52 protein-coding genes (2 of these 52 running past the window's edge) are annotated in these 57,408 nt (G+C 59.7%); 20 read left to right on the forward strand and 32 right to left on the reverse strand.

From position 1 onward, the window contains the following. Positions 1-168, forward strand: partial view of a hypothetical protein gene (locus tag J2046_RS23470; protein WP_210056010.1) — the final stretch only. It extends 330 nt beyond the left edge of the window; the window shows 168 of its 498 coding nt (coding positions 331-498); its start codon lies off the left edge, out of view; its stop codon occupies positions 166-168. A gap of 128 nt (positions 169-296) precedes the next feature. After that, a complete protein-coding gene (locus J2046_RS23475; protein WP_325169780.1) occupies positions 297-1,001 on the forward strand; it encodes a DUF1109 domain-containing protein in 705 nt (234 codons plus the stop codon). Positions 1,002-1,084: 83 nt separating this feature from the next. Here J2046_RS23475 and J2046_RS23480 read toward each other — a convergent pair whose 3' ends face one another. Then, positions 1,085-3,031 carry an FAD-binding monooxygenase gene (locus J2046_RS23480; protein ID WP_210056012.1) on the reverse strand — a complete coding sequence of 649 codons (1,947 nt, stop codon included), beginning with the start codon at positions 3,029-3,031 and terminating at the stop codon, positions 1,085-1,087. A gap of 233 nt (positions 3,032-3,264) precedes the next feature. Between J2046_RS23480 and J2046_RS23485 the strand changes: the two genes are divergently transcribed. From J2046_RS23485 to J2046_RS23500, 4 genes are all read left to right on the forward strand, one after another. Continuing rightward, positions 3,265-3,774, forward strand: coding sequence for a MarR family winged helix-turn-helix transcriptional regulator (locus J2046_RS23485; protein ID WP_210056014.1), 510 nt, complete (start codon positions 3,265-3,267; stop codon positions 3,772-3,774). Positions 3,775-3,883: 109 nt separating this feature from the next. Further along, a complete protein-coding gene (locus J2046_RS23490) occupies positions 3,884-4,108 on the forward strand; it encodes a hypothetical protein (protein ID WP_210056016.1) in 225 nt (74 codons plus the stop codon). Between the two features lie 95 nt (positions 4,109-4,203). Continuing rightward, positions 4,204-4,410 (forward strand): hypothetical protein, encoded by a 207-nt coding sequence (locus J2046_RS23495; RefSeq protein ID WP_210056018.1) that lies wholly within the window; start codon positions 4,204-4,206, stop codon positions 4,408-4,410. 168 nt (positions 4,411-4,578) lie between these two features. Beyond that, entirely contained in the window at positions 4,579-5,322 is a 744-nt protein-coding gene (locus tag J2046_RS23500; protein WP_210056020.1) for a GGDEF domain-containing protein, read from the forward strand. Here J2046_RS23500 and J2046_RS23505 read toward each other — a convergent pair. The 20 genes from J2046_RS23505 to J2046_RS23600 form a co-directional block, all read right to left on the reverse strand. Further along, a complete protein-coding gene (locus J2046_RS23505; protein ID WP_210056022.1) occupies positions 5,319-6,725 on the reverse strand; it encodes a M20 family metallopeptidase in 1,407 nt (468 codons plus the stop codon). The genes J2046_RS23500 and J2046_RS23505 overlap by 4 nt on opposite strands. Before the next feature lie 17 nt (positions 6,726-6,742). Further along, positions 6,743-7,750: an ABC transporter ATP-binding protein gene (locus J2046_RS23510; protein ID WP_210056024.1), complete on the reverse strand. Its 1,008-nt coding sequence runs from the start codon at positions 7,748-7,750 to the stop codon at positions 6,743-6,745. After that, positions 7,747-8,727: an ABC transporter ATP-binding protein gene (locus J2046_RS23515; protein WP_210056026.1), complete on the reverse strand. Its 981-nt coding sequence runs from the start codon at positions 8,725-8,727 to the stop codon at positions 7,747-7,749. Before J2046_RS23515 ends, J2046_RS23510 begins: the two co-directional genes overlap by 4 nt. Continuing rightward, positions 8,724-9,668 (reverse strand): ABC transporter permease, encoded by a 945-nt coding sequence (locus J2046_RS23520; protein ID WP_210056028.1) that lies wholly within the window; start codon positions 9,666-9,668, stop codon positions 8,724-8,726. Before J2046_RS23520 ends, J2046_RS23515 begins: the two co-directional genes overlap by 4 nt. Beyond that, complete coding sequence (locus tag J2046_RS23525; RefSeq protein WP_037156390.1) at positions 9,665-10,636, reverse strand: ABC transporter permease; 972 nt, start codon at positions 10,634-10,636, stop codon at positions 9,665-9,667. The genes J2046_RS23520 and J2046_RS23525 overlap by 4 nt, the downstream gene beginning before the upstream one ends. Before the next feature lie 9 nt (positions 10,637-10,645). Then, entirely contained in the window at positions 10,646-11,800 is a 1,155-nt protein-coding gene (argE, locus tag J2046_RS23530; protein WP_210056030.1) for an acetylornithine deacetylase, read from the reverse strand. Further along, on the reverse strand, positions 11,800-13,404 hold the full coding sequence (locus J2046_RS23535) for an ABC transporter substrate-binding protein (protein WP_210056032.1): 1,605 nt from the start codon (positions 13,402-13,404) through the stop codon (positions 11,800-11,802). The genes argE and J2046_RS23535 overlap by 1 nt, the downstream gene beginning before the upstream one ends. 316 nt (positions 13,405-13,720) lie before the next feature. Then, positions 13,721-15,682, reverse strand: a complete 1,962-nt coding sequence (locus J2046_RS23540; RefSeq protein ID WP_210056034.1) for a 3-hydroxyacyl-CoA dehydrogenase NAD-binding domain-containing protein — start codon at positions 15,680-15,682, stop codon at positions 13,721-13,723. Between the two features lie 6 nt (positions 15,683-15,688). Further along, positions 15,689-16,084 carry a RidA family protein gene (locus J2046_RS23545; protein ID WP_210056036.1) on the reverse strand — a complete coding sequence of 132 codons (396 nt, stop codon included), beginning with the start codon at positions 16,082-16,084 and terminating at the stop codon, positions 15,689-15,691. Continuing rightward, the gene (locus tag J2046_RS23550) at positions 16,062-16,493 is read right to left on the reverse strand and encodes an acyl-CoA thioesterase (protein ID WP_210056038.1); all 432 of its coding nucleotides are present in this window, start codon (positions 16,491-16,493) and stop codon (positions 16,062-16,064) included. The genes J2046_RS23545 and J2046_RS23550 overlap by 23 nt, the downstream gene beginning before the upstream one ends. A gap of 8 nt (positions 16,494-16,501) precedes the next feature. Next, positions 16,502-17,677, reverse strand: coding sequence for an acyl-CoA dehydrogenase family protein (locus J2046_RS23555; RefSeq protein WP_210056040.1), 1,176 nt, complete (start codon positions 17,675-17,677; stop codon positions 16,502-16,504). After that, positions 17,677-18,519: an enoyl-CoA hydratase family protein gene (locus tag J2046_RS23560; protein ID WP_210056042.1), complete on the reverse strand. Its 843-nt coding sequence runs from the start codon at positions 18,517-18,519 to the stop codon at positions 17,677-17,679. The genes J2046_RS23555 and J2046_RS23560 overlap by 1 nt, the downstream gene beginning before the upstream one ends. Before the next feature lie 64 nt (positions 18,520-18,583). After that, positions 18,584-19,030, reverse strand: coding sequence for a cupin domain-containing protein (locus J2046_RS23565; RefSeq protein ID WP_210056044.1), 447 nt, complete (start codon positions 19,028-19,030; stop codon positions 18,584-18,586). A gap of 43 nt (positions 19,031-19,073) precedes the next feature. Continuing rightward, a complete protein-coding gene (locus J2046_RS23570) occupies positions 19,074-19,871 on the reverse strand; it encodes an SDR family NAD(P)-dependent oxidoreductase (RefSeq protein ID WP_210056046.1) in 798 nt (265 codons plus the stop codon). A gap of 10 nt (positions 19,872-19,881) precedes the next feature. After that, a complete protein-coding gene (locus J2046_RS23575) occupies positions 19,882-22,230 on the reverse strand; it encodes a bifunctional salicylyl-CoA 5-hydroxylase/oxidoreductase (RefSeq protein WP_210056048.1) in 2,349 nt (782 codons plus the stop codon). Between the two features lie 111 nt (positions 22,231-22,341). Further along, positions 22,342-23,169: an ATP-binding cassette domain-containing protein gene (locus J2046_RS23580; RefSeq protein WP_210056050.1), complete on the reverse strand. Its 828-nt coding sequence runs from the start codon at positions 23,167-23,169 to the stop codon at positions 22,342-22,344. After that, a complete protein-coding gene (locus J2046_RS23585) occupies positions 23,169-24,029 on the reverse strand; it encodes an ABC transporter ATP-binding protein (protein WP_210056052.1) in 861 nt (286 codons plus the stop codon). The genes J2046_RS23580 and J2046_RS23585 overlap by 1 nt, the downstream gene beginning before the upstream one ends. Beyond that, positions 24,026-24,922: an ABC transporter permease gene (locus J2046_RS23590; protein ID WP_210056054.1), complete on the reverse strand. Its 897-nt coding sequence runs from the start codon at positions 24,920-24,922 to the stop codon at positions 24,026-24,028. Before J2046_RS23590 ends, J2046_RS23585 begins: the two co-directional genes overlap by 4 nt. Then, positions 24,915-25,922 (reverse strand): ABC transporter permease, encoded by a 1,008-nt coding sequence (locus tag J2046_RS23595; RefSeq protein ID WP_210056056.1) that lies wholly within the window; start codon positions 25,920-25,922, stop codon positions 24,915-24,917. The genes J2046_RS23590 and J2046_RS23595 overlap by 8 nt, the downstream gene beginning before the upstream one ends. A gap of 176 nt (positions 25,923-26,098) precedes the next feature. Beyond that, positions 26,099-27,634, reverse strand: a complete 1,536-nt coding sequence (locus J2046_RS23600; RefSeq protein WP_210056058.1) for an ABC transporter substrate-binding protein — start codon at positions 27,632-27,634, stop codon at positions 26,099-26,101. A 328-nt stretch (positions 27,635-27,962) separates the two neighbouring features. On the opposite strand from J2046_RS23600, the gene J2046_RS23605 reads away from it, so the two are divergent. The 4 genes from J2046_RS23605 (at position 27,963) to J2046_RS23620 (ending at position 35,725) form a co-directional block, all read left to right on the forward strand. Then, positions 27,963-30,116, forward strand: coding sequence for an indolepyruvate ferredoxin oxidoreductase subunit alpha (locus J2046_RS23605; protein ID WP_210056060.1), 2,154 nt, complete (start codon positions 27,963-27,965; stop codon positions 30,114-30,116). 10 nt (positions 30,117-30,126) lie between these two features. Further along, positions 30,127-31,674: an indolepyruvate oxidoreductase subunit beta family protein gene (locus tag J2046_RS23610; RefSeq protein WP_210056062.1), complete on the forward strand. Its 1,548-nt coding sequence runs from the start codon at positions 30,127-30,129 to the stop codon at positions 31,672-31,674. 95 nt (positions 31,675-31,769) lie between these two features. Then, positions 31,770-34,352: a bifunctional lysylphosphatidylglycerol flippase/synthetase MprF gene (mprF, locus tag J2046_RS23615; RefSeq protein ID WP_210056064.1), complete on the forward strand. Its 2,583-nt coding sequence runs from the start codon at positions 31,770-31,772 to the stop codon at positions 34,350-34,352. Continuing rightward, positions 34,349-35,725, forward strand: coding sequence for a virulence factor family protein (locus tag J2046_RS23620; protein ID WP_325169781.1), 1,377 nt, complete (start codon positions 34,349-34,351; stop codon positions 35,723-35,725). The genes mprF and J2046_RS23620 overlap by 4 nt, the downstream gene beginning before the upstream one ends. Position 35,726: 1 nt before the next feature. Here J2046_RS23620 and J2046_RS23625 read toward each other — a convergent pair whose 3' ends face one another. Genes J2046_RS23625 through J2046_RS23635 form a run of 3 tightly spaced genes read right to left on the reverse strand, consistent with a single transcriptional unit; the run spans position 35,727 to position 38,702 of the window. Further along, positions 35,727-36,236, reverse strand: a complete 510-nt coding sequence (locus J2046_RS23625) for a MarR family winged helix-turn-helix transcriptional regulator (RefSeq protein ID WP_210056066.1) — start codon at positions 36,234-36,236, stop codon at positions 35,727-35,729. Positions 36,237-36,267: 31 nt separating this feature from the next. Next, positions 36,268-37,857, reverse strand: coding sequence for a phytoene desaturase family protein (locus J2046_RS23630; protein WP_210056068.1), 1,590 nt, complete (start codon positions 37,855-37,857; stop codon positions 36,268-36,270). A gap of 59 nt (positions 37,858-37,916) precedes the next feature. Next, the gene (locus J2046_RS23635) at positions 37,917-38,702 is read right to left on the reverse strand and encodes a cyclase family protein (RefSeq protein WP_210056070.1); all 786 of its coding nucleotides are present in this window, start codon (positions 38,700-38,702) and stop codon (positions 37,917-37,919) included. Positions 38,703-39,023: 321 nt separating this feature from the next. Between J2046_RS23635 and J2046_RS23640 the strand changes: the two genes are divergently transcribed. Further along, positions 39,024-40,601 (forward strand): phytoene desaturase family protein, encoded by a 1,578-nt coding sequence (locus J2046_RS23640; RefSeq protein ID WP_210056071.1) that lies wholly within the window; start codon positions 39,024-39,026, stop codon positions 40,599-40,601. A gap of 66 nt (positions 40,602-40,667) precedes the next feature. Then, complete coding sequence (locus J2046_RS23645; RefSeq protein WP_210056073.1) at positions 40,668-41,183, forward strand: MarR family winged helix-turn-helix transcriptional regulator; 516 nt, start codon at positions 40,668-40,670, stop codon at positions 41,181-41,183. A 2-nt stretch (positions 41,184-41,185) separates the two neighbouring features. On the opposite strand, the gene J2046_RS23650 is transcribed toward J2046_RS23645, so the two are convergent. After that, the gene (locus J2046_RS23650; RefSeq protein ID WP_210056075.1) at positions 41,186-41,860 is read right to left on the reverse strand and encodes an amino acid ABC transporter permease; all 675 of its coding nucleotides are present in this window, start codon (positions 41,858-41,860) and stop codon (positions 41,186-41,188) included. A gap of 69 nt (positions 41,861-41,929) precedes the next feature. After that, a complete protein-coding gene (locus J2046_RS23655) occupies positions 41,930-42,727 on the reverse strand; it encodes an ABC transporter substrate-binding protein (protein WP_210056253.1) in 798 nt (265 codons plus the stop codon). Positions 42,728-43,101: 374 nt separating this feature from the next. Here J2046_RS23655 and J2046_RS23660 point away from each other — a divergent pair, with 374 nt between their 5' ends. After that, positions 43,102-43,806 carry a hypothetical protein gene (locus J2046_RS23660; RefSeq protein WP_210056077.1) on the forward strand — a complete coding sequence of 235 codons (705 nt, stop codon included), beginning with the start codon at positions 43,102-43,104 and terminating at the stop codon, positions 43,804-43,806. Between the two features lie 30 nt (positions 43,807-43,836). Here J2046_RS23660 and J2046_RS23665 read toward each other — a convergent pair whose 3' ends face one another. The 4 genes from J2046_RS23665 to J2046_RS23680 all read right to left on the reverse strand — a co-directional run bounded on the left by J2046_RS23665 (position 43,837) and on the right by J2046_RS23680 (position 49,183). After that, positions 43,837-45,693: a dipeptide ABC transporter ATP-binding protein gene (locus J2046_RS23665; protein ID WP_210056079.1), complete on the reverse strand. Its 1,857-nt coding sequence runs from the start codon at positions 45,691-45,693 to the stop codon at positions 43,837-43,839. A 1-nt stretch (position 45,694) separates the two neighbouring features. Continuing rightward, a complete protein-coding gene (locus J2046_RS23670) occupies positions 45,695-46,552 on the reverse strand; it encodes an ABC transporter permease (RefSeq protein ID WP_210056081.1) in 858 nt (285 codons plus the stop codon). A 1-nt stretch (position 46,553) separates the two neighbouring features. Continuing rightward, positions 46,554-47,570, reverse strand: a complete 1,017-nt coding sequence (locus J2046_RS23675) for an ABC transporter permease (protein ID WP_210056083.1) — start codon at positions 47,568-47,570, stop codon at positions 46,554-46,556. 77 nt (positions 47,571-47,647) lie between these two features. Next, positions 47,648-49,183 carry an ABC transporter substrate-binding protein gene (locus J2046_RS23680; RefSeq protein ID WP_210056085.1) on the reverse strand — a complete coding sequence of 512 codons (1,536 nt, stop codon included), beginning with the start codon at positions 49,181-49,183 and terminating at the stop codon, positions 47,648-47,650. Positions 49,184-49,585: 402 nt separating this feature from the next. On the opposite strand from J2046_RS23680, the gene J2046_RS23685 reads away from it, so the two are divergent. The 6 genes from J2046_RS23685 (at position 49,586) to J2046_RS23710 (ending at position 55,342) form a co-directional block, all read left to right on the forward strand. Then, on the forward strand, positions 49,586-50,014 hold the full coding sequence (locus J2046_RS23685) for a hypothetical protein (protein ID WP_210056087.1): 429 nt from the start codon (positions 49,586-49,588) through the stop codon (positions 50,012-50,014). Between the two features lie 10 nt (positions 50,015-50,024). Next, complete coding sequence (locus tag J2046_RS23690; protein WP_210056089.1) at positions 50,025-51,638, forward strand: AMP-binding protein; 1,614 nt, start codon at positions 50,025-50,027, stop codon at positions 51,636-51,638. A gap of 71 nt (positions 51,639-51,709) precedes the next feature. Beyond that, positions 51,710-52,135 carry an organic hydroperoxide resistance protein gene (locus J2046_RS23695; protein ID WP_210056090.1) on the forward strand — a complete coding sequence of 142 codons (426 nt, stop codon included), beginning with the start codon at positions 51,710-51,712 and terminating at the stop codon, positions 52,133-52,135. After that, positions 52,135-53,313, forward strand: a complete 1,179-nt coding sequence (locus tag J2046_RS23700; protein WP_210056092.1) for a thiolase family protein — start codon at positions 52,135-52,137, stop codon at positions 53,311-53,313. The genes J2046_RS23695 and J2046_RS23700 overlap by 1 nt, the downstream gene beginning before the upstream one ends. After that, a complete protein-coding gene (locus J2046_RS23705; RefSeq protein WP_210056094.1) occupies positions 53,310-54,554 on the forward strand; it encodes an SDR family NAD(P)-dependent oxidoreductase in 1,245 nt (414 codons plus the stop codon). Before J2046_RS23700 ends, J2046_RS23705 begins: the two co-directional genes overlap by 4 nt. After that, a complete protein-coding gene (locus J2046_RS23710; RefSeq protein WP_210056096.1) occupies positions 54,551-55,342 on the forward strand; it encodes a cyclase family protein in 792 nt (263 codons plus the stop codon). Before J2046_RS23705 ends, J2046_RS23710 begins: the two co-directional genes overlap by 4 nt. Here J2046_RS23710 and J2046_RS23715 read toward each other — a convergent pair. Further along, positions 55,321-55,863, reverse strand: coding sequence for a winged helix DNA-binding protein (locus J2046_RS23715; protein WP_037156460.1), 543 nt, complete (start codon positions 55,861-55,863; stop codon positions 55,321-55,323). The two genes, J2046_RS23710 and J2046_RS23715, sit on opposite strands and share 22 nt — an antisense overlap. 97 nt (positions 55,864-55,960) lie before the next feature. Between J2046_RS23715 and J2046_RS23720 the strand changes: the two genes are divergently transcribed. Continuing rightward, a complete protein-coding gene (locus J2046_RS23720) occupies positions 55,961-56,767 on the forward strand; it encodes an aspartate/glutamate racemase family protein (protein WP_052183079.1) in 807 nt (268 codons plus the stop codon). 4 nt (positions 56,768-56,771) lie between these two features. On the opposite strand, the gene J2046_RS23725 is transcribed toward J2046_RS23720, so the two are convergent. Next, positions 56,772-57,408 carry the 3' portion of an NADP-dependent oxidoreductase gene (locus J2046_RS23725; protein WP_037156461.1) on the reverse strand. It continues 290 nt past the right edge of the window, so 637 of the gene's 927 nt are visible here — the last part of the coding sequence; its start codon lies off the right edge, out of view; its stop codon occupies positions 56,772-56,774.

Below are 57,408 nucleotides of genomic sequence, written 5' to 3' on the forward strand. Positions count from 1 at the left end.
CGGTTTCGACCCAGTCCTGTCAGGGACCTGCGGTTCGAGCTGATCCTTTGGCAGGTTTGGCCGGCAGACTTTGCCGAAGTGCGGCAGGCGGCGCGTCGGCTCGAGGAATATCAGCAGATGATCAGACGTCTCAGGCTTGAAATTGCACTTCAGCGTTGCCAGCAATAGCCGGAGCGTTGTTCTGCAGAGGGATATATCGAATGACGATATCCGCGCGCCTAATCGGGCCATTGGCTCGTGTGGCGCTGATTGGCTACATTTCTGCTGATTAGCTGCGGCGTTGTGAGAAGAAGTTGGTGCGGATCTTGACCGCTGTGAGCGCATCAGGTCGTTCGTTGATAACGAGGCAGAGTGGAGTGAATGGATTGAATACCGATGATTTGATCAGTCTCTTGGCGCAGGACGCTCCGGTGCGCGTTCGCCTTGGCCGAGCGTTGATGGCGGCGCTGATGATCGGAGCTTCGGTGTCCGCGATTGTTCTCGTCTCGACCGTCGGGATTCGGGCGAATATGGTGGAGGCGCTTCAAACGAGCCGCGTCGATTTCAAGATCGCCTTGACGTTGATCCTGGCGATAGTCGGGTGCAACCTGGTCTTCAGGATAGGAAGGCCTGGCGTTGCCATCAAGCCGCATGTGCTTGCATTTTTCCTGCCGCTTGTCCTGCTTTTGGCCGGTATCCTTGCCGAACTGTTCGTTCTGCCTGCGGTTGCTTGGAAAGCGAGCATGATCGGGCGGTATTCAAACTTCTGCCTGGTCTTCATCCCGCTTCTGTCGCTGACACCCTTTATGGCATTCTTTTGGGCGTTGAAGCATGGCGCCCCGGAGAACCCAGGTCTCGCCGGAGCGGTCGCGGGTTTGGCAGCGGGAGGGATCGGGGCTGCCATTTATGCCTGGCATTGTCCTGATGACAGCCCCCTGTTTGTGGGGAGTTGGTATATGATAGCAATCGCTATCATGACCTCGTTAGGCTATGTTTCAGGGCGGCGCTGGCTTCGCTGGTAGGCAGAGGGCCAGTGGCGCCGCTGGTTCTGCTGATCTCGGAACCATTTCGTACGTTAGTGTCGGCACTCCCATCGAGACTTCGTTCAGTTCTTCTGCGTCATGAAGCCTTCGAAGAAGGCAGCAAGTTCGATATGCGCACCGAGAGGGAGAACATGCGCGACGTATTGGTCTGGCCGCACGACAATCAAACATCCCTGTTCCCGATCGATATCGCGCATGTCGAAAATGTCATTGCCGCTTTTCAGGTCGGGGCAGAACATCTTCTCATAATCTCGAAGCCCCAGGCGTCCCTTTGCCGGAAGGAGAAGGGAATGCATGGCCTCCACGGCGAGTTCGCGATGGTCCTGCTGAAAGACCGCGCGGACATCGATAACGGCGTCGATGTCCGCGCCAGCCGGCGTATATTTCCTGACTGGAGATTCGTGCGCATCGGCAAGGAACTCGCATAGGGACCGAATGCCTGAGCCGGCGGCAACGGGATCTCCGGTGCCGGCGAAAGCATAGAGGCGCCAGCGACCGTCCGCCTTCGCGGTGTGGCCGAGCTGAATCGGCTTGGCATCCGCGAGGCGAATGACCGGCGCGGAATGAAAGCGTGTACCGATCGTAAACCCCTTCGCCAGAGATTGATGGGTCGATTCGGCCGTAAGGATGGACGGGCGGTAATGGGTCGCCGTTCCCGCCGTATAACGTCCGTGCCTGACGAAATATTCCTGGACCTCCGCCGGATCGACGCCTTCACCATCCGGTGAGGATTTCAGGGGCGCACTCAACATCTTGGCCCATTCGCGGTCGAAATCGATCAGTTCTTTGGCGATAGCCTGACGTTCCGCCGAGTAGCTGTGCAGAAGTTCGGGCGAGCAGCGACCCTGAAGGACGGCTGCAAGCTTCCAGCCCAGATTGAGCGCGTCCTGCATGGAGACGTTCATACCCTGGCCCGCCTTGGGACTGTGAGTATGGCAGGCGTCGCCGGCGATGAACACATAAGGCAGACGCGTCGCAATTTCCCCTTCCGGCACGTCATCGAACTTGTCGCAGAGCCGCTGGCCTATCTCATAGACGGACCACCACGCGACTTCCTTCACCTCGAGCGTATAGGGCTTTAGAATCCGCTGTGCTGCGGCAATCAGGTGGTCGACGGTGATGTTTCGATTGGCCACCCGTTCGTTTTCGTTGAGTTTGTCGAGCTCTACATAGATGCGGACCAGATAGCCGCCTTCCCGCGGGATGAGCACGATGCTGCCTTCATTGGCGGATTGGATCAGCGCCTTGAGACGAATATCGGGAAAGTCTGTGACGGCCAGCACATCCATGACGCCCCAGGCCTGATTGGCCGAATCGCCCTTGAGTTCCCGCCCGAGTGACTTCCTGACGATGCTGCGCGCCCCGTCACAGCCGATCACGTAGCGGGCCCTGATGGTCTCCACCCGCCCTTCATGCGAACGATCGAGTCGCTCGAGTCTGGCCGTCACGGGACGGCCGGGAGACTGATCGCGGGTGGCTGACGGCGGATCAATCTGAAGGTCGAGGAGGCGCCGCGCGTAGTGCGGCTCCAGCCGGCTCGGCGATCTGCGCATGACATCCAGATAGAAATCATGCACACGCGCCTGATTCAGGATCACATGAGGAAACTCGGAGAGCCCGTCTTCGACATCCTGAATCCTGCCGTGGCGAACGATCTTTTCCCGTTCGGCATCGTCCGGTTTCCAGAATGACGTCTCGTTGACCCAATAGGCTTCCTTCAACACGCGCTCGGCAAAGCCGAAGGCCTCGAACATTTCCAGAGTGCGACAGGCAATGCCGTCGGCTTGCCCGAGTAGCAGGGGACCGGATTTCTGATCGACGATGCAGGTCTTGATATCGGGAAAGGTCGCCAGCTGGGCGGCGAGCGTCAATCCGGCCGGCCCGCAGCCGATAATCAGAACATCGACTTCTTTGGGAAGCGGATCCGAACCGGATGACGTCGTGTGCCGGCCGGATGGCTCCGAAATTGCCGGATCTCCGGTCCGGAACCCGTTGAGGTGAAATTGCATGGATGTATCTCCTCCGCGTGTCTTGCTGAATATCCGTCCGATCCTGGCTGCAACCGTATCCCGCGGCTGCCATAGGCTTCGGTTTGCTGGCTGCCAGTATCGACGGTTGAACCGCCTCGTGGTTTAAGTTGTTGCGACGATGTCAGAACGATGAGCCTGGATCGTCGTGATAATTAATCAGTATGCTGATTATATGTATGCTGTCAAGACGAGAGTCGGTCATGGAGAGATCGGTGAAAGACAACAATGACATGCCGGGGCACTTGGCCCGCCGGTTCCAGCAGATTGCCGTTGCCGTCTTCCATGCGGAAGCAGAGGCCGCCGGCTATGACCTGACACCCGTTCAATACGCGGCGCTCGCTGCGATCAGCGCGAATCCGGGCATTGATCAGGTGACGCTCGCCGGGTTGATAGCCTATGATCGGACGACCATTACCGGCGTCGTGGATCGACTGGTACAGAAGGGCTTCCTCGAGCGCCGCGCGAGCAAAAGAGACAGGCGTGCGCGTGAACTGGAGATCACGGAGGCAGGGCGGGAAACGCTTTCCGGTATCATGCCGGCGGTTGAGGCAGCGCAGCGCATTATGCTGCGGGGCCTGAATGCCGACGAGTCTGAGGAACTACTGCGGCTTTTACGCAAGGCGATCGCTGCCGGTAACGAACTCAGTCGGGCGCCGTTCCGGGAGGCTTCGGCGGATGTTGCGAAGGCCGCTGGTAGGATCGAAAGCGATCGGGATGGGTAGTGAGCCTGGCCCTTGATGTTTGGCGTGCACTCGAACCTGCGACCAAATCCCTTGCCTGCCTTGCTCGCCGTTCATATTGTTGCAGAACGTCACGGACGGGATGGCGAGAATGTCCGGTGAAGAGCGCGCGCGTATCGATTGCCTGGATGAAAAGGGAAACTCTGTGTCTGTATTCAAGGCCATCCGGAGCCGCGGCGATGGGCATCGGGAGAGCCGAGAAACTGGCGCCGTTACCCGCTTCGTTTACTACACCTCCGATGGTTATCTGGTGGAACCGCTTTCGGATGGAAATTTTCAGGTCGTCCTTTCGGGCGAAATCCTGACACGCCTATAATGCCGATGTGCCGGTACGGCGCTTCGAGCGTTGATTTCCCTCAAAGCAATTTAGATGCCGTGCAAGTAAGGTCCCATAAGAAAAGGACCAAAAGAATGTCTCGTGCACCTGATGCTCAATTCACTCACGAACAGATCATGATTTATAAGTCATTGATCCACGATCTGGAGCGGCGCTTTCCCGAACTTGCCGATGTTGAATATACCGCTGATCACCCGTCAGCGGCAACGTTGCATCGGCTGATGACTTATCGCGAGTCCGTCAAAATCCTAAAAGGATTCATCAGGCAGGGCGACGAATGATGTTCGGGCACATGGCGAGCCATATTGTCATTGGCAGACCGCTTATCTCACGCTTCAAAGACGCCTAAAGACATGTCAAAACCTAGGATGTTTCAGGATTGGTTCAGCCTATGTTAAAGTCAGCAAGCTTAAGAGGGGCCCCGATATTCATTCCTCGCGGCTCTTTCGATGCGCATCGTCCTCGCCAAGTCATTGCTGACCGGTCTGCTGTCGCTGCTTGCCTCCCTCATTCTCTCATTCAGCATCGTTCCGATGCTCGGCGGAGAAGTGGCCGGAGCCGGTCTCATAATGACCATCGTTTGCCCGTTGGTTATCTCTATTCCAGCTTCGGCCGTGCATTTCCGACAAGCTGAAAAACTTCGGCGCGCAGAAGCGGCGGCCTCGGAGGCACTCCAGAAGCTGGCGATCGCATATGAAGAGCTTCGCCTACAATCACGCCGGGATGGGTTGACCGGGCTTCTCAACAGAAGTGCATTCCTTGAAGAATTGGAAACCTTTAGCCGCAAAGGCGTGACGGGTGGCCTACTGTTCCTGGATCTCGATTATTTCAAGTCGATCAATGATGGGCATGGACATGCAACGGGCGACGAAGCTCTCCGCCGGACAGGACAGATACTCGCGGCCTATCAAGGAGAATTTGACATTGCTGGCCGCCTTGGAGGAGAGGAGTTTGCGCTTTTTCAGAGTGATTTGACGGCTGAAGCGATGTTGCGACGATGTGAGGAAATTCGCGGACTGATCGACTGCATGGATTTTCGTTCAGCCTCCGGATCAATTATCTCCGTATCGGCGAGCATTGGAGCATTTTATTGCGTTCCTGGCTTTGATCCTCAGGAATGTCTCAAGGCTGCGGACGCAAATCTCTACAAGGCGAAAACGAGCGGCCGAAACCGGGTTGTTTTGTCAATCTAACCGGCCTGCCGGTCAGCGGCTGTTTCACCGATATCCCAATAAAGACCGGCCATCATGGCAAGTCCCTCGCGAACGATGCTGACCGGCAGGTGCTCGTTTGGAGCATGTTGCAGGCAGCCGGGATAGGAATGCGGAATCCAGATGGTCGGCAGGCCGAGCAAATCGGAGAAGATGTTGTTCGGCAGTGAACCGCCGAGATTGGGCAGGATGGCCGGCGGAGCGCCCAACGTCTTCTCGATCGAGGTGACGATACGTCTGACCCAGGGATGATCGGGATCGAGGCGGCTGGCGAGGAAGATCGCGTCGGTGGGATCCTTGACTACGACGCGGTCGTAACCGGCATCGATTAAAGCCTTGCGAACGGCCGGAACGACCGCATCCGGATCGACGCCGACCGGAAAACGGAGCTGCACGCGGGCGCGGGCCCTGGGCGGGATGGCGTAAAGCGGCTGGGCGAGGTTGCCGCATTCCATCTCCATGACCTCGAAGGAACTCCAGGCGAAGACTTTTTCCTCAGGCGTAAGGCCCGGCTCGCCCCACCACGGCTCGATCGGAGGATCGTCGGCGGCCGGGGTGATCTTGCAATCCTTCAGCGCCGCGCGGACGTTTTCCGGGATGTTCCCAGGTGTCATCTCGCGGACCTTGATCCTACCCGTCCGATCCACCAGCGCCGTAATCGCATGGCAGAGTTCTATGCCAGGATTGGAGAGGATGCCGCCCCAGTTGCCGGAATGCTGAAAACTTTCGCGCGCATTGATCTCCAGATGGAAGGACATGCCGCCGCGGGCGCCGAGAAAGATCGTCGGCCGTTCCAGTGCCAGGCGAGGACCATCGGACGCGATGAAGACGTCGGCCTTGAGTTCGTCCTTGTGGGCAGCGCACATCTCTTTCAGGCCGAGCGAACCGGACTCTTCTCCCATCTCAATCAGATATTTGAGATTGAAGCCAAGCGAGCCTTTGACTGCCAGCAGAGCCTCAATCGCGGCGAGGTTAATCGCATGCTGACCCTTGTTATCGGCCGTGCCGCGGCCATACCAGGCGCCGTTTTTTTCCGCCATCTCGAAGGGGGATAGACCTTCCTCCCACTGACCATCCAAACCGGCGACAACGTCGCCATGGCCGTATTGCAGGATGGTGGTGTAGTTGGGATTCTCAACCCGCTCAGCGATCAGGAAAGGGCCTGGGGCCAGGTCGTTCTCGTAGATCTTCGTCGCGAAGCCGAGGCGCTCGAAGAAGGGCTGCATGTCCCCAGTGATATAGCGCCAAAGGTCCGGCCTGTTGGCCGCGACACGACTTGCCGACGGGATCGCGACGCTCTTGCGGAGCGCCGCCTTGAAGGAACCGTCATCGAGATAACCCACAGCCTTGTCGATCGTCGCCTGGCGGGATGGGGCAGTCGTCATTGGGGCACCTCGGGATTTCAGGCGGTTCTGGCTTTGGCAGCCGGCAGGATTGCCTGCCCGTTCGACAGATCAAGATCGAAATGGCAGCGGAACATGCCGTCGGCTCCGCTCGTCTTCTGCGGCGGCGTCGTGCTGCGACAGACATCCTTCGCGAAGGGACAACGCGTGTGAAAACGGCATCCGGAGGGCGGAAAGGCCGGGTTGGGCAGCTCGCCAGCAATCGGATGTAGCGTGCGGTCGCTAGTATCCATATCCGGGGCGGCATCGATCAAGAGGCGCGTATAGGGATGGCGAGGCCTGAGGAACAGCTCTTCCGACGGTGCCTCCTCCACCAGTTCACCGAGATACATGACGCCGATCCTATCGGCCATGATCCGCACGACCGAAAGGTTGTGGGTGATGAACAGACTGGTGAGTGCCAAGTTCTTCTGCAGGTCGCGCAAAAGGTTGAGAATCTGCGCCTGGACTGACACGTCCAGCGCCGAGGTCGGCTCGTCGAGGATCAGGAATTCCGGTTCGCCGGCAAGCGCGCGGGCGATGCAGATGCGCTGCCGCTGACCGCCGGAAAATTCCTGAGGGTATTTTTCGGCATCCGCCGGCGACAGGCCGACCTGAACGAGCAGTTCGTCGACGCGGGCGCGGATCGCAGCCCGGCCCCGGCGCAGCTTATGGACGCGGATCGGTTCGGCGATGATATCCTCGATCATCCAGCGGCCGTTCAGTGACGAATAGGGGTCCTGAAAGATCATCTGGAGGCGGGGCATCTTGCCGGCTGCATCCCTGCGGAAGGCGATCTCGCCGGAGGTCGGCTCCATGAGGCCGGAGACGAGGCGGGCCAGCGTCGACTTGCCGCAGCCACTCTCCCCGACGAGGCCCAAAGTTTCTCCATGCCGGACAGTGAGACTGACGTCGCTGACCGCTTTGGTGCCGCCAGTGTTGTTCTTCTTCAGCCGTTCCAGAAGGCTCTGATTGCGGCGATAGACCTTGCTGACGTGGTTGAGAGTAAGGAAATCCCGGCCGCTCATGCGATCTCCTTTTCCAGTGGATGGAAACAGGAAAATGCAACGCTTTCCCTGATGGTCAGCGGTGGCACTGCCGAGCAGCAATCGCCTTCGGCCTTGAAACAACGCGGATTGAAGGCGCAGCCGGGCGGAACCGCGCCGAGCCCCGGCATGGCGCCGGGAATCTGGTCGAGCCGCACTTCGCCATTGACCGATGGCATCGGGGTCGCGCGGATCAGTCCATGGGTATAGGGGTGTTTCGGCGCGTTGAAGAGTTCGTTGACAGGGCTGATCTCGGCAACGCGGCCGGCGTAAAGCACAGCGACGCGGTCGGCCATCTTGGCGATGACACCGAGGTCATGGGTGATCAGCATCATGCTCGTCTTGCTTTCGCGATGCAGGTCGCGCATCAACTGCAGGATATGGGCCTGGACCGATACATCAAGCGCGGTCGTCGGTTCGTCGGCGATCACGAGCGCCGGATTGGCGCAAAGTGCCAGCGCAATGACAATACGTTGCCGCATGCCGCCGGAAAGCTGGTGTGGATAACGCTTGAATTGCACGTCCGGGTTCGGCAGGCCGACCCGTTCGATCCATTCGAGCGCCTTTTTCTTCGCCCCGTCGCCACTGATCTTCAGATGCGCCTCGATCGTATCGCAGAGCTGCCGGCCGATGGTGATGACCGGGTTGAGGCTGGTCATAGGGTCCTGGAAGATGAAGCCTATCCTGTCGCCGCGCACGCGACGCATCGCCTTCGGTGCCAACTGGTCGAGGCGCTCCCCGGCAAGCGCAATGGTGCCGCCGGTGCGTTTCAGGGGCGGCACCAGAAGGTCGATGATCGCAGCCCCCGTTATCGATTTGCCGGCACCGGATTCGCCGACGATGCCGAGCACCTCTCCCGGATCCACGGAGAAGGAGACCTTGTCGAGCGCGGTGATCAGGCGGCCGTCGCGGTTGATGGTGACCGTCAGGTCGCGGACGTCGAGAAGCGGTGCCGTCACGAGCGTCCCCTTAGTCGCGGATTATAAACGTCACGCAGGTGGTCGCCGAGTATGTTGACCGACACGACGAAGGCGACGAGCACGAGGCAGGGCCAGACGGAAATCCACCATTCGCCGGATTGCAGAAAATTGTTGCCATTGCGGATCAGGGTGCCGAGAGACGGCGAGGTGACAGGGATTCCGATGCCGAGGAAGGAGAGCGTTGCCTCGGTGATTATGGCGATGCCAAGATTGATGGTTGCGATGACCAGAACCGGTGCCATGACGTTCGGCAGGATGTGCAGGATGATAATCGAGAGGCTGCTGCGGCCGGTGATGCGGGCGGCCGAGACATAATCCTGGTCTCGTTCGATCATCACGGATGAACGGATCGTGCGAGCATACTGGACCCAGAAGGCAATGCCGATCGAGAGCACGACGATGGCGATCGCCGTCGTGACGCTCCGCTCCTGTCCAAGCGCGGCGCGAGCTGCCCCGTCGATGATCATCGCAAGCAGCAAGGCTGGATAGGCGAGCTGAACGTCGGCGACGCGCATGATGAAAGCATCCACCTTGCCACCGACGAAGCCGGCTATCAGGCCGAGACTGCCGCCGAGCATGAGACCGATGATGACGGACAGGAAGCCGACGATGATCGAAGTCCGCATGCCATAGGCCATGGCGGTCAGGAGGTTTCGGCCTTGGTCGTCAGTGCCGAGTGGGAAATCCGGCATACCGTCCGCCATCCACATGGGCGGAATGAAGCTGTCCATCACCGACATGCCGGCGAATTCGAAGGGATTCTGCGATACCAGCGGCGCCATGAAGGCATAGACGAGCAGCGCGAAGATGACGAGGGCGCAGGTGGTCGGCCCGGGTGCCTTGCGCATGGCGCGCAGAAGTTTCGACAGGCGGCCGCGGCGGACTGTCGGAACCGAAGGGGTGTTGACGACAGGGGTCATGATTGCCTCCTCAACACGCGGGCATCGATCAGCGGGTAGAGCAGTTCCACGACCAGATTGATGACCATGAAGACCAGGCCGACGAAGATCAGATAGATGGCGATGACCGGAATATCCGCCGCCTGGATCGATTGCAGGAAGAGCGAACCGAGGCCCGGCCAGGCGAAGACGTTTTCCGTCACCACCGAAAAGGCGATGATGTTGCCAAGCTGCAGGCCAAGCATGGTGATGACCGGCAGAAGCGTGTTCTTGATGGCGTAGACATACCAGATGCGAGCTTCCGACAGACCGCGGGCGCGGGCGAAGCGGATATGCTCGCTTTGGCCGACTTCCATGAGCTGGGTGCGCAACATTCGGATGATAAACGCGACCTGGAAGGTGGAGAGTGTCGCTGCCGGCAGGATGATCGCTCGCCAGCCGGAAACGGAGAGCAGACCCGTTGTCCAGAAGCCGAGATCGACGACCGTGCCGCGCCCAAATGACGGCAACAGACCCATTTGCACGGAAAAGACGGCGATCAGCAGCAGGCCGACGACGAAGTTCGGAAGCGTGATGCCGGCCGTCGAGATCAGCATAATGAAGCGGCCGAACAGCGAGTTCGGATGCACGCCGCAATAGATGCCGGCTGGCACGCCAACGAGGATGGTGATGAGCAGGCTGACGAAAGCGAGTTCGATCGTCGCCGGCATGCGCTCGATGATAAGCTTCGCGACCGGGTCCTGAGTCCGGTAGGAGAGGCCGAAGTCGCCCTGCAGCAGGTTTCCAAGAAAATGCACGAAGCGCGTGCCGATCGGCTGGTCGAGACCGAGCCTGGCGATCAGTTCCATCCGCTCCGTCACGGTCGCATCGGCCGAGAGGAGTGCCGCCAGCGGGTCACCGATATTGGCGACCAGCAGGAAGGCGATGAAGCTGATCACGAGCAGAACGATGACCGTCTGCACGATCCGGGATGCGGCATAGTTCAGCACTTCAAACCCTCAGCAGCAGGTGTCACCAAGCTGGTCAAGAAAGGCGATGCATTTCTCCAGCTCGGAAATCGCAATCGACTCGTCCGGCTGATGAGCATCGGCGATATCGCCCGGGCCGATGACGACCGACGGGACACCGGCGATCTGGAAAATGCCTGCTTCCGTGCCGTAGGAAACATAGCGCGGCTCCGAGCGTCCGAGGAGCTTCAGGAGCTCTGCGTCGAGTATCGGATCGTCGTTCGGCTTCAGGCCGGGAATGCGTGCCTGCACATCGAAGAAGACACCGGAGGCTGGGTCGATAGCCTGCATGGCAGGATTCAGCTTTTCTACCGCGAAACGCTGCATGCGCTCGAACACCGCCATTTCGCTCTCGCCGGGGATGATGCGCATTTCCCAGAAGAAATCGCAGTTCTCGGCGACAATATTGCCGTGCAGGCCCCCCTTGATGACGTTGACGGAAATCGTCGAATAGGGTGGATCGAGGCCCTCGAACTGCGGGCCGTTACGCATGTCCTCGCGGATGCGGTTGATCTCGGCGATCATGTCGCCGGCTGCCATGACGGCGTTAACGTAGCGGTCCGGCTGGGAGGAGTGACCGGGCTTGCCCTTGACGCGGCACCAGCCAATCAGGCCGCCCTTGTGTGCGGCGATCATGTCCATGCTGGTCGCTTCGCCGATGACGGCGAGCCGCGGTTTCAAGTCGCTTTGCCCTACCCATTCGGCCATCGAGCCAACACCGGTGCAGCCGACCTCCTCGTCATAGGAAAAGGCGAGATGGACAGGCTTCTTGAGTTTCTTTTGGGCTATGCCAGGTGCTGCAGCAAGACAGCAGGCCAGGAAGCCCTTCATATCGGTTGCGCCGCGGCCGATCAGCCGGCCGTTCGCTTCCCTCAGCATCCAGGGATCGCCAGACCATGCCTGACCTTCCGTCGGCACGACGTCGGTATGGCCGCTGAAGATGATGCCGCCAGGCGCATCGGGGCCAATCGAAATAAGGACGTTCGCCTTGCTGCCTTCGGCATTCGGAAAGCGCCGGACGCGTCCTCCGAAGGGGGCGGCCTGGTCTTCCACGTATTTGATCAGTTCGAGGTTGGAGACCGCGCTGACCGTCGGAAAGGACACGAGGCTTGCAAGCTGTTTCGTGATGTCTGCGGCAGTCGTCATTACTTCACCGTGAAATAGCGCAGCGGATAGGCGAGGTCAGCCGGCTGCACGACGGTGATATTGTCCTTCACGCCCCAGAGGATGTTGAGCTGGTGGAGAGGAATGAAGCCGACGTCGGCTTTGATGAGTTTGAAGGCCTGCTGGATGAGATCTGTGCGCTTCTCCTGATCGGTTTCCTTACCAATGGCGTCGATCAGCTTGTCGACTTCCGGGTTGGAGTAGCCGCCGATGTTGAAGGCACCGAGGCCACTCTTCGGATCACGGGTGGCGGCGATCGAGGTCAGGAAGATGTGCGCGTCATAGGTAGCCGGCGAATAGCCTAGCATGGCGAGGCTGGTATTGTATTCCGGCGGATTGACCTGAGTCGCCCATTTTGCGGTCGGTTGGGCGCGCGGCTCGACCTTAATGTTGATGCGGGCAAGCGAGGCAGCGACCGCGAGGCAGGTCGCTTCATCGTTCATAAAGCGATCATTGGTGCAGTCGAGCGTGACGGAAAAGCCGTTCTCATAGCCAGCTTCTTTCATCAGTTTCTTGGCCTTGTCGACATCTGGTTTGACCGGTTCACCGAGTTCCGGATCGAAGCCGTTGATCTCCTTACCGATCGGCAGGCCAACCGGAACCGAATAGTTGCGCATGATGCGCTTCTGGATCGCTCCGGTATCGATCGCCAGTTCCATGGCCTGGCGGACCTTCAGGTCCTTGAAAGGGTTCCTGGTTTTCTCGCTGCCGAAGATCAGGCTATCTCGTGCGACATCCGGCTGGATATAGATGGTGCGCAGGTCCGGACCGGCCTGAACATGCAGGCCATCGGCCTTGTCGATACGCTCGGCATCCTGCGGCGGCACGCCGTCGATCATGTCCACTTCGCCGGAGATCAGTGCCGAGACGCGGGTGGAAGGATTTGAGATTACGAAGAACGTGGCGTTATCGATATTGCCGGTCTTCTTGTCCCACCAACCCGGATTGGTCGCGAAGACCGTCTTAACGCCCGGATCGCGCTCCTTGATGACATACGGGCCGGTGCCCATGGCGTTGCGGTTGGCGAAAGTCTCGGTGGCGTTGTTGGCGGCACCCGGTTGCACGGCGCCGTTCGCCTCGGCCCACTCCTTGTCCATAATGTACCAGTTGGTGATCTGGTTCGGCAGGATGGGATTGATCGCGCGTGTCTTGATACGGATCTTATAGTCGTCAACCTTTTCGATCGAGGCGATAGAGTTCAGGTTTGCCTTGATGCCACCGGCCTGGCCACGAGTCAGCGAGAAAACTACGTCATCGGCGGTAAACGGATTTCCGTTCGAGAACTTGACGCCCTGGCGCAGAGTGAATTCCCAGGTCGTGTCGTCCGTCTGCTTCCATTCGGTCGCAAGTGCTGGCTCGATCTTCTGTTCGGCGTTGCGGCGGACCAGCGGTTCATAAACATTGGCGAGAACGGCGAAAATCAGGGTGTTCGAGACGGCATGCGGATCGAGCGTATAGGCATCCAGCGGGCCGGCGAATTTGAAATCCGCGGCTTGGACGCTGGTGGCCAGCGATGCCGTCAGGGCGGCCGCGGCGATCGTGCCCAGCAGCATCTTACGTTTGAATGCGGAAAACGAGAAAGACATCATGATCTCCTATGCGCCACGAGAGAGTCGGAATGCGGCAACGACGCGGCAGATATTTTAAATTTAAAATATCTCAGCAAAGGAAGCTCATCAGATGAGGACACGCAGCGTTCCCTGTCGTTGCTTGGAGTTGCCTACTTGCGAGGCTTGGGCAAACAATAGGCGTTTTGAGAAAACATGCAAGCAATTTTGATCAAATGAGCGAAACTCTTTTGGCGAGGAAGTATGCGGCAGCAGGCGACCATCCCGCCTGCGTTAGCTGGAGGGAGGATATGAGAGATTTCAATGTGTTATTTCAAAGACGGGATTTTGCAGATCAGTTCCTGGCGAACATAGGACCGCCCCTATGGGCTGGAAAGCCGTAGCCGTTGATCATCACCAGGTCGATGTCGCTCGGCCGTGCGGCGATGCCTTCGGCCAGCAATGCTTCGCCTTCGGCGGCCATGGCCTTCAGCATCCGCTCTTGAATCTCACTTTTCGGGAATGCGCGCGGTGTAATGCCCTTTTGGGCACGGGCGGCTTCGATGATCGCGGTCACATCCGGATCGATGGTGCGCTTGCCATCCGGATAGGCATACCAGCCGCGGCCGGCCTTCTGGCCGAACCGCCCCATTTCACAGAGCGTATCGGCGATCCCGACGTAGCGTGTAGCAGGATCGCGGGCAGCGGCCTGGCGCTTGCGGCGCGCCCAGGCGATCTCAAGCCCTGCCATGTCGTAGACGGCGAAAAGGCCCATAGGGAAACCATAATCTTCCAGCGCCGCATCGATCTCGTGTGGCAGAGCCCCATCTTCCAGCAGGAATTCGGCCTCGCGGCGATAGGCGGAGAAGATGCGGTTGCCGATGAACCCTTCAGTAACGCCGGCGACGACCGGCAGCTTTCTGAGCTTCTTGGCGACGGCGAGACCGGTCGCCACAACATCCGGCGCGGTCCTGGCGCAGCGGACAACTTCCAGCAGCCGCATGACATGTGCCGGAGAGAAGAAATGCATGCAGAGCACCCGCTCCGGATAAGCGGTCGCGGCGGCAATTTCGTCCGGGTTCAGATAACTCGTGTTGGTCGCCAGCACTGCATCCGGACGAATGACTTTGTCGAGACGGCGGAAGAGGTCGATCTTGACGTCGAGATCGTCAAACACGGCTTCAATGACGAGATCACAGGGGGCGAGGTCGGCGTCCGATGCCGTCACCGAAAGCCGGGCCTTTTGCGCCTCGAAACCGTTCTGATCGAGACGGCCGGAAGCGAGATTGCGTTCCAACAGGCCGACGATGCGCTCGCGGCCTTTTTCGGCAGCCTCCGCCGTCTGGTCGAGGCCGATGACCATGTAACCCGCTGCGAGGGCGGCGACCGCAATGCCGCTGCCCATCAGGCCGAGGCCGCAGATGCCGATCGTCTTGACTGGGCGAGGCTCAATCCCTTCGAGCCCTTCGACCCTGGAGGATTCCCGTTCGGCGAAGAAGACGTAGCGGAGTGCTGCAGCTTCGCGGCTATCGCGGAGGGTCAGGAAGGTGGCTCGCTCGTCAGCCAGACCTTCGGCGAGAGGGCGGTTAGACGAGGTGATCAGACGCACGGCTTCGGCCGGTGCCTTCTGACCGCGCGCCCTGCCGAGAATTCTGGCGGCGGCTCTTTCGATTTCGGCCGCCTCTTTGGTGGCTATGCTCAACTCGCCCGTGCGACGGAGCTGTTTGCCTGACAGTTTTTGCGCCGCCGAAATGGCGGTTTCGACGAGATCGGCCTTGGCGATTTCATCGATGATCCCGAGCGAGAGAGCTTCGTCGGTCTTTGCAGAACGGCCCGAGGTGATGAGGTCCAATGCGGCCGGGATGCCGATCAGGCGCGGCAGACGCTGGGTGCCGCCGGCGCCGGGAACAATGCCGAGTTTGACTTCGGGCAGACCGACTTGAGCAGTGGAAGAAGCAACTCGATAATGGCAGGCGAGCGCAACTTCCAGGCCACCACCGAGGGCTGCCCCATTGAGCGCCGCGATGACCGGCTTCGACAGCTTCTCGATCTTTTCAATAACAGCCGGCAAAGTCGGCTCTATAGCCGGCTTGCCGAATTCCCTGATGTCGGCACCGCCGATGAAGGTCTTACCGGCGCCTGTGATGACGACGCCTGCCACATCGGCAGTCGCTTCCGCATGGACAAGCGCCTTTTCAAGTCCGCTGCGGACGTCGGCAGACGTCGCGTTAACCGGCGCATTGTCGATCGTAACGACCAGAATCCCGCTTCGGGTCATAGCCGAGACCGTGGACGAGAATTCGATCGCGTCGTTCATGGCTGCTTACTCCGGAATGACTGCTGTTGCCTGGATCTCGATCTTGGCGCGGTCTTCCACCAGAGCAACGACCTGCATGGCGGCCATGGCCGGAAAATGCTTGCCCATGATCTCGCGATAGGCTTGGCCGATACCCTTCAGATTACCGAGATATTCCGCCTTGTCGGTGAAGTACCAGGTCATGGTCGTGACATGTTCAGGCCGCGCACCGGCCTCTGCCAGTATGGCCACGACGTTCATGAGCGTTTGACGCACCTGGCCCACAAAGTCGTCCGTCTCGAATAGGCATTGGGCATTCCAGCCGACCTGCCCGCCGACGAAGACCTGGCGGCCGGTGGCGGCCACGCCATTGGCGTAGCCGATCGGTTTTGCCCAGCCTTCAGGCTGCAGAATCATGTGCATCATTCTTCTCCAAATGCTGTGTAAGCGCAGTGTGCATATCGTCCGGCCATGGGCAGGCCTTGTGGGTTTCGAGAGAGGTCGCGACCAGCCGCTGCCTGGCGGTCCAGAGCAATCGATCGCCAGCGCGCACCTCATGTTCGAGATCGACCGAACTGGTACCGATTCGCATCACCTTGATAGTGAAATCCATCATGTCGCCGTGGAAGCCGGGGCTCTTGAAGGTGAGATCCAAAGTGATCGTCGGAAGACCGATCTTCCGTTCGCTGATCAACTCCGGCCAGGGAAAGCCGATCGCCCTGAAGAATTCTTCGTAAACTCCGACCAGGATATCGAGATAGGAGGGGAAATAAGCGATACCGGAAGGATCGCAATCACCGAAGTTCAACCGGCGGGAAATGGTATAAGCCATGGTTGCCCTCACGCCTTCAACAGTTCGCGGGCGATGATGAGCTTCTGCACCTCGGTCGCGCCCTCGTAGATGCGTAGAGCCCGGATCTCACGATAAAGGCTCTCCGTGATTTCACCGCTCTTGACGCCGCGGCCGCCAAAAATCTGCACGGCGCGGTCGATGACCTTTTGTGCATTTTCGGTGGCTACCATCTTCGCCATTGCCGCTTCCTTGGTGGTCGGCAGGCCCTGCACGTCGCGGCGCCAGGCGGCGCGGTAGGTCAGAAGAGCACCCGCATCAATCTCGGCTGCCATGTCGCCGAAAGCGGCCTGGGTTAGCTGCAAGTCAGAAAGGTGGTTGCCGAACATCGGTCGCGCCTTGGCATAGGCGACGGCCTCATCGAGCGCCCGCTTGGCGAAACCCAAGGCGGCGGCCGCCACGGAAGCGCGAAAAATGTCGAGCGTCCGCATGGCGATTTTAAAACCTTCGCCGGGAGAACCAAGCATCCGCGAGGCCGGAATGCGGCAGTTTTCGAAACGGATCGTCGCCAGCGGGTGCGGGGCGACCACATCGATGCGCTCGGCGATCGAGAAGCCCGGATCGTCGGCGAAGACCACAAAGGCTGAAATGCCGCGTGTGCCGGGCGCCTCACCGGTACGGACGAAGACCGTGTAGACATCGGCGATGCCGCCGTTGGAAATCCAAGTCTTTTCGCCGTCGAGTACATAGTGGTCGCCTTGCCTGCGGGCGGAGCAGGCCATCGCGGCGACATCCGAACCGGCTTCCTTTTCGGAGAGCGCGAAAGCGGAAATCCACTCGCCGGATTGCGCCTTGGGCAGTATGGTGCGCCGCAGGTCCTCCGTGCCCGAAAGGCCGATTGCGCCGGTGCCGAGGCCCTGCATCGCGAAAGCGAAATCGGCAAGCCCGTCATGCCAGGCAAGCGTCTCACGCATCAGACAGGCAGCGCGGCTATCGATCGGCTGGCTGCCGCCGGCGCCGGTTGCGGCATCCAGCAGGCCGGCTTCACCCAGCGCCTTGACGATCGCACGGCAGGCGCCGTCCGTGTCCGAATGGTCGATATGACTCAGTGCGCCGGAGGCCACGAAGGCATCGAGCTTTTCGGCTAGTGCCTTGTGGCTGTCATCGAAGAACGGCCAGCCGAGGAAATCGCGAGTCGGCCCTTTGAGAGTGGTGGGAGCCGCCATCAGTTACCCTCGAAGATCGGCTTGCGTTTCTCGGCGAAAGCCTCGAAAGCGCGGCGGAAGTCCTTGGTTACCATGCAGATCGCCTGGGCCTGGGCTTCGGATTCGATCATTTCGTCGATACCCATCGCCCATTCCTGGTTAAGCATGGTTTTCGTCATGGTATGGGCAAACCACGGTCCGGCCGCCAGCGAATGGGCAAGCTTGGCGGCTTCCACCTCGACCTGATCGGCGGCGTGCAGGGCATTGTAAAAACCCCAGGCCTGGCCCTCGCCGGCGTTCATCGTGCGGCCCGTGAAGAGCAGTTCGGCGGCGCGGCCCTGGCCGATGATACGCGGCAGAATCCCGCATGCGCCCATATCCGCACCGGCCAGGCCGACCCGGGTGAAGAGGAAAGCTGTCTTGGCTTCCGGCGTTGCCAGCCGCATATCGGAAGCCATCGCAAGAATTGCGCCGGCCCCGGCACAGATACCATCGACGGCTGCAATGATCGGTTGCGGGCACTTCTTCATCGCCTTCACGAGGTCGCCGGTCATGCGAGTGAAAGCCAGGAGCTCCGGCATTGCCATATCAGTGAGCGGTTCGATGATCTCGAAGACATCGCCGCCGGAGGAGAAATTGCCGCCGGCACCCGTCAGCACGATCGCGCGGATGTCCGATGCGTAGACAAGGTCGCGGAAAAGATCGCGAAGCTCGGCATAACTTTCGAAAGTCAGCGGATTCTTGCGCTCCGGCCGGTTCAGGCGGATCGTCGCGACGCGGCCGTCTTCGCTCACTTCCCAGAGGAAATGCTTGGGCTGGTAATCGCGAAAGCCGCGCTTCATTTCGTTTATCGCGTCGCTCATGCTTCTTCCTCTCCCGTAATCGACTGATCGCCTTTTCAGGTCGCCGGAAATGGTCTTCTGTGTTTCAGTCGTTGGCCGAAGGCGGCAGGAAATCCACCTCGTGTGCGGCGGAAACTTTCACGATTTCGTCCACATCGGTCATTTCGTGCAACTCCTCGAAAAGCTGGTGGAGCTTGCGGGCCGGCGAGACCCAGAAGAGCGCCCGGCACGGCTTGTCAGACTTGTTGAAGTAACCGTGCGGGATGCCGCGTGGCATGCGGACCAGATCTCCGGCCCTTGCCTTGACCCACTCGCCGTCAAGCTTCAGATCGAGTTCCCCTTCCTGCACGAGGATGAATTCGTCCTGGGTCGGATGAATGTGCACCGGTACGAACTGTCCCGGCAGGCTGTTGGTTTCAAAGGCGAAGGTGTCGTCGCAGACGGCTTTTGGAAAATAGACCTGGCCCAGGATGTTCCAGGTGATACCCCTATATCCGCTGCCGTTCTCGGTAATGCCCTTTTCCAGTACCATCGTGATCTCCCAGGTTTCGTTTCCTTGGTTCATGTCGGGCCGACTAGCCTGCCAGGACTTCTCCTCCGGCAACCGCGATTGCCTGCCCGGTGATCGCTGCAGCACCGGGCGACGCCAGCCATAGAACGGTGTCCGCGACCTCTTCCGGCCTAACCAGCCGCCCCTGCGGATTGCTCTTGGTGAATTCCTTCAGTGCCTGTTCCTCGGTCCGGCCGGTCTTGGCGACGATCGTCTCGATCGAACGGGCGATCAGCGGCGTATCGGTAAAGCCGGGGCAGACGGCGTTAACGGTGATGCCGGTCTTCGCCAGTTCCAGCGCGAGAGAGCGGGTGAGGCCGACGACGCCGTGCTTGGCGGCGGCATAGGCGGAGACATAGGCGTAACCGGTCAGGCCGGCCGTCGAGGCGATATTGATGATTCGGGCCCCGGTCCCGTGGGCCTTCAGGTCCGGCAGCACGGCTCGAGTGACCAGGAAGACGCCGGTGAGATCCACCGACATGATCCGGTTCCACATATCGAGCGATGTTTTCTCGAACGGCGCGCTCGGGCCTTCGCCTGCATTGTTGACGAGGGTGTCGATGGGGCCGAAAGCGGTCCGCGCCGTCTTCAGACCATTGTCGATTGCCATTTCGTCGGTGACGTCGAAGCCGTCTGCGACGCAGGTATTCTCCTTGCCAAGCGTTGCGGCCAGCTCATTCAGCGGTTCCGCCCGGCGGCCCGCCAGCGTCACGCGTGCGCCGGCCTGCACCAGCACGGTCGCGATCGCTGCACCGATGCCGCTCCCCGCGCCGGTGACAAGGGCATGGCGGTTGGCAAGCCTGTCCGAAATCGCTTCGCTCATGACGCGATCCTTATTTCGCCACCACAGCCGGGCCGACCGCTGGAGGGGCCGCCGCCGCAGCAGCGCGGGCGAGGTTGGTTTCGTATTGCGCCTTGCCGGAATAATACTGCTTCGGCCAGGGAATGTTCGTCAGGCCGATCTTCGCCGCCTCGTGCAACACCCAGGCCGGATCGGCGAGATGCGGACGGGCCACCGCACAGAGATCGGCACGGCCGGCAGCAATGATCGAGTTTGCATGATCCGCCTCAGAGATTGCGCCGACGGCAATCGTCGGGATACCGATCTCGTTGCGGATCTTGTCGGAGAACGGGGTTTGGAAAAGGCGGCCGTAGACCGGCTTTTCCTCTTTCCATACCTGGCCGGACGAGCAGTCGATCAGATCAGCGCCGGCTTCCTTGAACATTTTCGCAAAGATTGCCGCATCTTCCGGCGTGTTGCCGCCTTCGAACCAGTCATGGCAGGACAGACGTACGGAAATCGGCTTGTCTTGCGGCCAAACCTCACGGATCGCCTTGAAGACTTCCAGCGGATAACGCGCCCGGTTCTCGTGGCTGCCACCATATTCGTCATCCCGCAGGTTTGTCAGCGGCGAGAGGAAGCTCGACAGAAGATAGCCGTGGGCGCAGTGCAGTTCCAGCCAGTCGGCGCCTGCCTGTGCCGCATATTTCGCGGCGCGGACGTGATCGGCCTTCACCCGGTCCATATCGGCGCGATCCATCGCCCTCGGCACCTGGCTGAGCTTGAGATAGGGGATGGCGGATGCCGAAATCAATGGCCAGCCGCCGTCCTCCAAGGGTTGGTCGATACCTTCCCAGGCGAGCTTGGTCGACCCCTTGCGACCGGCATGGCCGAGCTGGATGCCGACCTTTGCGGCGGAATTGTCATGCACAAAGTCGATAAAGCGTTTCCAACGCGCCGCCTGCTCGTCGTTCCAGAGGCCAAGGCAGCCGGGTGTGATGCGTGCATCCGGCGAAACGCAGGTCATTTCTGCAAAGACGAGGCCGGCGCCGCCGAGCGCACGGGAGCCGAGGTGGACCAAGTGGAAATCGTCCAACAGCCCGTCCTTGGCGGAATACATGGCCATGGGCGACATGACGATGCGGTTCGGCAGGTGGGTTTCCCGCAGCGAATAGGGCGTAAACATCGGCGGCAGGGTGCGGCCGTTGCCGCTGACATCGAGCCCGTTCTTCCTGGCGAACCACCGCTCGTAGCCTTCCAGCCATTTCGGATCGCGCAGGCGCAGGTTCTCGTGGCTGATCCGCTGGGAGCGTGTCAGCATGGAATACATGAACTGTTCCGGTTCAAGCGTGTCGGCGTAACGCTGGCCGACCACTTCGAACCATTCCATGGCGTTGCGGGCCGCATTCTGGATACGGGCGACATCGACGCGGCGGATTTCCTCGTAGGTTTCGAGAACCTGCGGGATATTCTCCTTCGAATGGCCGAGCTTGTTGAACTGGTTGGTCAGCTCGATCGCATCGTCGATCGCGAGCTTGGTGCCGGAGCCGATCGCAAAATGGGCGGTATGGGCGGCATCACCCATCAGAACCACGTGAGAATTGCCGTTGAAATGGCTCCACTTGCCGCAGATCAGGCGGTTGAAGTTCAGCCATGCGCTGCCGCGCAGATGGCGCGCATTGGTCATGAGCTCGGAGCCTTCGAGTACCTCCGAGAACAGCTTCTCGCAGAAGTCGATGGACTGCTGCTGGTCCATCTGGCCGAGGTCGTGCTTTTCGTAAGCCTCTTCGGTCGTCTCGACGATGAAGGTCGAGGTCTTGTCGTCGAACTTGTAGATATGAGCCTGGAACCAGCCGTGTTCCGTCTTGCGGAAGTCGAAGGTGAAGGCGTCGAACAGCTTATTGGTGCCGAGCCAGATATAGCGGTTCGGGCGAACCACGAGGTCCGGCTGGAAAACGTCCGGATAACGATTGCGGATTTTCGAGTTGAAGCCGTCGGAGGCGATGATCAGATCGGCATCCGGGTAGTCAAGATCGCCATTGGCCTCCGTCTCGAAGACCAATTCCACGCCGAGGGCCTCGCAGCGGCGCTGAAGGATGTTCAGAAGCTTCTTTCGGCCGATGCCGACGAAGCCGTGGCCGGAGGTGCGCTGGCGCGTGCCCTTGAAGAGCAGCTCGATATCGTCCCAATGGTTGAAGGCATCCTCGATCTCGGCCGCACTTTCCGGGTCCCAGGCGCGCATGGAAACCATGGTTGCGTCGGAGAAGACGACGCCCCAGCCGAACGTGTCATAAGGCCGGTTTCGCTCGATCACCGAGATGGAATGCTCGGGATGAAACTTCTTCATCAGGAGCGCGAAATAGAGACCTGCGGGACCACCACCGATGCAGACGATGCGCATACCCAAATCCTCCTGATGATCCGTCTCATTATTTTAAGTTTAAACTATATGGCGTTCGAGCAGGGCGTCAAGCTGATAATTTCCCCGAGTCTGGTTTTGTCGGGCGCCTGTTCAGGTTTCGGTTCTTCGCTCCAGCCAGCCCGGATCGTATTCCGGAAGCGGGATCGCATCGAGAAGCGCGCGGGTGTAGGCAGCGGAAGGGCTTGCAAAAACCTGCTCGCAAGGCCCTTCCTCGACAACTTTTCCGAGCCGCATCACATAGACATAGTCGCAGACGGCTCGAATGACAGAGAGGTCATGACTGATGAAGGCCATGGCAAGTCCGAGTTCGCGGGAAAGGCTCTTCAACAGTCTCAGCGCCTGTGCTTGGGTGGAGACGTCGAGACCGGAGACAATTTCATCGGCCAGTACGAAATCGGGCTGCATCAGGACGGCACGCGCAATGCCGATGCGCTGGCGCTGGCCGCCGGAAAGTTCGTGTGGGTATCGCTCGAGACAGGCGGCGGGCAGGGATACACGGTCAAGTACGGATTTTACCTGCTCCAGCGCCGTTGCCGCGTCGCCGGCCAGGCCATGCAGGAGGAGCGGACCCGTCAGGATGCGGCGGATCGTATGGCGCGGGTTCAGCGACGCCATGGGGTCCTGGAAGATCATCTGCATGCGCCGGCGCAGCGGCCGCATCTCGGTTTCCGGGATATGGGTAATGTCACGACCGTCGAATGCGATCTTGCCGGCAGAGACATCGACGAGGCGGAGTAGGGCACGGCCAAGCGTCGTTTTGCCGGAGCCGGATTCTCCGACGATGCCGACCGTCTGGCCCCTGCCGATGCGGATATCGACGCCGTGCAGGACAGGCGTCGATGGTTTGCTGCCGAACAGGCCGGCGTGCTTGCCGTAGGTGACTTTGATGCCGGTGGCGACGAGCAGGTTTTGATCCATCAACTGATCCCGATCTCCTGGCGAAGTTCGCGGAAGACGGCTTCCGGCACGGGCTCCAGTCCCGCATCCGGTCGGTCGTAACGGGGGCCTGCGGCAATCAGCGCCTTCGTATAGGCGTGGTTCGGGTTTTCCAGCACGTTGCGCACCGGCCCTTCCTCGATGACCTTGCCAGCGTAAAGCAGCGTGACGCTGTCACAGATCTGCGCCACGATGCCAAGGTCATGGGTAACGAAGAGCACGCCGGTGCCGCGCGCCGACTGCATGTGGCGGATGAGGCGGAGGATTTCCTTCTGTACCGTCACGTCGAGCGCGGTCGTCGGTTCGTCAGCGATGACCAGTTCCGGCTCGACGGCGAAGGCAGCGGCGATCAACACACGTTGGCGCATGCCGCCGGAGAGCTGATGCGGAAAGCTCTTCATCACCCGGTCGGGATCGCGGATCTGCACGTCGGCCAGCAATTGCAGCGCATGGGCCTCTGCTGTTCTGGCGGACATGTCGCGCTTCAGTTTCAGACCGTCCGCGAGCTGTGCGCCAATGCGGCGGGCAGGATTGAGGGCCGTCTGCGGATCCTGTGGAATCAGTGCGATTTCCGAGCCCATAATGCTGCGCAGTTCCTGCGGCTTCATGCTCAAAAGGTCGCGGCCTTTGAAATTGATCCAGCCGCCTGTGATACGCACCGTTCGCGGCAGGATACCGAGGATGGCCTTGGCGATCGTCGATTTGCCGGCGCCGCTTTCGCCGACGAGGCCGCGGACGCCACCGTTCTTCAGCGTCAGGCCGACATCACGCAGGACCGGCATGCCGCCTTCGCGGTCGGAAACGGCTGAAAGACCGGTTACGGTGAGCAGGTTTTCCGTCATCGTCTGAGCACCGGATCGAGCGCCCGGCGCAGGCCGCTGCCAAGCTGATTGAAAGCGAGAACCGTGGTGAAGAGTACCGCGAGCGGCGCCACAAGCAGCCACCAGGCATGGTGGATGAGCTGCCGCCCCTGCGCGATCATGCCGCCCCAGGTGGGTGTGTCGGACGATACCGACAGGCCGACGAAGGAGAGGATTGCTTCGACAACGACGGCAATGCCCATTTCGAGACTCACCAGCGCGATCAGTATCGGCACGATATTGGGGAAGATTTCCCGCGTCAGGATTTTCATGCGCGGGAAGCCCGCGGTGCGGGCGGCCGTTACGTAATCGAGCTGCGACTGGGCGAGCGTTTCGGCGCGCACGACGCGGCAGAAGCGGGTCCAGTCAATAATGACGATCGCAGCAATCACCGAATGCACGCCGGAGCCGAAGACTGCGACGAGCAGGATGGAGAGCAGGACTGGCGGAAAGGCCATCCAGATGTCGACGATCCTTGAGATGATCCGGTCCGCCCACCCACCATACCAGCCGGCCAGCAGGCCGAGTATGGTGCCGATCAGCGCCGCGAGGCTCGCCGAGACGATAGCGACGAGCAAGGCGATCCGGCTGCCGTAGATCAGGCGGGATAGGACGTCGCGGCCGAGGTCATCGGTGCCGAGGTAGTAACCGGGTTCGGCGCCGTCGAGCCAGGCGGGCGGCAGCGAGCCCAGCATCAGATCCTGTTCCAGCGGATCCTTTGGCGCGATGAAAGGCGCGAAGATCGCGATGACGACCAGGAGCAGGATGAAGCTACCGCCGAACAGCACTTGTCGTTCGGCGAATAGGTTCCGCAATCGTGACGGGGTGCGACGAGGCTTGGCCGCCGGGCCAGTGATGGTGATGGGCTCAGCCATGGCGGAGCCTCGGATTAAGCGCAGCGGCAAGCAGGTCTACGGCGAGGTTGATGACGATGAAGATCGCGCCAAAGACCAGAACGAGGCCCTGGATGAGCGGCAGGTCACGATTGATGACGGCGTCAATCGCCATGTTGCCGATGCCGGGATAGGCGAAGATGCGCTCGACGATGACTGTGCCGCCGACAAGGAAGGTGAACTGCACGCCGGTGAGCGAGAGAGCGGGGCCGACAGCATTGCGCAGCGCCTCCTGCAGCACAAGCCGCATTTCCGACATGCCTTTCAGCCGTGCCAGCAGGACGTAATCCTGTACCATGGCCTCCAGCAGCGCTTCCTTGAGAATGCGGGTGATAACGGTCGCAAGCGGCAGGGCGAGTGCCAGAACCGGCATCACTATATGGGCGGCAACATCGAAGAAGACGCCCAAGCGGAACCGGACGAGGCTTTCGAGGAGATAGAAGGGGGTGAGGAAATCGATCGATAGCGTCGGGTCGATGCGGCCCGAGAGGGGGAATACAGGTATGAAGACGCCAACAAACAGAACCAGCGCCAGCGCCCATACGAAATCCGGCACGGCGAGCAATACGCCATTGATCGCGTCGATTGCCGGTTCCAGCGGCGTGCGGCGGACCAGCGTGCCGGCCACAGCGACCGCGCCGCCTACAGCCAAGGCGACGATCAAGGCCGCGAACGCGAGTTCAAGGGTGGCGGGCAAGCGCCCAAGCAGCAATTCCAGCACGTCGCGGCGGAGCGAGATTGAGGTGCCGAAATCGCCCATCAACACGGACTGAAGCCAGACGCCGAACTGCGCCGGCAAGCTGAGGTCAAGGCCGTATCTGGCGCGTAGCGCGGCGATGTCGGCGGGACTGGCCCCCGGCGCGATCATCATGGCGATCGGATCGCCCGGCACGACCCGCAGGAGCACGAATACGATCACGGCGACGCCGAGCAATGTCACGGCTGCCACGATCAGTCTGTTGAGGATGGATACTGCGATCAATCAACTACTCCCTCTTCTCCCCAGCGGGGAGAAGATGTGCCCGCCAGGGCAGATGAGGGGGATGAGGAACGCCAGCGACGAATATCCTAAGCGGCAAGCGCAGGATAGATCGCGTCATACTGCCCCTCATCCAGTCCTTCGGACCTCCTTCTCCCCGCCGGGGGAAGGAGAAGCAATCAGGCCTTTGACACCAACGTTGGTTGCAGCGCGCCGGAAACGTTCGGCACGACCTTCAGCTTCTCCTTGTAGACGATCGGCTGGACGTATTGCAGCAACGGGATGACGTAACCCTGTTCGGCGATGTATTTGCTGACGGCCTTCCAGCCGTCGATACGCTTCTTCTCGTCCTTTTCGCCCCAGAGCGGCATGATCATGTTGTCGAGGTCTTCCGTGTTCCAGACCGAGTGCGGCGAGGGTCCGAACATGGCGAAGCCGGTGGAGGTCGTCGGGTCGCCGATCGCGTTGCCCCAGTTATAGAAGGCGGCAGGCGCCAGTTGGTCGGCGGCCCGCAGTTCGTAATGCTTGGCGATCTCGTAGACCTCGATCTCCGCCTCGATGCCAACGCGGCGCCACATGCCGACGATCGCCTGGATCATTTCGTAATCCTTCGGCTTGAAGCCGCGCGTCGTCTGGATCTTGAATTTTACAGGCCTGTCGGTGGAATAGCCGGAAGCCTTGAGCAGGTCCTTGGCTTTTGCCTGGTCATAGCCGACCTTGATGGACGCGTCATAGGCATCGTATTCCGGTGCCTCGAGCGTATCGATCGGCACGCCGTAGCCGCGCAGCAGCCGATCGACGATCGCTTTCTTGTCGATCGCATGATGGGCGGCGAGGCGCACGTTCTTGTCGAGCATGGCGTCGATGTTGTTCAGGAAGATCATTCCGATGTCGGAGATCGGCGTGGCGACCCCTTTCAATCCGGCCTTCCCCTTCAGGCGGTCGTATTCTTCATAGGGAATTTCAAGCGTGATGTCGGAAGAGCCGGACTCGATTTCTGCCACACGGGTAGTTGCATCCGGCACGAACTTGAAAACGACCGTGTCGAAGGCCGGCTTGCCGCCGTAATAGTTCGGATTGGCTTTGAGGCGCAGGAAGGCATTGCCTTCATAGGCATCAACCATGTAGGGGCCAGTGCCAACCGGTTTCTTCTCGAACCCTTCCGCGCCGACCTTCTCGTAATAGGCCTTCGGCATCACATAGCCGGTCAGGAAGGCCATCCATTTGAAGAAGGTCGGGTCATACTGCTTCACGTCGCCCGTGATGCGCTTGCCATCGATCTTGTAGTTGCCGGCAGTCGACCAGACAAATTGGATCGGATTGCCGGTTTCCTGTTTGGCGGCGCGTTCCAGCGACCAGATGATGTCTTCCGGCGTGAAGTCGGAGCCGTCGTGCCATTTGACACCTTCGCGGACGTCCATCCAGATCTGCGTTTTGTCGTCGTTCCAGCCCCAGGCGGTCAGAAGGCCGGGCAGGAAGGAAAGGTCCGGGCCCTGGCCGATGAACTGATCGAAGATCGAGCGGTAGATCGCCTGGATCGTCGGGTTGACCGCCGATGGACCAACAGTTGGATCGAAGGAGGGCAGGTTGACGTTATAGGCAATGGTCAGCGTCGAACTGTCCTGCGCAAAAAGCGCGTTACGTCCGGAAAATACGCCTGTCAGAAAAGTAGCCGTGCCCAAGCTCAATGCCTGGCGCCGGGAGAGCGTCATCATGATCTAACTCCGTTGTTCCCACTCGGCCAAACTGGCGGACAGGCTGTCCGTGTCGGGCTCTTCGTTCGAATGGTTGAACGTTAAAATAAGTGTCGGATGGCGGCAAGGATTATTTGCGACCGAAACGGGTGTTTTTCACCTCGGCACGCTCGAATAATATGTGTGTGCATATAATTACGCCGTGGTATGTGGTGCCTTCAGGCGATCTGATCCCCAAAAATAGGCCGTCTAGTCCGTCTGTATTTGTGAATTGACAACTACATGATGTAGAAAATATGCTTTTGCAAATGTTTGTGGGTTAAAGCCGAAAAGGCAAAGGGGAACTGCCATGGCTGAGCGGTCTTTTGCGCGCGAAGTCGAGGATTTGAAGCTTGGAGAAGGCGAGATCTTCCGCGGCGAGGGCATTCTCGCCATCACCAAAGCGCTGCTGCAATCCGGCGTTTCCTATGTGGGCGGATACCAGGGTTCGCCGATCTCTCACTTGATGGATGTCTTGGCCGACGCAAAGGACATGATGGAAGACCTCGGGGTGCATTTCGAGACTTCGGCCTCCGAAGCGGCTGCCGCCGCGATGCTCTCGGCCTCCGTCATGTATCCGGTGCGCGGCGCGGTCACCTGGAAGTCGACCGCCGGCACGAACGTCGCTTCCGATGCCCTTTCCAACCTTTCCTCCGGCGGCGTCAACGGCGGCGCGCTGATCATCCTCGGCGAGGATTTCGGCGAGGGCTCGTCGATCATGCAGGAGCGTTCCCACGCCTTTGCGATGAAGTCGCAGATGTGGCTTCTCGATCCGCGGCCGAACCTGCCTTCAATCGTTCAGGCGGTGGAGGATGGTTTCCAGCTTTCTGAAGCATCGAACACGCCGGTCATGCTGGAAGTGCGAATCCGCGCCTGCCATGTGCATGGCCAGTTCGTCGCCAAGGACAACAAGCGGCCAACTTATACGCTGAAGCAGGCACTTGAAAATCCTGTGCGCGACGTGAACCGTATTGTTCTGCCGCCGGCAAACTTCATTCACGAGAAGGACAAGCTGGAGCGCCGCTGGCCGGCAGCCGTCAACTTCATCAAGGAGAGGAAACTCAACGAGTTCTTCGGTCCGGAAGAGGGTGAAATCGGCATTATCATGCTGGGCGGCATGTATAACGGCGTCATGCGCGCCCTGCAGCAACTCGGACTGGCTGACGTCTACGGCAATTCATCGATCCCGCTCTACGTGATGAACGTTGCCTATCCGATGGTCGACGAGGAGGTCGTCGATTTCTGTATCGGCAAGAAGGCCGTGATCATGGTCGAGGAAGGCGCCCCGGAATATATCGAGCAGACGATGCATACACTCCTGCGTCGCCGGGACATTCAGACGAAACTCCACGGCAAGGATATCCTGCCGCTTGGTGGAGAATATACCGCGCCGGTGATGATGAAGGGTTTGAAAACCTTTATCGAAATGTATGATCGAATCCTGCTTGGCAACCAGCCGCCAGTTCCGGACCCGACACCAATCCTGAATGATCCGAAAGTAAAGGCGCTGGCAGAAGTCGTGCCTGCCCGTCCGGCCGGCTTTTGTACTGGTTGTCCGGAGCGACCGATTTTCGCGGCCATGAAACTGGTCGAAAAGGAACTCGGCGAGCATCACGTCTCAGCGGATATCGGTTGCCATCTCTTCTCGATTTTGCCGCCCTTCAATATCGGGGGCACGACGATGGGCTATGGTCTCGGCCCGGCTTCCGCCTCGGCTTTCAATGTCGAGGCGGACAAGCGTTCGATCGCCGTCATGGGCGACGGTGGTTTCTGGCACAATGGTCTTGCCACCTCGGTCGGCAACGCGGTTTTCAACAAGCAGGACGGCGTCATTCTTGTCGTCGACAATTATTACTCGGCGGCGACCGGCGGGCAGGACATCCTTTCATCGCGCGCTATCAATCCAAACCGCAAGACGAACAATTCAATCGTCAACGCGGTGAAGGGCATCGGGGCCACCTGGGTGCGCCAGATCGACCGCACTTATGACGTCGCCAAGATGCGCGACACGTTGAAGGAAGCGCTGACGACCAGGGAGAAGGGCCCGAAGATCATCGTGGCCTCCTCCGAATGCATGCTGAACAAGCAGCGCCGCGTGAAGCCGCAATTCGCCAAGGCGGTGAAGGATGGCAAGCGCATGGTGAAGGAACGGTTCGGGGTGGACGAAGACGTCTGCACGGGTGATCACGCCTGCATTCGTCTCTCCGGCTGTCCGTCGCTTTCGGTCAAGCACACCGATGATCCCCTGAAGGATGATCCGGTTGCGGCGATCGACAATAGCTGTGTCGGCTGCGGCAATTGCGGTGAGGTTTCGGAGGCTGCGGTCCTCTGTCCGTCCTTCTATCGCGCCGATGTCATCCACAATCCGAACGGCTGGGACAGGTTCGTCTACCACTTGCGCAACAAGGTCATCGGGTGGCTTCAGGCCCGCCGCGCTGCCGGTCGCATCATGTTTGCGGATTAAGGACAAGGTTATGAACGAAACCGTGAACCTGAAGACGCTGATCGCTTCCGACAAGCCGCTGACGCTCGCTATTCTCGCCATGGGCGGCCAGGGAGGTGGCGTGCTCGCCGACTGGATCGTTGCGCTTGCTGAAGAGCAGGGCTGGATGGCGCAATCCACCTCAGTGCCTGGCGTCGCCCAGCGCACCGGCGCCACGATCTATTACATCGAGATGCTGCCGGCTAGGGATGGTGTCTCGCCGATCTTCTCCCTAATGCCGACACCGGGCGATGTGGATGTCGTGCTCGCCGCCGAGCTGATGGAGGCCGGCCGTTCGGTTCTTCGCGGCCTCGTGACGCCGGACAAGACGGTGTTGATTGCTTCGACGCACCGCTCGTTTGCCGTCGGCGAAAAGGAAAAGCCGGGCGATGGCATCGGCGATCCGACGGTTGTGGTCGGCGCCACGGATTTCGCCGCCAAACGGACGATTGCTTTCGACATGGATACGTTGGCGCTCAAGAACGGCAGCGTGATTTCCGCCTCGATGTTCGGCGCGCTGGCTGCAGCCGACCTCCTGCCCTTTTCCAAGGAGGCGTTCGAGGCGACGATCCGTGGTGGAGGCAAAGGCATCGAGGCGAGCTTGAAGACTTTCAATGCTGCGTTCGACCGGGCAAGGACGAGGCCACGGGATGAGATAAGCGCCTCGCCGCCGAAGCGTTTCGACGCCATGCCGGAAACGGCCGGTCATCCGGAACTCGACCGGTTGGTGCATCGCCTGCGCGCCGAATTTCCCGAAGTCGCTTTGCCGTTGCTTTTTGCCGGCGTCAAGAAGCTCGTGGATTTCCAAGACCCGGCGTATGCCGGCGAGTATCTTGATCGTGTGGGTAAGCTCCATGCTCTCGACCGCGCCAATGGCGGCGAGGAGAAGGATTATGCCTTCACAGTTCAGGCGGCGAAATATGTGGCGGTCGCCATGGCCTATGACGACGTTATCCGCGTAGCGGACCTCAAGACCCGAGGCAGCCGTTTCGACCGGGTACGCAAGGAGGTCGGCGTCAAGCAGGATCAGATCCTCTACATGACCGAATACATGCATCCGCGCATGGAAGAGGTCTGTGGCACGCTGCCGAAGGGGCTTGGTCTCTGGGTCGAGAAGCGCCCAAAACTATTCTCCTGGCTCGACCGACGCATCAACAAGGGCCGCCGGGTGCAAACCGGCACCCTCTTCTGGTTTCTGACGCTCTATACGGTCGCGGCGCTACGCCGTATCCGTCGCCGCACGTTGCGGCACCTGCGTGAGACCGAGCACCTCGAGGCCTGGCTCAATGCGGCGATCCCGCTGTTCTCACGGAACTATGATCTTGCGGTCGAAGTAATCAACAATCGACGACTGGTGAAGGGCTATTCCGATACCCATGCGCGGGGGCTTTCGAAGTTCGACCGGGTGATGTCGGCGCTGATGACACTTAGCGACCGCGAGGACGGTGCGATCTGGATGAAACGTTTGCGTCAGGCGGCGCTGCTCGACGAGAACGGGATCGCGCTTGACGGCGCCTTGAAGACGGTCGCCACGCTTTAAGCATATCAGACACATTAAAGCCGCGATCCCGTTGCTTTTGCTGCGCATCCGACCAAAATCTGGATGCGCAATTCCTCGGCACCGGTTAAATCACCATGACACCCACTGATCGTCAGCTTGGCCGCTTTCGAGATATCATCGAGGCGTATCGCTCTTACATTGTCGCGCTCGTGGTGGTGGTGGTGTTCGCCCTCACAACGTTCGCCATTTATAATCTCACCACCGAGGTAAGCTATGACGATGTGATCGAAGCGCTCGGCAATACACGGTGGTCTGCAATCGGGCTTGCTGTCTTCTTCACCATGCTGAGTTTTGCGGCCCTCGTCGGCTACGACATGAACGCGCTCGCCTACATCGGCCGCACCCTGCCGTTTATGCCAGTCGCGATGACCGCTTTCAGTGCCTATGCGGTCGGCAACACGGCCGGATTCGGAGCCCTGAGTGGCGGTGCTATCCGCTTTCGCGCTTATTCCCGCCTTGGCCTTTCACCGGATGATATCGGTCGTGTCATCGCCTTCGTGACGTTAGCCTTCGGGATCGGATTACTCGCCGTCACGGCATTGGCCTCGCTCGTCACGGCACCAAGGATCGGGGCGATTCTGGGGGCTGATGATGGCTGGATCCGTGCCGGAGCAATCCTGATCATCATCATGCTATCCGTCCTGGTGATATCGGGGCGTGATGGGCGGACGATTTCGATCGGCAGCCTGAGCATCCGTCTGCCGGATACCCGAACGTCCTCGCAGCAGTTCCTCATCACAGCGCTTGATATTGCCGCCTCGGCCTCCGTCCTCTATGTCCTCCTTCCGCAGACGAATATTGGCTGGCCTTCGTTCCTCGCCATCTATGCCACCGCCGTCGGCCTCGGAGTGCTGAGCCACGTGCCTGCCGGCCTCGGTGTCTTCGAAACCGTGATCATCGCAGCACTCGGCAATACGGTCAGCATCGATCAAGTGCTCGGCAGCTTGGTTCTTTACCGTGTCGTCTATCACGTTCTGCCGCTGCTCATCGCGACGCTCGTGGTCATCGGCGTCGAGATACGTCAGCTTGCCCATCATCCGGTGGCTTCCACATTACGCAAGCTGGAATTCCGGCTGGTGCCGCCGCTGCTAGCAGCCTTTGCGATAATCGCCGGCGCAATGTTGATTTTTTCAAGCGTGACGCCGACGCCGGATTCCGACCTGAATTTCCTTTCCAACTATTTGTCGCTGCCGTTCGTGGAGGGCGCGCATTTCCTTTCCAGTATCCTTGGCCTCATTCTCTTTGTGGCAGCGCGCGGAATAGGCCAGCGGTTGGATGGAGCCTGGTGGACGGGCATGGTCTGTACTGCTCTTGCGCTCGTCTTCGCTTTCGTGCGCGCGATCGCTCCTTTTGAAGCCATCTTCCTCGTCATTCTGCTGGTAGGTCTTTTTCTCAGTGCGAAACAGTTCAATCGCCGTGCATCGCTGTTTGGGCAGGTGCTATCGCCGAGCTGGATTGCCGCCATGCTCATTATCGTGGCTACAGCCGTTACAGTTCTGCTTTTCGTCTACCGCGAGGTGGAATACAGCCACGAGCTCTGGTGGCAGTTCGAGTTTTCCGAAGAGGCGCCACGCGGCCTGCGTGCTGTTCTTGGCCTGGCGATCTTCGCGGCGTCCATCTCTTTTTACAGTCTGTTGCGACCGGCCACGCGGCGCTCGCCGCCGTCAACGGCGGACGATCTCGGACGGGCAATCCAGATCGTGATGGCGCAGGATAACGCCGATGCCAATCTGGTTCGGATGGGAGACAAGCGCCTGATGTTCTCCGAGAGTGGCCGTGCCTTTCTCATGTACGGCATCCAGGGACGGTCCTGGATCGCCCTCTTTGATCCCGTCGGACCGCAAGAGGAGACGGCAGATCTCGTCTGGCGTTTTGTCGAAGAGGCGCGCAGTCGGGGTGGCCGCGCAGTGTTTTATCAAATATCGCCTGGCCTGCTTTCCCATTGCGCCGATGCCGGGCTGAGGGCCTTCAGGCTTGGTGAACTTGCGATTATCGATCTTTCGCATTTCGATCTCAAAGGCGGTCGTCTCGCCGGACTGCGGCAGGCTGTCAACAAAGGCATGCGTGAGGGGTTGGAGTTCTCGGTCATCGATGCGCCGGAGGTGATGGCTTCAATCGAGGAACTCAGGCAGGTCTCAGATGCCTGGCTTGCGGAACACAATACGCGCGAAAAGACGTTCTCGCTGGGCGCTTTTCGAGATGATTATGTCGCTTCGCAATCGGTAGCGGTTTTGCGTAAGGAGGGCCGAATTGTCGCTTTCGCAACGCTTTTGATCACCGATACGAAACAGGAAGGAACAGTCGATCTGATGCGCTTTTCGCCGGAAGCACCGAAAGGATCCATGGATTTTTTGTTCGTGAAAGTCATGGAATATCTGCGCGATGCCGGTTATGCACATTTTAATCTCGGCATGGCGCCACTTTCGGGAATGTCCACGCGCGAAGTTGCGCTCGCATGGGACCGGATTGGCAGCGTCGTATTCGAGCACGGCGAGCGATTCTACAACTTCAAAGGATTAAAAGCTTTCAAGTCGAAGTTCCATCCCACCTGGGAGCCGCGCTACCTCGCCGTGGCGGGCGGGGTTAGCCCTGCCATCGTGATGATGGACGCTACGCTTCTGATCGGCGGCGGCTTGAGAGGAGTGGTTGGTAAATGATGTTCCTGCGGTTTCTTTGCATCATCGCGCTTGTTGGCTGGTTCTCCTGCGTCACGACCGCGGTCGCTCAGCAGCAGGATTATCAGGCCGGCCTGATCCCGTCGCCGCGCATCATGGTGCCGAACGGCGGAGATGATGATCTCCAGGGCATCGTTTTCCTGATCTCGGACGGGCAAGGCTGGGGTGCGCGGGAGGAGGCGCAGGCCCAAGCTCTGCTGAATGCCGGCGCCGCAGTGGTCGGCATCGATTTTCCGGCATATATCAAATCGCTTGCTGCCGATGATGGTGAATGCGTCTATATGGTGTCCGACATCGAGGATGTTTCCCAACAGGTGCAGCGACGGATCGGCAATTCGGATTATCGTCATCCGATCGTGGCCGGGATCGGAGAAGGCGGGGCACTTGCGCTTGCCATGATCTCCCAGAGCCCGAATGCAACTATAGGCGAGGCGATCGCTGTCGACCCGGCAGCCGGCATCCCGCTCGCTAAGGAACTCTGCACTCCCGCCTCGAAGCAGAAAATCGGCGATCGCACGGTTTATGGGTTTGACGATGGAGCCCTGCCGGCAGCAGTAACAATCATCTCCACCGCGTCCGCCGATGCTGCCGGCAAGGCGCATGGCCAGCGGCTGAAGCAGGAGCATCCGGAGGTGGAACTTGCCGATTCCAGCTCGACTGCGGAAGAAGCTCTGTCAGAGGTTCTGCTGGCTCATATTGCGGTGGCAGGCCAAAGCGGCCAGCCGCTCGATTTACCGCTGACGGTACTCGATGCAAAGCCGGCTATGAACACGATGGCGGTAATTTATTCCGGTGACGGCGGCTGGCGTGACCTCGATAGCGAGGTTGGTGGTTACCTGCAGTCTCAAGGCATCCCGACAGTTGGGGTAGATTCGCTGCGTTATTTCTGGTCCGAACGCACACCGCAAGGAACGGCGGATGATCTGGCAAAAATCATCGAGCACTATCGCCGGCAGTGGGGCATCCAGAACGTGCTGCTGATTGGTTACTCTTTTGGAGCCGATGTGCTGCCCGCCACCTATAATCTCCTGCCGGTGGCGGATCGGGAAAGGGTGAGGCAGGTCACGCTGCTCGGACTGTCTCATCAAGTGGACTACGAGATTTCCGTCACAGGTTGGCTCGGTGTCACCGCCGCTGGGAAAGGCGGCGATCCGACCAACGACATCGCAAAGATAGATCCGAAAATTATCCAGTGTGTCTATGGCACGGACGAAGACGACGACCCGTGCCCAACGCTGAAGGACCGCGGCGTCGAGGTCGTGCCGATCGAAGGCGGGCACCATTTCGATGAGAATTATCAGGCGCTCGGCAAACGCATCCGCGACAGCCTGCAAGCACGGCTTGCAAACAGATAGGTCATATCTCGTGCTTGCGGATGTTCAGGAGGATTTTATGCAGCGTGCCTGTGAAGGCACGATACTCCTCCTCATCTATGCCGTCGAACATCTGTAGCAGCGAATCGTACATGGTCGGCCAGAAGCGAGCGAAGGCATCCCGTCCGTCTTCGGTAATCGTCACGTCGCGGATGCGCATGTCCTCCGGCCGCGGCGTGCGGCGGATATAACCCTGATCCTCGAGAGAATCGAGCGTGCGGCTCATTGTCGATTGCTCAATGACGGCAAAAACGGAAAGTTCGTTGATGGTGAGTGAGGCGGAGACGCTCAGGACAGCCAGCGTGCGCATCTTGGCAGTCGAGAGTTCGTATTCGCGCAACTCCTCCGCCATATTAGAGTTCCAGCGGGCGATGATGCGGTTCATCAGATAGGGGGCGAAGTGATTGAGGCCGATTTCCCCCATCGTGGGCCGATCCACCTGATCACCTTCCTGATGCCGGCGTAACACCACGCCTGAAAACCGTTCTGCCATGAGCCCTCTTGATATTTTCGGCCGCTGCGTTTCAGCGCAACGACGATGCAAGCAGAAAACCGGAGCCGCCGGCAAGCCCGGGACCTGGATGGGTCGAGGCGCCGATATGATAAAGACCCGGCACGTGGGTGCGGTGGTTAACAGACGACTTGAAGGGCCGCCAGAGGAAAAACTGATCCAGGCCGCAAAAGCCGCCATAGGGGTCGCCACCGACAAGGTTCATGTTCATCCCCTCAAGATCGGCGGGAGAATAAGCGCGGCGGGCAAGCTTGATGTCGGCAAAGTTCTCAATGTGACGGAAAAGGATCGCCTCGATGCGGTCCGCATAATGTTCACGCACCGCCTCTGTCCAACTGCCATCTGCAGATACGGGGATCTCACCGGCTGCATCGCCCTTGATAACGCGCGGAGCTTCCGGAAGTTGAAGCCAAAGGATCGATTTGCCTTCCGGTGCGCGTGAGGGGTCGAAACTCACGGGTTGGCCGACGCAGACAGTTGGCTCGGCGGGCAGAAGGCCGCGCTCGCATTCGTTGGTGGCGCGTGAAACGCCATCGAGTCCGGGCGTCAGGTGCAGCAGCGCGACTTTGCCGAGATCGGGATCGCCCTTCCAACGAGGTGGCGCAGAAAGCGCATAGTGAATTTGCATGTCGCCTTTGCCGTAGCGGTAGCGGGCGACGCCATCGGCGACTTCGGCTGGTATCGGCTGTGGCCAGTCCTTCAGTAGTCGGTCGTAGATCTGGTTTGGCGTTGTGGAGCAGATGACGCCGGACGTCGCCTGGATCGCCTCACCGTTTGCCAACCGGATACCGGCTGCCTTGTTGCCCTGGCCGGCAAGGATACGCTCGACATCTGCGCCGGTGCGGATCGTGCCTCCCTGATTTGCGATCAAGCGTTCGAAAGCGGTTACGAGATTGGCTGCTCCGCCCTTGACGATCGGGCAGCCAGCAAGCTCGATTGCAAAACTAATGACTTTTAGCATCTCGGCCGAATAGGCGCTTTCCGGCGCCAGCCCGCAATGCAACACCCAGGGCGCCCAGAGCGCATGCGCAGCCTCGGACCTGTAGGTGGTTTCAAGATAACCGCGGGCAGGTTTCAGTGCGTCTCCGAACCAGGCAGCAAGCTGGCGAAGGCCCTTGCCCCAGCCCTGCTTCGCGACGGTCTTCAGCGTCGTGCCGGACCAGAGCGCGCCGCCAAGCAGTGAGAAGAGGAAGGCTGCGTCCGCACCCAGCGCATTCATCTCGCGGTCGAAAGCCTTGCCGTCGCCTTCAGCCAGCGCCTCGAAGTTGGCAATGTTGCGCTGCCGGTCCTTCGAGAAGATCACCGAAGAGCCATCCGGTCGCAGCACGCCGGTCGGCAGTTCGGCGTGAGCAAATTCCAGGCCGTGATTCTCCAGGTCCTTGCCCAGCACGCCGTAGGCGGGCGAGGTCAGGAAAAGCACCATGGTGGTTGCCATCACATCGTGAATAAAGCCTGGCTCGGTGATTTCCTCGGTTCGGAGGCAGCCGCCAATGCCGTCGTTTCGTTCGAGAACGAGGACTCGTTTGCCCCTCTTCCCAAGCATGGCGGCAGCGACCAAAGCGTTGATGCCGCTGCCGACGACGATGTAATCGAAATCCGCCATAGCACCCTCTTTGCCGGATATAGAAAAGGCCGGACCGTGAACGATCCGGCCCTCAGGATTCAGCCGGCGATGAGAGCCAGTGCGCGGACCGGTGAGCCGGTGCCCTTGACGAACTTGAGCGGCGCTGCGATCAGCACCGCCCCCTTGGGCGGAAGCTGGTCGAGGTTGGACAGCGAAGCCAAGCCGTATTTGTTGTTCTTGTGCATAAGGTTGTGCGCCGGGAAAGGCGGGTTCATGCCGCCGGCCGAACCGGCATCGGTGCCGACTGTTTCCTGACCCCAGCCGATGATACCCTTGGAAAGCAGGTATTCGATCGCTTCGGCCGTCGGGCCTGGCGAATGCGGGCCATTCTCGTCGGCGTTCAGGAAGGTTTCGGTAGAGCCGTTGCGCTTGTACCAATCGGAACGCATCAGCACCCAGCTGCCTGCTTCGATCTCGCCGTGCTCGGCTTCCCATTCCTTGATGCTGTCAACGGTCAGCAGGTAATCCGGGTTTTCAGCGGCTTCCGTGGAGCGGTCGATGACGTTGACCGGCGCCACGAAGTTCTGCGGCGGAATGGTGTCTGTTGTGTTGTTCGGGTTGTCCTTGCCGGTGATCCAGTGACAGGGCGCATCGAAATGTGTGCCGGTGTGTTCACCGAGCTCCAGCCAGTTCCAGGCCCAGAACGGACCGTCCTGATCGTAGGCGGAGATCGTGTGGACCGCGACTTTCGGCGTGTTCTTGCCGAACTGTGGCGGCAAATAGAGCACCGGGGTATCAGGGCCAAGCGGCGCTGTCAGGTCGACCACCTTGACCGAGCCGGAAAGAAGAGCGGAAGCGAGATTGGAAAGCGTGTTGGAAGACATGATGCCGAATTCCCCTTGAATGACCGGTTTCGTGAGCCGGGCGGCAGGCCGGTTTCCTCCGCCGGATGCCGCTAACCGATGGGCGAGCCTATTTCAGAAAATATGAGGATGCAAGCAATCGAGCGCCGCTACCGCGCGCAAAAATTTGCATATTCCGTTCGAGCACGGAGTTCATGGATTCCTCCGGAATAAGCGGCTCCATCTTGCGTTGAGAAGAGGCTATCCTGCGTGTCGTCGTGCTGTTTTCAGGCTGCGACCCCTTGATGCCGATTCCGGAAAATGTATGCATATGGATAAATAATGTGATCCAGGGGAACGGCGATGACGGCATATGATGCGGTGGTGATTGGGGCAGGTCATAATGGGCTTGCGAGCGCCATTCATCTCGCCGCACGAGGCTGGTCGGTAGCCGTCATAGAAGGCAAGCAGGACCCGGGGGGCGCCGTGAAGACAGGTGATTTCACGCTGCCGGGATTCAGGCACGATCTCGCGGCCATGAATCTGTCGATGTTCGCCGGTTCGCCGTTCTTTGCGACATATAAAGGCGAACTGATCGCGCACGGGCTCGGCTTGGTACCCGCCAAACGCTGTTTCTCGAGTGTCTTCAGAGACGGCACCCATCTCGGGGTCTCGACCGATCTCGAAGAGACGGTCGGGGCGATCGAGTCGATCTCGTCGCAGGACGCGGCGGCATGGCGAGAGCTCTTCGCCGAATTCGGCTCGAACGCTCCGCATATCTTCGGGTTGCTTGGTTCGCCCATGCCGTCGCTTGCTGCGGCGAAAGTGCTCTGGAAGGCTTGGCGTGAAAAGGGCACTGGCTGGCTTTATGACACGGCACGCATGCTGCTCGCTTCACCTCGCGATTTCCTCGATGCCCGCTTCCAAAATGACAAGGTCAAAGCGATGATGAGTGCCTGGGGCTTGCACCTCGATTTTGCGCCGGATGTCGCCGGTGGAGCGCTGTTCCCGTATCTCGAAAGCATGGCGAACCAGGCTTTTGGCATGGTGATCGGCCAAGGCGGCGCCGATACGATCATAAAAGCCATGACTGGATTGCTGCAGGCAAAAGGCGGCGAACTGATGCTCGGCAGGCCAGTTGAGCGGGTCGAGATGTCGAATCGCACAGCAACAGGTGTCAAGCTGGCAGACGGCCGGGTGATTTCCGCCCGCAAGGCGGTCATTTCCAACGTCCATCCGAGACTGCTGTTCGGAAAGCTGGTCGATGCCGATCCGGCCCGGGAGTCATTCGATCGCAAGGTCGAGAGATTCCGTGCCGGGCCGGGCACGATGTTGATCCATCTGGCAATGGATGGCCTGCCGGACTGGAAAGCCGGCGAGGCATTGAAGGACTTTGCCTATGTGCACGTGGCGCCGGACCTGGCGATGATGTCGCGGGTCTATTCGGAGGCTATGGCAGGCTTGTTGCCGACTGAACCGGCGCTGGTGGTCGGCCAGCCCACGGCGTTCGATCCCTCGCGCGCGCCGGAGGGCAAGCATGTGCTCTGGGTGCAGGTTCGCGTACTGCCGGCGGAGATTCGCGGCGATGCTTCCGGCACGATTGCGGGGACCGACTGGGATGAGGTGAAGGAAGCCTATGCCGATCGGGTGCTGGATATTCTGGAAGGCTATGCCCCTGGTACGAAGGCGAAAATCCTCGGCCGCGCAGTGTTCTCCCCGCTTGATCTCGAAAGGGAGAACCCGAACCTGATTGGCGGCGACAATCTTTCCGGCAGTCATCATCTCGACCAGAATTTCCTGTTCCGGCCGGTTGCCGGTTATTCTCGTTACAAAACGCCGGTGAAGTCGCTCTATATCTGCGGCGCCGCGACCTGGCCGGGTGCGGGAACTGGGGCTGGATCGGGATTCATGCTGGCCAAGATGCTGGCCGGCAAAGGCTGACGATTCCTTTGACATTTCAAATATCAGCTTCTAGAGCTTGGTCGAGTGAAAGAGGCTATATTGGGAATGGCAGAAGCGGACGCAATCAATGTCGACTTGGAGATTATCGTCCATGGCGTGCAGGGGCGTTCCAAGCCGGAATTGCGTCTCTGGCTGCGCATGTTGTCTACGACCAAACTGATTTCGCAGGAAATCCGCCGGCGGCTTCGGGCCGAGTTCGGCGCCACGCTGCCGCAATTCGATCTGATGGCACAGCTCTATCGTGAGAAGGACGGGCTCCGCCTAGGTGAACTTTCCAAGCGCACGATGGTCACGAATGGCAATGTCACTGGTCTGGTCGAACGGCTGGAGGCAGATGGCTACATCCAGCGGTTGACGCCGGATGCCGACCGGCGCGTTACCGTCGCGAAGCTCACCGACAGTGGTACGATATTCTTTGCTACGATGGCCGCCGCGCATGAGCGCTGGCTACAGGAGATGATGGCGGACGTCGATCCTCGCATGATCTCGGGGCTTTGGTCGGAAATCGGGGCAGTCAAAGTCTCGGCCAGCAATCATCTCTCGGGCGCGGCCTTCGAATAGCTTTACCGCTTCTTTTCCTTGCTGAATTTCTTTTCGAGCAGATTCACCAACCGCACCATCGGCCAAAGAAAGGCGATGTAGATCAGGGCTGCGCCGATCAGCGGCGTCGGGTTGGCATATAGCGCCTGCGCATCCAGGCCCTCCTTCATCAACTCTGCCAGAGCCACCGTGGAGGCAAGCGATGTGTCTTTGAACATCGAGACGCAGTTGTTGGTGGTCGGCGGGATGACGATGCGAACCGCCTGCGGCAATACGACTTTGCGGAGGGTTACGATGAAGGAGAGACCGAGAGCCGCGGCGGCTTCGAACTGGCCCTTCGGAATGCTCTCGATGCCGGAACGGAAAACCTCGGCCATGTAGGCGGCCATGACAATCGTGAAGGCCAATATCGCGCAGGTCCATGATGACAGGCGGATGCCGATGAAAGGCAATGCGAAATAGATCAGCATCAGCACGACCAACATGGGCGTCGCACGGAAGATGTCGATATAGAAAACGGTGGCATAGCGTAGCGGTTTCGGCCCGTAGAGGCGCAGCAAGCCGATCACGAGGCCGCAGGGAATGCCGAAGCCGATACCGGCAATTCCGAGCAGAAAGGTGTTCACCAGCCCGCGCAGCAACGCCGGAAACGCATCGCCGAGAACCCCGAGATTGAAGAACGTATCGAGGAGGGTCATGTCCGTCTCTCACGAAAATGCCGGCCGTTTCCGGCCGGCATGGATGGAATTTGTTCGATGGAAGCCAGCTTAAGGCTTCGGCAGCGGCTGTTCAGTGGCAGTGGCGGAGTCTGCGGCGGGATCGGTGCCGAACCATTTCTTGTGAATGGCGATGAGGGTGCCATCCTTCTTCATTGCGGTAAGCGCATCGTTCGCCTTGCCGAGCAGCGGATGATCCTTGGTCATCATCAGGCCGTATTGCTCCCCGGTTTTGATGCGGACCTTGACCACGAGGTCTTTCATCTTAAGGAAAGCATATTCCATACCCGGCACGTCGCTCACGGCGGCATCAGCACGACCGGCGGAAAGATCCATCAGCAAGTCCTGCTGGGCGTTATAGCTCTTGATGTCACTGATTCCGTATTTTTTCTTATTTTCCTTGGCCCATTTGTCGCCGGTGGAGCCGGCGAGAACACCGACGACCTTATCCTTGAGATCCTCGACCGCGGCAAGCTTGGCCTCTTTGCGGGTGGCGATGCCCATGTCGGAATCATAGTAGGGCTGGGTGAAGGATTGGCTGCCGAGGCGTTCCTTGGTGATCGTGATCGAGGAGATTGCCACGTCGATGCGCTTGGAGGCCGTCGCGGCGAAGAGCGCCTGGAAGCCGAGGTCGGAAATCTCGACCGTCATGCCGAGGCGTTTTGCCACTTCATTGACGATGTCGACTTCGAAGCCTTCGAACTTGCCGTCGGCGGTCTTGTATTCGAAGGGCGGGTTGCTCGGATAGGAGCCAACGACGAGCGCTTCGGCCGAAGCAAAGCCAGCGCCGGCGATGAACAGGGTTGTTGCGCCCGCAATGCCTATAAAGGCGCGGCGAAAAAAGGGCATGATCATGGATTTCGTTCCCTCTGGTTTTGACCGGGAGTGTTCTCCGCCGGACCGGATACGGTTTTTTCTTGTCGTCGATAAATGGAATAAACGAAGCGAGCTCTCCCCAAGAGCAATCCGGCAGCGTTTCATATCCTTGTTTATGGCGCGAATGAGCGGATCGTGCTCGAAAACCCGGCGAGTTTCAAGCGAAAAGATTGAAGCTTAAATCATATAAGATCCAACCGATTTTCGGACAGAAATCGGGCTGCGAAATAGTTTAGGTTTAAAGCTTGTTTTTTCCCTCTGCCGGTTTGATAGTCGAGCATTGACAGAGAAGCTGAGGCCGCGCCGCATGCGTTGCGACCTCACAATGTAGCAGGGAAAGTCCAACCATGCGTTTTGCATATTTCGCCTTTTTCGAGAATGTGGACGGAAGCCAGCTCGGGGTGAGCAAGGCGGATGCCGAGACCGTCGCCGAAATTATCAAGCTGACGCCCGGCCTCACCTCGGCCAATCTCTATACACCCGAGGTCACGAGGGACATGTATAACAAGGATGAGCAGTCTCCTGTCTTCGGCATGCAGCTTTATTTCAACGAGCTCACAGAGCTCGAAAAGGCGATGGCGCCGACAGGCCACCTGCAGCAGCTTGCAGCATCGGGCGTGCTTGCGAGTATCCGCGGGGCGAAGGCGACGCAACAGGCAATGTATGCCCGGCATTTTCCGGTCGATGACGACAAGCTCGATATTGAGAAGAACGGAAATCCCTGTTCCTACGTTGTGCATTATACGGGACCGGCCGAGGACCTGAACGTCTGGATGCATCACTATGTCAGCCATCATCCGCAGGTCATGCGCACTTTCCCGGGCATCAGGCAGATCGAGGTCCTGTCGCGCATCGACTGGTGCGGCTTCCTGCCGTGGGAGCGGGTCAACCACATGCAACGCAACCGGGTGATGTTTGACAGCCAGGTGGCATTGCAGGCGGCGCTGCAATCACCGGCGCGCGTTGCCATGCGCGAAGATTTCAAGACCTTCCCGCCCTTCGACGGCGGCAATTCCCACTACCCGATGGAGACCAGGATCATTGTTCCGTAAAGCGCGGTTCCGCCGGACCCGAAGAATGAATTACTCGACCTGATATCCTGCTTCTGCCAAAACCGGCGACCATTCCAAATTGACGTCATCCGGAGGTACTGCGGCAAGCAGGCTGCGGGTATAAGCATGCTTCGGATCGGCGAAGACGGTTTCCGTTCTGCCGCTTTCGACGACTTCCCCACGATACATGACCATGACCCGGTCGCAGAGGTAACGGACGACGGAAAGGTCATGGCTGATGAACAGCATCGAAAAGCCGTGCTCATCGCGCAGCTTCAGGAGAAGGTCGAGAAGCTGGGCCTGGACCGAGACGTCGAGGCCGGAGACGATCTCGTCGGCAACGAGGATGCGCGGCAAAGTACAGAGGGCGCGGGCGATGTTGACACGCTGCTTCTGGCCTCCGGAAAGCTGGGAGGGGAAACGCATGGCCGCGTCGGGCGGCAGGCCGATCTCCTTCAGAAGTTCGGCGGCGCGATTCATGCGTTCGAGCGAGCTGTTGTGCAGGCCATTGGCCTCGTTCGCCTGAGTGACGATGCTGCCGATGCGCCTGCGCGGATTGAGCGCCGATTGCGGATCCTGGAACACCATCTGGATATATTCGCGGCGATAGGCTTTCTCCGCATTGCCGTTGGTCGTCACATCGCGGCCGGCAAGTGTGATCCTGCCTTCGGTCGGTGTGTCGAGGCCGACGACGAGGCGGGCGAGAGAGCTCTTGCCGCTGCCGCTTTCGCCGACAATTCCCACGAATTCGCCTTCGCCGAGGGTAAAGTCGACGCTGTTCACGGCCTTGAAGCTGCTGCGCCTGGCAAACGGGCTCCAAGCGGTCGTATAGGCCTTGGTGAGTTTTTCGCCGTTGAGGTGGATTTTCGTCGAGGCGATCTCACGGCCGGGGGCTAGAAGCGGCGGCATGATCTCCGGCGTCTTTTCGGTGCGGATGCAGGCGGCGATATGGTTCGGGCCGATGTCGGCGAGCGGCGGTTCGCTCTCGGTGCAGGCTTCGACGGCGTTTGGGCAGCGTGACGCGAAACGGCAACCCTTAAGCTCCTTCAGCACGCGCAAGCCCGGCATGCGCTCGGGCAGAATGAACAGGCCGCGGCGCGGGCCACTGATCGTGGGATTGGCAAGCTGCAGACAGCGCGTGTAAGGATGCGCCGGTGCCGAAAAGAGCTGTTTGGCGGGACCGCGTTCGGCCGGACGGCCTGCATATAGCACCATGATCTCGTCGCTGATCTGGGAGGCGAGGCGGAGGTCATGGGTGATGAAGATAACCGCCGTGCCGTCGCGCTTTTGCATCTCGGCTATCAGCTTGACGATACGCGCTTGGATCGTCACGTCGAGTGCGGTCGTCGGTTCGTCGGCAATGAGCAGGCGGGGCCGGCTGGCAAAGGCCATGGCGATCAGAATGCGCTGACACATGCCGCCGGAAAGCTGATGCGGGTATTTTTCCAGCAGTGCCGAGCCATGCGGCAGGTGTACCGACTCGAATTCCTTCAGTGCTCGCTCGCGCCAGGTCTCGCCGGGGGCGAGGCCGATGCGCAGAAGGTGCTCCTTCATCTGCTGGCCGACGCTCAAGACCGGGTTGAGGCCGGAGAGCGGCTCCTGCGGTATGAAGGCGATGTCACGGCCGAGAAGGTTCCGGCGGCGTTCCGCCACCATGCTCACCAGATCCTCGCCATCGAATTCCAGCGTGCCCCTGGTGACCGCAAAACCTTTCGGAAGGTATTGCGAGATGGTGCGGCCGATCATCGATTTGCCGGCGCCGGATTCACCCACGAGGCCGAGGACCTTGCCTGGTTCCAGCGAGAAGTTGAGGTCTGTCAAGACCGGAAAGCTTTCCTTGCCGCCGAGCGATTCAACGCAGAGACCTTGTGCGGAGAGAATGGCCATATCAGGTGCGCTCCGTCTGCGTCAGGCGCGTGTCGAGCGTGCGGCGGAGCCCATCGCCCAGGATGTTGAAACCGAAGACTGCGAAGAAGATCGCAAAAATCGGCGCGATCAGGTTGAACGGTGCTTCATAGATATTCTGGCGGGCATCGGCGATCATCTGACCCCAGGCGGGGGTTTCCGAACCAACGCTCATGCCGACGAAGGAAAGGATCGCCTCGACGATGACGGCGACACCCATTTCGAGGCTCATGAGGGTAATCAAAAGTGGCAATGTGCCCGGCAGTATCTCACGGGTAATGGTGCGCCAATGTGAGAAGCCGACAAGTTGGGCAGCTGCGACATAGTCGCGGCGTCGCAGCACGATCACCTCGCTTCTGAGTACGCGACAGAAGCGGGTCCAGTCGACGAGGATGATTGCCAGCACAACGTTGCGAAGGCCGGTGCCGAGGCCGACCATGAGGATCAGCGACAGGATGACCGGCGGAAAGGAGAGCCAGATTTCAACGACGCGGCCGATCAGCCAATCCACCCAGCCGCCGAAGTAGCCGGCGACATGGGCGAAGATCGCGCCGATGATCATGGCGCCGACCGATGCGGTGAAGGCGACCGTGAGGGCCACGCGGGCGCCAAAGATCAGGCGAGAGAGAATACAGCGGCCAAGGCTGTCGGTGCCGAGCGGAAACATCGGGTCCCCGCCATCGGCCCAGGCGGGCGGCGTGAGGATGGCGAGAAGGTTCTGCTCGTTCGGATCATTCGGCGCGAGATAGGGCGCGAAGACGGCGCAGACGCCGAGGATGGAGATAATGACAAGGCCGGTCTGAACGCGGCCGGATTTCAGCCAGAGGGGAAGCGGTTGCATGTCAGCGCATCCTCAGTTTCGGGTTGAGGATCAGGTAGAGACTATCGACCACGATGCTGATCACCAGAACCGCGATGCAATAGGTGAGACCCGCCCCCTGGATGATCGGCAGGTCGGCGTTGCGAATAGCATCAACCATCAGATTGCCCATGCCCGGATAGGAATAGATGATCTCGACAAGCAACGTGCCTCCAAAGAGGAAACCGAACTGGACACCCATGAGGCTCAGTGTAGGCAGGATGGCGTTCTTCAATCCGTGCCGGATCAGGATACGTTTCTCCGAAAGCCCGCGCAGGCGCGCCTGCTGGATATAGTCGTCCTGATACGCGTCGAGCAGGCTGGAGCGCAGCACGCGCATCAGGGAGGGAGAAAGCGCTATGCCGAGCGCGAGACAGGGTAGAATCATATGCTCCAGCGCGTTAAAGAAGGTCGAGATATTGCCGGTGATCAGGCTGTCGATCAGCAGGAAGCCTGTGACAACTGGCCGTTCAAAACCGGGGCTCAGCCGCCCTGTGAAGGGCAGAATCTCGAAGAAGACCCCGAAAATCAGGAGCAGGAAAAGGCTCCAGAGGAACTCTGGTAGAGAGAGCAGCAGTATGGAGATGAAATCCATCACGGCTTCGGCGCGGGTGCCGCGCACGTAAAAAAGGAACAAGCCGCCGGCAAGGCCGAAGACGGTAGCGACCATCATGGCGATGACGGCAAGCTCGATCGTGGCCGGCAGCGTGCTGCCGATCAACGATGTCACATCCTGGCGGAAATGGATGGAACGGCCGATATCGCCATGCAGGAGTTGGTTCAGCCAGATGCCGTATTGTTCGTAGAGAGGCCGGTCGAGCCTCATTTCCGTACGCATGGCCTCGATCTCCTGGACCGTGGCATTCGGCGGTAGCGACATGGCGGCCGGATCGACCGGTAGGATGCGCAGGATGCAGAAGAGAAGCGCGGAAACAACGAGAAGGATCGGTATCGCGGTCAGCACGCGCTTTACCAGCAAATTGGCAATGGTCGCAAACATGCGCATGCCCCGTATTACGATATCAGGAAAAGGGGGCCGGACAGGCCCGGACCCCGAACAGTTTCATCAGGCCGGCATCAGGACCAGGACATGGTGCTGCCCAGAACCCAGGCATTGCCGTACTTGACGTAGTTGAGGTTCTTCTTGCGCACCAGTGTCTGGACGCTCTGCAGGATCGGAATATTGGCGCCGGTTTCGACGGCTTCCTTGGCCACTTCCTTGTAGCCAGCAATGCGTTTTTCATAAACCGGCTCGACGAAGAGCTTGAGGATCTTGTCGCCGATCTCCTGACCCTTCCAGGCACCGAACGGCATCTTCGGGTTCATGAGATAGCCAGAGAAGATTTCGGGGTCGCCGGTAGCATTATCGAAGCTGTAGAGGGTCGCTTCCGGCAGCTGGCCGCCGCGGTTCAGCTCGAAATATTTCGAATATTCGATCTGCTGCAGCTCGACCTTGAGGCCGACTTTCTGCCACATCTGAACGAGGGCGCGGGCAATATCGAAATCGCTCGGGAACTGGCCGTTGGTGGCAGCGAGCGTGAAGGTCGCCGGCCTATCGGCCGTGTAACCGGCTTCCTTCAGCAGCTTCTTCGACAGTTCCGGATCGTAAGGAAACTTGTAGTCCGGCAGGTAACCTGGCGTGCCGGGTGTCGCCGGAATGGAGAGCGGTACGGCGGCACCACCATAGAAGGCCTTGGAAAGGGCTGCCTTGTCGATCGCATGATGGGCAGCAAGGCGCACGGCCATGTCACTGAAGCCCTTGTCGTTGCGCATCTGCAGCAGGATCAGGCGGGTGAAGGGATTGATCTCGGCGGTCAGGCCCTCGGTCTTGCCGAGGCGTTCGGCTTCGCGGACCGGGATGTTGACAGTCAAGTCCACCTGGCCGGATTGGATGGCCGCGGTGCGCGCCGACGGATCCTTGATGATATCGATCGTGACGCGCTTGACCTTCGGTTTGGCACCGAAATAGTCATCGTTGCGCTCCAGCACGATGCGCGAGTTCATCTGATAGTCCACGAGCTTGTAGGGGCCAGTGCCGATCGGCTTCTTGGCGAATTCTTCCGGACCAACAGATTCGACATATTTCTTTGGCACAAGATAGCTGCCGAGGAAGGCAAGCCATTGCGGTGCGGTCGGGGTCGGTGCGGAGAATTTCATCACGCCGCTCGTCGGCGAAGTAATTTCGATATCCGTCAGCGTGCGCCAGGAATTGGCAATATCCAGCTTCAGGCCGGATTTTACGCGCTCGACGAAGGTGTATTTGAAGTCCTCCATCGTCATCGGATCGCCATTGTGGAATTTCACGTCGCTGCGGATCTCAAACGGCATCGAGAGACCGTCCGGCTTCAGTTCCCATTTGCTGATGAGATTGGGAATGAGCTTCAGGTCGGGCGCCTGGTCAAGCGGCTGGTCGAAGACAAGTTTGAAGATCGGCTGCGCATCCGGCACGAAGCGCAGGTTCGGATCCCAGGACGGCACGTCGCTCGGCCAGCCGATGGTGACGTTGTCGGTATCTGCAGCGAAAGCGAAGGTGGCCTGCGAGAGCACGGAGCCGCCCACGGCGGCAAGGCCGAGCATCTGCAGGAGATTTCTGCGGTCAATTTCAAAAGTCATGACGATCCCTCTGGTTCTGTCCATCGGCGCGAGCAGATGGACCTGCGGCGGTTTGTGAAACGCAAGCCTGCAATCCTGTCAGGGGCTTCTGATGTTTCTGTTTGGTGCCGTTCTTTGCGGCCGTCCCCTCGACAATTGAGGGGATCGTAGAACGACGTATAAATTACTTCAAGCCTAAAATTTCAGATCGCGGGGAATCGAGAATCGAATCGACCAGAACGTGTAGAATGCCGGAAATCAGGGCTTTCAAGATGCCGCCGGGTTGAAATTCAGAGCAGCTGTCAATCGCAGACGACCGAATTTGAAGTCTTCGTCATAAAAATTCATTGACGTTCTTTCCAATTATTTTATGCTTAAAATGTCTTTTAGAGAGACAGCTCCACAGGTTTAGAAAGGGACGCCATGATCGATCCGCATTGCCATTCGAGCAGCGTCATGGTGAACCGCCCGGCGGTGGCCGCCTTCGAGCTTATGTCCGACGGTCTGAAACAGGGTCAGTGGGCATGGGGTAGCCTCAACCGTATCGAAGTCGAACCCGGACTCTTCTGCGGCACATCGACATTCACGGGTAAGCCTACCTATGTCCGCCTCCATGCCGACCGTGCCCGGTTCCAGGTAGACTATGAGGTCGGTGCCTCCAGGGAGGCTATGCAGTTCCGCAACATGTCGCGGGTCATTCCGGGTGAACTTCTCCGTATGGGGCCGGATAGATGCGTGGTGACGCTGCTCACCTGGCGGCTTGAAACGCAGACGGATGCGGAATGGATCCAGTTCGGGACGATCCATGAAGCCGAGATGTTCCTGATCAAGGGCCTGCTCGAAAGAGGTTGAGGACAAGACGATGTATTCTCCCTATCTGCTGTTCGAACACCAGGTGCTCAAAAATCCCGATGCGCTGATGCTTATCGCACCGGCAAGCGCTAAGCTTCCCTATGCGCCGGAGGGTTTTCGCTACAGCTATGGTGAGGTTTTCGCACGGATTAGCTTTCTGAAGCAGAAGTTTGCGGAAGCGGGATATGGGATCGGGTCGCGCATCGCGCTGCTCCTCGAAAACCGGCCGGAGTTCTTTGATTACTGGTTGGCGCTGAATGCAATCGGTGTGTCGGTCGTGCCGATCAATCCGGATTTGCGCCACGACGAGCTTCTCTTTCAACTCGACATGGCCGAAGCATCGCTGATGGTCGTGATTGCCAAGCGGCTGGGCGAATTGCGCGACATCAAGCCCGGGAAGGTGTCGGTGATTGCCCCCGGCGACGATATTCCGTCCTCGCCCGAAACCCGCGAGGCGCGGCCGGGAGGGCCAGACCAGGAATGCGCGCTGCTCTTCACATCCGGAAGCACCGGTAAGCCGAAAGGCTGTATCCTTTCAAACGGCTACTTTATCACTGTCGCCGAATGGTACACGACCCAAGGCGGCATTGCCGAAATGGGCGAGGGAGCGGAAGTGGCGCTGACACCGCTGCCGATGTTCCATATGAATGCGCTCGGCTGCACGGCGGTCGGCATGATCATGAAGGGTGGTGCGATCGTGCCGCTCGACCGGTTTCATGCGAGTTCCTGGTGGGCCTCGATCGCCGATTCCGGCGCGACAATCATCCATTGCCTCGGTGTCATTCCGGCTATTCTGCTGCAGATTCCGGTCGCCGAGGCGGAGCGAGCGCATAAGGTGAAATTTGCGTTGGGGCCTGGCGTGGATGCGCGCCATAAAATCGAGTTCGAGGAGCGCTTTCGCATTCCGATCGTCGAGGCCTGGGCAATGACCGAGACCGGCGGACGGGCCGTGACGACAACAGCAGCGGACGACTATACGCCGGGGCTTCGCTGCATCGGTCGGCCGCGTGCCGGCATGGATTTCCGTATCGTCGACGATGCGGGGAATGATGTAGAGCTTGGTAAGCCGGGTGAACTTCTCGTACGTGCAAAGGGCGCAAACCCGCGGGATGGTTTCTTTAGCGGCTACCTGAAGGATGAAAAAGCGACCGAGGAGGCCTGGGAGGGCGGTTGGTTCCATACCGGCGATGTCGTCCATGCCGACGAAAAGGGGCTCCTTTACTTCTTCGATCGCAAGAAGAGCATCGTGCGGCGCAGCGGCGAGAACATCGCCGTGCTGGAAGTCGAGGCGGCGCTTGCCAAGGATGCAAGCGTGAGGGCTTCCGCCGTAACACCGGTGCCGGATGAGCTGCGCGGCGAAGAGGTGTTCGCCTTCATCGTCGAAAGCGAGAAGACCGAAGTGGGCGAACCGGCCAAAAAGGCAAAGCGGATCGTCGAGAGGGCGGGCGTCCATATCGCCTATCATAAACTGCCGGGTTACGTGGTCTTCATCGACAAATTGCCGGTGAGCTCTACCCAGAAACTGCAGCGCGGTGAGATCAAGACGATGGCGGCGAAAGCGGTCGAAGACGGTTCGGCAATCGATCTGCGCAAATTGAAGGCCTCGATCCGCAAGGCTGGCTGACGTCGCTTCCGCGTTGGGTCGTTTTCTTCTATACAATGAATCAAAGCTTAAATTCCTATATGGAGGCTCGCATGATCCCGGACAAGATCCTTTACGAAACCGCCGTTACCGCCCATGGCGGGCGCGAAGGCAAAGCCCGGAGTGTCGAGGGCAGCTTTTCGGTCAATCTTTCCGTGCCGAAGGGTCTAGGCGGGCCAGGCGGCGAAGGCACCAATCCGGAACAGCTTTTCGCTGCCGGTTATGCAGCCTGCTTCCTCGGCGCGGTGAAGCTGGTTGCCCGCAACAGGAAGGTTGCATTGCCGGACGATACCTCGATCACCGCCAAGGTGGGCATCGGGCCGGTGCCGGTCGGCTATGCGCTGGCGGTTGAACTGGTCGCCTCACTGCCGGGGATCGATCGGGCGGTGGCAGAAGAGATCGTCGCCGGCGCACACGAGCGCTGTCCCTATTCGAACGCCACGCGCGGCAATGTCGACGTCAAGCTGACGGTCGCCTGATGGCCTTTTCCCGCGCGCGAAAACCCTATGATGGCGTGGTGTTGGCGGTGCCGGTGACGGTGCCCTATCAGCGCTATTCCATTGAAAGCGCGCATTGGTGGATGGGCAGGGCGCTACGGGCGCTGTCAGAGGGTGCAGGCATCAGTCATCGGGATTTCGACGGCTTTTCAGTTTCGAGCTTCACGATGGGGCCGGACAGCGCGATCGCACTGACCCAGCATTTCGGGCTTTCGCCGCGATGGATCGATCATGTGCCGATGGGTGGCGCGGCGGGCATCGTTTCGATCCGGCGGGCGGCGCGGGCAGTGCAGGCGGGTGATGCAGACATCGTCGCCTGTGTCGCCGCAGATACGAACCAGGTCGATACCTTCCGCAAGACGCTTGCCAACTTCTCCCGCTTTGCGCAGGACGCTTCTTATCCCTATGGCGCCGGCGGCCCGAACGCCAGTTTCGCTCTGATCGCCCGTCACTACATGGATTGCTACGGCGCGACGCGCGAGGATTTCGGCAAGCTCTGCGTCGCCCAGCGCGATAATGCACTCAAAAACCCGCATGCACTGATGAAGAAGCCTCTGACATTGGAGCAATATATGGTGGCACGACCGATCGCCGAGCCGTTCCACCTGTTCGATTGCGTTATGCCCTGCGCGGGGGGCGAGGCGTTTCTGGTGATGCGGGAAGATACGGCGAAATCGCTCGGGCTGCCGTTCGTACGACTGCTTTCCGCCATCGAGCGGCACAATGCGTTTCCGGATGATCCGGTACAGGTACGAGGCGGCTGGGTGGTTGATCGGGACGAGCTCTATGGCATGGCCGGGGTGACCTCGGACGACATGGATTTTGTCCAGACCTATGACGACTACGCGGTCATTTCGATGGTGCAGTTCGAGGATCTGGGTTTTTGCGGCAAGGGTGAGGGGCCGGATTTTGTGCGCCAGCACACATTCACGATCGATGGCACTTTCCCGCATAACACATCTGGCGGTCAGCTTTCCGTCGGGCAGGCAGGTGCGGCCGGCGGACATCTCGGGATCACCGAAGCGATGCGTCAATTGCTTGATGCGGCAGGCGGCACCCAGGTGAAGGATGCGAAGCTGGGCCTCGTTTCCGGCTTCGGCATGATCAACTACGATCGTGGACTTGCCTCTGCGGCGGCCATACTGGCGAGGGCGTCATGACCGAACCGCTAGCAAAACCGAAACGCAAGAATCCGCTCGCCCGCATGCGCCAGCCGTTGCTGCCGCCATCGGCGCGCAGCCGAAAGGCGCATGAATTGACGCTTGCGGCTGCGTCCGGCCGGTTCATGCTGCAATGCTGCAGTGAATGCGGACAATATACCTATCCTCCCCGTGAAGCATGCCCGAACTGCCTGTCATCCGACCTGCGGCTTCAGGATACACCGACCGGCGGGGTTCTGCTCTCCGAAACCAGGATCGACGTGACCAGCGATCCCTACTACCGTGAACACACGCCCTGGCGAACCGGCCTGGTGAGGCTCGATTGCGGGCCAAGCATCGTGACGCATCTACGTGGGGATTGTGGCGGGCCAGGTAATCGAGTGGTCCTGTCGCTGCAGCTCGACAGAGGTGGTCAAGCAGTGTTCTTCGCCAAGCCTATTCCGGAGACGCCAAACATGGAAGACGACCTTCAGTGGCTGGAGTTGACCGCCGATCCCAAGCATCGGCGGGTGCTGATCACCGATGGCCGCAGTCCGGTGGCTGTAGCGCTGGCGCAAGCCTTGAAGAAGGCGGGTGCGACTAAGATTTTTATAGGCGTTTCGGATCGCTGGAAGCCGTTCAACGAACAGAAGTCACTTGAGTCGATCGATGGCATCGAACTCGTCGACCTGGACCTCACAAATGAGCGTTCGGTCCAAGAGCTTGCCATGGATATCGGCGCCAAGGTGGAAATCCTGATCAATACGGCCGATCACGTCCGTCCTGCGCACCTCTTCGATGCGGGCGCGGCCAATACAGCTCGCGATTCCATCGACTACATGGTGATGGGCCTGATGCGGCTGGCGCAGGCCTTCGGGCCAGTGATGCGCTCGCGGGGCGCTGATGGCCCGACCGGAGCCGTTGCTTGGGTCAACGTGCTTTCAGTCCACGGGCTCAGCAATGCGCCGCAATTCGGAGTCCATTCCGCCGCGCATGCCGCTTGCCTGTCACTGTCGCAATGGCTGCGCACAGAACTGCGGCCCGGAGGCATCCGGGTGATCAATGCCTTTTCCGGCCCACTTGATACCGAATGGTTCCAGACCGTGCCGCCGCCCAAAGTCGCACCGAAGGCGTTGGCGGATGCAATCGTCGACGGGCTGAAATGCGGGATCGAGGATATTTATGTCGGGGACGTGGCCAAGGATATCGAGGCGCGGCTCTTCGACAATCCAAAAGCCGTCGAACGGGAGGCTGGTCAATGAGCGGGAATATTCTGGACGCATTTGCCCGAGCACTGGCGAGCGGTGCGGTGCGCGTCATCGATCTCACTCATACGCTATCGCCGGATTTTCCGGTCATCGTCATGCCGCCGGAGCTTGGTCAATCCGCCCCGTTCCGCATGGAGCGGATTTCACGTTATGATGCCTCGGGGCCTGCCTGGTATTGGAACAACCTTTCGTTCGGCGAGCATACCGGTACGCATTTCGACGCGCCGGTCCATTGGTATACGGGTCGCGATCTTCCACTCAATACCGTCGATACCCTGCCGCCGGCCGACATGATTGCGCCGGCCTGCGTGATCGATTGCTCGGCGGAGGCCGAGAGGGATGCCGATTTTCTGCTGACCGTTGCCGAGGTGACTGCCTGGGAGGAGAAGCACGGCCGCATTCCGGCTCAGTCCTGGGTGCTCTTGCGCACAGATTGGTCGAAGAAGAGGGCCGCCGCCTATGCCAACCTTAGGGCCGACGGCGCTCATACGCCGGGACCAGATGCCGCGGTCATGCGCTTACTGGTCGAAGAGCGCGGTATCATCGGGTTCGGTACCGAGACGATCGGCACGGACGCGGGGCAGGCCGGGCATTTTTCGCCCCCCTATCCGGCCCACCATTATTTACATGGGGCAGGACGTTACGGCCTGCAGTGCCTAACCAATCTCGACCAGCTTCCGCCGACCGGCGCCATGATCGTCGCGGCGCCGCTTAAAATCCAAAACGGCTCGGGAAGTCCATTGCGCGTGCTAGCTTTGGTTCAGGAGCGCTCGACCGGATGAGATCCGCTTGCCACGCGCCGGGCGGCAGTGTCGTAGAAACTCGTCAGCAGTTCCAGCATTTCCGTCGCACTTCCAAGCCCTTTTTCCGCATGATCCATCTTCTGGATCAACGAAACCAGCAAATGCCGACGCAGCAATCGGTAGTCCTGCGTCAGTTTAGTGCCCTTTCGGGTCGGCACATAGAGCGTATCCTTGCGCGACCGGCCCTTGACGCGTTCGATCAGTTGCAGGGTCTGCAGCTTCTTGATGGCGTATTGAATATTGGCGGTGTCGTCACGGCCGAGCAGGCGGGAGATTTCTCCAAGCCCTTTCGGCTTGTTGCGATAACGGATCGTGTGCAGGATCGCAGTATCAAGGCCACTCAATCCGGCTCCCGCAAGCTCGCTCGAGCATTCCGACTGCCAGCGCAGGAAGGCGGCGGAAATCCGCCAGAGCGACCATTCGAATTCCGTGAGCGCAGCCTCCGACATTTCGACGGTCGCGTCGCTCAGGGGACTTTCGGGCGAGGTCGGCGAAATCATGAGGCCCTCCAGGCTGATTCTGTGCATGGAGTAAAGCCTTAAATCGATGTTTTGACGAGGCAAAATCGCAAAGAAAACGCGAAGAAAAGAGGAGAATATGCGCATCTTCTGGCAGAGCTTTATCGATGCCACCGCGAGTGCCGCCTATATGACGCGGCTCTCGGATTATCTGAACGGGATTGCCGAGCCGGGCACAACGGTCGATGTCTTCGGCATCAGCCCGCCGGACAGACATTTCGGGCGGCTAGCGGAATTCCGTTGTGCGGCGATCGCGATCGATAACGGGCTGGAAGCGGCGAGCCGCGGTTACGATGCGGTGGTCATCGGCCATTTTCAGGACCCAGGTCTCTATGAGCTCAAGTCGGCGCTCACAATCCCGGTGATCGGCGCGGGCGAGGTCTGCATGCATTACGCTGCCCGGCTCGGCCGACGCATGGCGCTTATCACACTCGATGACGTTTTCCAGGTCTGGCACTACGAACAGGCCGATCTCTATGGCCTTGGCAATCGTGTGAAGCACGTGGCCGGGCTGAACTGCGAGCCATCCGATTTCAGCGCCGCTTTTGCAGGAGACAATGAGGCCCGGAAGCGGATGCTTGCGAGCTTCACAGCCCGTGCCGAACCACTGGTTCGCGAGGGGGCGGATGTGGTCGTGCCCGCGGGTGTGTTGCCGGGCCTGCTGGTCGGCGGCGAATACGGTTTCAAGGTGCTGCACGCGCCGGTCGTCAATACGGCGGCCGTAACGTTGAAAAGCGCCGAAATGGATGTGCGGCTACAGAATATCAATGGTATCGAGGTGAGCCGCGGGCCGTTCTGCGCACTCGCCAACGAGCATGCGATCGAAGATTTTCGGACTTTCGTTGCCCGGGGCCGGGGAGCGCCGCTCTTCCCGAACGGCAACTAGGGGATCACATCGTCAGCATCAGGCGTCCACGGGAAATGGCGCTTTTTTCAATCAGCCGATGGGCTTCGGCGGCCTCAGAAAGCGGCATGGTGCGCGCGACCTGGGGTTTCAGTATTCCGGCGCCGGCGAGTTCCATCATCGATTGCAGCGCGGACTTGTCGTCGCTCACCATGGCGCGGGTGACGGTGACGCCGAATTCGGCGCCGCGATCCCTGATCGGATCGGCGACCAGCCAGACGAGGTGGCCGCCTTTCTTCAGGACCTTGTAGGACTTGTCGTGGACTTCACCGCCCATGAGGTCGAAGACGACATCCCGAGCTTTCAGGAGTTCGGAAAAGTCTTCCTGGTCATAGGCGATGATGCGGTTTGCGCCGAGGCCCAGCACGTAGTCCCGGTTGGTCGATCGACAGGTGGCGGTGACGTCTGCACCGAGGTGGTGGCAGAGCTGGACGAGTAGGCCGCCCACCGCACCGGCGCCGGCATGCACAAGCACCTTATCGCCGGATCTGACCTCTGCGGCGCGCAGCGCGATCCAGGCGCTGAGGCCAGCATTGGTCAGCGCCACGGCTTCCACAGTCGAAAGCCTTTCCGGGATAGCGACAGCATGTTTTTCATCGACAGCGATCATTTCCGCATACCCG

This window comes from Neorhizobium petrolearium (assembly GCF_017873175.1).
Lineage (GTDB): Bacteria > Pseudomonadota > Alphaproteobacteria > Rhizobiales > Rhizobiaceae > Neorhizobium > Neorhizobium petrolearium.

Excerpts from the sequence above, each read along its gene's own strand:
- J2046_RS23495 (WP_210056018.1), top strand. The coding sequence starts at position 4,204 with ATGTCTCGTGCACCTGATGCTCAATTCACTCACGAACAGATCATGATT.
- J2046_RS23685 (WP_210056087.1), top strand. The coding sequence starts at position 49,586 with ATGATCGATCCGCATTGCCATTCGAGCAGCGTCATGGTGAACCGCCCG.
- J2046_RS23675 (WP_210056083.1), bottom strand. The coding sequence starts at position 47,570 with ATGTTTGCGACCATTGCCAATTTGCTGGTAAAGCGCGTGCTGACCGCG.
- J2046_RS23505 (WP_210056022.1), bottom strand. The coding sequence starts at position 6,725 with ATGACGACTGCCCCATCCCGCCAGGCGACGATCGACAAGGCTGTGGGT.
- mprF (WP_210056064.1), top strand. The coding sequence starts at position 31,770 with ATGACACCCACTGATCGTCAGCTTGGCCGCTTTCGAGATATCATCGAG.
- J2046_RS23575 (WP_210056048.1), bottom strand. The coding sequence starts at position 22,230 with ATGCGCATCGTCTGCATCGGTGGTGGTCCCGCAGGTCTCTATTTCGCG.
- J2046_RS23580 (WP_210056050.1), bottom strand. The coding sequence starts at position 23,169 with ATGGATCAAAACCTGCTCGTCGCCACCGGCATCAAAGTCACCTACGGC.
- J2046_RS23555 (WP_210056040.1), bottom strand. The coding sequence starts at position 17,677 with ATGGCGGCTCCCACCACTCTCAAAGGGCCGACTCGCGATTTCCTCGGC.
- J2046_RS23655 (WP_210056253.1), bottom strand. The coding sequence starts at position 42,727 with ATGCCCTTTTTTCGCCGCGCCTTTATAGGCATTGCGGGCGCAACAACC.
- J2046_RS23645 (WP_210056073.1), top strand. The coding sequence starts at position 40,668 with ATGGCAGAAGCGGACGCAATCAATGTCGACTTGGAGATTATCGTCCAT.
- J2046_RS23695 (WP_210056090.1), top strand. The coding sequence starts at position 51,710 with ATGATCCCGGACAAGATCCTTTACGAAACCGCCGTTACCGCCCATGGC.
- J2046_RS23720 (WP_052183079.1), top strand. The coding sequence starts at position 55,961 with ATGCGCATCTTCTGGCAGAGCTTTATCGATGCCACCGCGAGTGCCGCC.
- J2046_RS23690 (WP_210056089.1), top strand. The coding sequence starts at position 50,025 with ATGTATTCTCCCTATCTGCTGTTCGAACACCAGGTGCTCAAAAATCCC.
- J2046_RS23680 (WP_210056085.1), bottom strand. The coding sequence starts at position 49,183 with ATGACTTTTGAAATTGACCGCAGAAATCTCCTGCAGATGCTCGGCCTT.
- J2046_RS23630 (WP_210056068.1), bottom strand. The coding sequence starts at position 37,857 with ATGGCGGATTTCGATTACATCGTCGTCGGCAGCGGCATCAACGCTTTG.
- J2046_RS23585 (WP_210056052.1), bottom strand. The coding sequence starts at position 24,029 with ATGACGGAAAACCTGCTCACCGTAACCGGTCTTTCAGCCGTTTCCGAC.
- J2046_RS23660 (WP_210056077.1), top strand. The coding sequence starts at position 43,102 with ATGCGTTTTGCATATTTCGCCTTTTTCGAGAATGTGGACGGAAGCCAG.
- J2046_RS23640 (WP_210056071.1), top strand. The coding sequence starts at position 39,024 with ATGACGGCATATGATGCGGTGGTGATTGGGGCAGGTCATAATGGGCTT.
- J2046_RS23560 (WP_210056042.1), bottom strand. The coding sequence starts at position 18,519 with ATGAGCGACGCGATAAACGAAATGAAGCGCGGCTTTCGCGATTACCAG.
- J2046_RS23480 (WP_210056012.1), bottom strand. The coding sequence starts at position 3,031 with ATGCAATTTCACCTCAACGGGTTCCGGACCGGAGATCCGGCAATTTCG.
- J2046_RS23665 (WP_210056079.1), bottom strand. The coding sequence starts at position 45,693 with ATGGCCATTCTCTCCGCACAAGGTCTCTGCGTTGAATCGCTCGGCGGC.
- J2046_RS23565 (WP_210056044.1), bottom strand. The coding sequence starts at position 19,030 with ATGGTACTGGAAAAGGGCATTACCGAGAACGGCAGCGGATATAGGGGT.
- J2046_RS23620 (WP_325169781.1), top strand. The coding sequence starts at position 34,349 with ATGATGTTCCTGCGGTTTCTTTGCATCATCGCGCTTGTTGGCTGGTTC.
- J2046_RS23710 (WP_210056096.1), top strand. The coding sequence starts at position 54,551 with ATGAGCGGGAATATTCTGGACGCATTTGCCCGAGCACTGGCGAGCGGT.
- J2046_RS23705 (WP_210056094.1), top strand. The coding sequence starts at position 53,310 with ATGACCGAACCGCTAGCAAAACCGAAACGCAAGAATCCGCTCGCCCGC.
- J2046_RS23625 (WP_210056066.1), bottom strand. The coding sequence starts at position 36,236 with ATGGCAGAACGGTTTTCAGGCGTGGTGTTACGCCGGCATCAGGAAGGT.
- J2046_RS23605 (WP_210056060.1), top strand. The coding sequence starts at position 27,963 with ATGGCTGAGCGGTCTTTTGCGCGCGAAGTCGAGGATTTGAAGCTTGGA.
- J2046_RS23670 (WP_210056081.1), bottom strand. The coding sequence starts at position 46,552 with ATGCAACCGCTTCCCCTCTGGCTGAAATCCGGCCGCGTTCAGACCGGC.
- J2046_RS23715 (WP_037156460.1), bottom strand. The coding sequence starts at position 55,863 with ATGATTTCGCCGACCTCGCCCGAAAGTCCCCTGAGCGACGCGACCGTC.
- J2046_RS23545 (WP_210056036.1), bottom strand. The coding sequence starts at position 16,084 with ATGCACATGATTCTGCAGCCTGAAGGCTGGGCAAAACCGATCGGCTAC.
- J2046_RS23500 (WP_210056020.1), top strand. The coding sequence starts at position 4,579 with ATGCGCATCGTCCTCGCCAAGTCATTGCTGACCGGTCTGCTGTCGCTG.
- J2046_RS23650 (WP_210056075.1), bottom strand. The coding sequence starts at position 41,860 with ATGACCCTCCTCGATACGTTCTTCAATCTCGGGGTTCTCGGCGATGCG.
- J2046_RS23600 (WP_210056058.1), bottom strand. The coding sequence starts at position 27,634 with ATGATGACGCTCTCCCGGCGCCAGGCATTGAGCTTGGGCACGGCTACT.
- argE (WP_210056030.1), bottom strand. The coding sequence starts at position 11,800 with ATGACGACTGCCGCAGACATCACGAAACAGCTTGCAAGCCTCGTGTCC.
- J2046_RS23570 (WP_210056046.1), bottom strand. The coding sequence starts at position 19,871 with ATGAGCGAAGCGATTTCGGACAGGCTTGCCAACCGCCATGCCCTTGTC.
- J2046_RS23700 (WP_210056092.1), top strand. The coding sequence starts at position 52,135 with ATGGCCTTTTCCCGCGCGCGAAAACCCTATGATGGCGTGGTGTTGGCG.
- J2046_RS23510 (WP_210056024.1), bottom strand. The coding sequence starts at position 7,750 with ATGAGCGGCCGGGATTTCCTTACTCTCAACCACGTCAGCAAGGTCTAT.
- J2046_RS23490 (WP_210056016.1), top strand. The coding sequence starts at position 3,884 with ATGTCCGGTGAAGAGCGCGCGCGTATCGATTGCCTGGATGAAAAGGGA.
- J2046_RS23540 (WP_210056034.1), bottom strand. The coding sequence starts at position 15,682 with ATGAACGACGCGATCGAATTCTCGTCCACGGTCTCGGCTATGACCCGA.
- J2046_RS23610 (WP_210056062.1), top strand. The coding sequence starts at position 30,127 with ATGAACGAAACCGTGAACCTGAAGACGCTGATCGCTTCCGACAAGCCG.
- J2046_RS23590 (WP_210056054.1), bottom strand. The coding sequence starts at position 24,922 with ATGGCTGAGCCCATCACCATCACTGGCCCGGCGGCCAAGCCTCGTCGC.
- J2046_RS23635 (WP_210056070.1), bottom strand. The coding sequence starts at position 38,702 with ATGTCTTCCAACACGCTTTCCAATCTCGCTTCCGCTCTTCTTTCCGGC.
- J2046_RS23520 (WP_210056028.1), bottom strand. The coding sequence starts at position 9,668 with ATGACCCCTGTCGTCAACACCCCTTCGGTTCCGACAGTCCGCCGCGGC.
- J2046_RS23550 (WP_210056038.1), bottom strand. The coding sequence starts at position 16,493 with ATGGCTTATACCATTTCCCGCCGGTTGAACTTCGGTGATTGCGATCCT.
- J2046_RS23535 (WP_210056032.1), bottom strand. The coding sequence starts at position 13,404 with ATGTCTTTCTCGTTTTCCGCATTCAAACGTAAGATGCTGCTGGGCACG.